Below are 57457 nucleotides of genomic sequence, written 5' to 3'. Positions count from 1 at the left end.
CATTCGCGTGTGGCCGATCCCATGCGTGCCGGTCATGCCGCTCAGCTCAAATCGAGCGGCAACATCTTTGGGCAGACCGACCTCCTTGTAGATCTCAAGGCTTTCTCCGCGGCTCATGATCCGGACGGAGGGGCGGATTTCGGCCAGCGCAGCACGCGCGGCCTCGAACTGATCGCCTGGGATATCCAGTACTGCATGGGTGTCGTTGATCGTCTGGGTCACGGACGTGTTCAGCCGTTGACCCAGCTCATCCGCCAGACTGGCAAAGTCCTGTTCGGGGTTTGCAGACTGAACTGTGACTTTCGTAGTGCCCTGAGTTGGATCGCCATAAATCGCGATACCAGCGCTGTCAGGGCCACGATCGGTCATAGTGATCAGCATATCCGTCAGCATCTCACCCAGCTTGGGCGACAGTGACTGATCCTTAAGGAATAGTCCGACAATTCCGCACATGGCAGACAGCTCTCCTTGCGTGTTTCGTTGCGCGTGTACGCTAGCAACAAAACTCGGGATCATCAATAACTAGAGGAAATGTTTTTTCCTAACAGGCAAATTTTGCCCAATTTCTGGGCGCTCACGTTTACGCACGGCAAAATAGCCCGGCCAACATAGCTGTAGGCCTAGCGAATTGATTTTCAGCACTCTGATAAAAAGCGGATCAGCTTGTCAAAGGGTAGCTGATCACCGACAGGTACCGCGCTGGCAGGCTGACCAGTCGCTCCGGTCCATGCGGCGCATCCGCGTCGAAGAACAGAGTATCACCGGGTTTCAACGGATAAACCTGCTCCCCATGGCGATAGTCCACCTCACCCTCTAGCATGTAGATCGTTTCAATCCCGCCATGCTGGAAGGTTGGGAAAACATCCGATTCCGCTGTCAGAGTGATCAGATAAGGCTCAACAATTACACCCGAACCATTGGCGCCTAAATGGCCAAGAAGGTTGTATTGGTGATGCGCCCGCGTACCTTCACGCTCTAACTCGACGCCTTCACCGGCCTTGGTGTGGACAGCGTCGCGACGTTCTTCAAAACGGCGAAAAAAGCTGGTCAGCGGAACCGACAACGCATCGGCCAGCAGTTGCAGCGTGGTTAGCGAAGGCGACGTGTTGCCGTTTTCGATCTTGGACAGCATCCCGATCGACAGGCCAGTAATCTGCGCCAACTCGGCAACAGTAGTGTTCTGTTGCTTGCGAAAGGCCCGAACCTCGCGACCGATGGCCACTTCCAGAACCTTTTCCCGGTCACCGGACCGGATCGAATGAGGATCCTGCGTGAGTTTCATAATAGAGGCTCTGTCGTTTGGGTTGGCCGTCATATCCACTGCCCTTGCTACAAGTGTTTGAGCCTGTTCGGCAAGGCGATGAGCCTGCAAGTTGGATAGCGAAGCCTTTGGTTAAAGTCTATCGCCCGCAAAACGGCAGGAAGAGCTGAGGGCATTTCCAAACTCAAACGCTTGGTGATTATGCATTAGATCGCGCGCGGTCACCTTCCAAAGTGCGACACCTAGGCAGCGGCGACCGCTCATTCTTGTGTCGTGGCTTCTATGCGTTTGACCATTCGAACGGACATATCACGCGGGCGCCAGGAAATGCCTGAAGAACATCTGCCTCGGCTTCTTTCAGGAAAACCAGCTTGATATTCGCCCCCGCATCCATCGTGGCATAGGCTGCAAGACCATCTTTGCGAGCCCGCCACAAACGATGCAGGATCACCCAGCTTTGATCTGTAAGGTAGGTCAGCGCGGGACGCGCGGCTTGCATCGTCGCGTGCATGGCCAACGCATTCGCCTCGGCCGTTTGGCCCAGGGTTTGAAAGTCTCTCTCAATGACCGCTTGCTCGATGGTCTTGCAGTCCCGCTCGGCCATCTCGGGCCAGCTGGAAAACAGAGGGCTGGTATCGACCGTGTGGTTCATTCCATCGCGGGACGAGTGCAGTTTCGGGCCTGTGTCCACCTCGACGATCGCAATGCGGAAATCCGGCCATACAAGGTCAAGCGGCACGCCGTGGCTATCGCCGCCGTCATCGCGCTCGCCCTTGTTCCAGCGCACAAAGCCGTGCCAGAGCGAACGGGTTGCGCTACCACTGCCCAATCGGGCGATCAGACTCATGTCCTGTGTTTGCAGGTCCAACCCGAAACTGCCGCATAGCGCGCGGGTCAACGCAGCAAAGCCCGAGGCGGAAGATGCCAGCCCGGCCGCCGTCGGGATTGTGTTTCTGGTCGAGATCATCAGCGGAACATCGCGGCCGCCGCGAAACAAATCCGCAAACGCAAGCGCCTTGCACGCGAACTCCGAGGTCGGCGGCAAAGGCTGACCGTCCAGCAAGACCTGATCCGACCCGCTCTGGGATGGCTCGACAGTTGTATGAGACCCCCATTCCGCCAAAGAGATCGACAAGGAACTGTTGAGCGGCAGATTCAAGGCTCTATCCCGTTTGCCCCAATATTTCGACAGCGCGATATTGCTTGGGGCAAAGGCGCTGAAGCTTCGTATCTCGCCCGCGTCTCGCATCGCTTGGTCAATGAGGGTCTGAACGCAGTCAGTCATGTATTATCAGTCCTTCGCTGGCCAGTGTCACAGGAGTGAACACGTCAGGCGGCGCTCCCAGGGCCAGAACGCAATCGCCTAAGCCGGAGCCCGAAATCTTTGCCGCCATGACACCTTCGGCCTGCCGGGCCGATGTGATGATCCGGTTCAAGGTTTCGTCGCTCACACCCAAAGCCTCCAACCGGGTTTGATAGCTTGTGAGGGCGTCTGCGAACGCCTCCCAATCGCGGTCCTTCGCGGCGCTGATTGCGTGATCAGCTAAGCCGCCCATAACCGCATAAAGTTCCTCGAACTCGGCCTCTCTTCCGATCATCCGTTCCGCAACCTTTTGCAACACAACCGAGGTGGGGGTCTTGTAGCCGCAGTATCGCAGGCTGATCGTCGGAGGGTGAGGCAGTGCCACCATCTCTGGATTTGGGGGAGCGCGGTAAGCCAGCATACCGCCCTGCAAGCTGGCGGCCAAATCGGCACCACTGCCACGACCCTGAATATCCTGAATGATCTGATAGGCCTTGGCGTGAATACCGTTCAGCGGCTGACCCGTCGCAGTCAGAACGGCCCCCAGAGCGGCAATGGTCACGGCCGCAGATGACCCCAGCCCAAGCGTCGGGTCAATCTCCGACGAGATCGAGATATCCATCCCGACGTCAATCGCATCCCTGTGCATGGCGATTGCGGCGAGGACAAACTTGTACGACCCTTCTGCCCGCACCTGATCCAAATCGACCATTTGCGTTTCGGCAATCTCGGAGGACAGACGCACCAGTTGATCTGTACGTGGTCGCAGCGTCACCGTCAGTCTTTGTTCAATGGCGGCCACAATGGCTCTGGAGCCATAAACGACCGCATGTTCTCCGGTAATCATGACCGATCCCGGTGCGCTGGCCCGTATCATGAACTGGCCCCGTCTGAGCTGTGGTCAGGGGCCTTGCCCATTTCTGCTCCCGTCGAGGCCAGACGCAACGCGGACCATTGCATCTGAGGATAGCCCGACATGAAATGGGCCATTTTGTCATGGTCTTCCAAATGTACCAGAACCACCCCGCCAAAATCACCTCGTACAGACCCCGCGCCGCAGATTTTGGCCGCGCCGCCAATGCCTTCGATCTGTCTTATGAACGCTTGGCACAGGTCCGGCACGACGCCGATAGTCTCTAGTAGTCGCTGATTTTCCGAAATCGCATCATCTGGGTCATTTCCCGACGCGATCGCGGTCAAAAACGCGGTCGTACAGTCACCAAAACGTTGCCAAAGGGCTTCGTTCTGCGCGTGCTCGGCCTTGACCGCGCTGACACATTCACCTGTGCTGCTTTCGGGCCTTCCGTGCAGGACCCAGTACCAACCGTTCCCCGCCAACAAGCCATGATCCGAAGGTAACTCCGGTGCCGCGATACCTGTTTCGCCTGCACGCACAAGGCCGCCTCGGACAACTGCGGCGGCATCAACCGGCCCCGCGCGCCCGTGCTTGAGACGCTCGCAAAACCGGACCCGCTCATACCTTTCCTCAAGCGTTTTGGGCCACTCCAGCAGGTTTTCAAACAACACCGTTGTTGCCGCGACGATTGCGGCAGACGACCCCATACCCGCGCCAATCGGCAGCTCTGACCGACTGGCCAGCTGCCCGGGCACCAGTTTGCTGTTCATCGCACCAATGCCGGGGATCACGGACCCGGGCGCTGCGAGGCTGTCATGCAACAGAGAGGCCAGAGTATAGACCGCCAGATCATCCGGACGCGTGAGGATCTTGTGGACATCCAACTCGCCGCGCGTGAATTGATCAAAGCGCTGATCCAGTGACGCTTTGAACTGAGACAACAGTTTCAGAGGGTAGTATTCGCCTGAAGACAGGTTCTCGAACGCGGTCTTCAGGCCTTCACCCAAGCCCAGCGGCTGAAACGACACCTCGGTGTAGCGGGCCACGGCCATTGCAAGCGCGGGCATGCCGTACAGAACCGAATGCTCTCCGGACAGGATCAGCTTTCCGGGCGCGTGGGCCCAGACTTTATCATGCGGTCCGGTCAACGTAGATGCGCTTGTTGTCGTCAATGCTTGCCAGTCTGTAGCGCCCTTTTGCCTCATCGGGCATGGGCGTATCTGTCCCGTCCTCGCCATTCCTCGCGTGCCAGAGTGCAACGTATTCATCATACGAGACGGCGGTCCGGTCCTCCAGGATTTCCCGGTGGCGGGATGCAAAAAGATGATCGCGGTAGCCTTCGACCACCTTGGCATCAAAGAACTCACCGGTCGCGCCGGACCCGTAGGAAAACAGTCCCCATGACTTGCCCGCCAGATCGCTTTCGCTGTTCTCCAGCGTTGACAGGATCGCGAGGTACATCGAGGCAGTATAGCTGTTCCCGACCTGACGATTGTAGATCATCCCCGGTAAAGCGGCCTGCATATCAGCCTCGGCTTTTGCCTCTTTCGCCAGACGCAGATGCGCCTTCTCGCCCATACGCGAGAATGGCAGGTGATAGCAGAACTGCGTAAACCCATCGTAGGGCAAGCCGCCATTTGCCTGATAATCCCGCCAGGACTCTACCAGCGCCCCAAGATAGCGCAGCGCCGAGTACTTACCGTCAACCAAGGGTGTGCGCCGGTGGTTGGGGCGCCAGAAATCCATGATGTCTTCGGTAAACAGGCCCGAGACAGTGCCAATCTCCAACAGATTCGGATCAGCCGTGACCAGCATCGCAACAGCCGAGGCCCCTTGCGTCGCCTCGCCCGAGCTGTCCAGATCATAGCGTGCAATATCAGAGGCGATCACAAGCACTTTGCGATCCGGCTTGCGTGCCACATGGGCACAGGCCATTTGCAGGGCAGCGGTGGCAGAATAACAGGCTTGCTTCAGCTCAACATTGCGCAGGTTCGAAGGCAGCCCCAGAAGCCGCTGCACATAGATGCCTGCAGATTTGGATTGGTCGATCCCTGTTTCCGTCGCAAACAAGATTGTGTCGATCCCGTCTGCTCCGAATTCATCAATGATCGGCTTCGCAGCCTCGGCGGCCATGGTCACAACGTCTTCGTCATGGCCCGGCATGGCGATCTTTTCCTGCCCGATCCCGCGTGAGAACTTAGCAGGGTCGATGCCGTGATGCTGGGCCAGAGTGTCCAGCGAAATATAGCGATGAGGCGTAAAAAAGCTCATCGCGCTGATACCAGTAGAGATTACCAAAACTTTGACCTTGATCGGATCAGTGAGACATTTGCCTTCAGCTGAGATACATCGGCGCAGCCCAAAAGAAACATCGCGGTCTGAAATTCGCGACGTAACTTTTCAATTTGGCGGATGACCTGCGCGCTCGATTCCTGCGCTGCGGCCAAAAACGGAGCGGCCATTCCGCACAGATCTGCGCCCAGAATGATAGATTTGGCCATGTCCACACCGTCTCGTAAACCGCCGCTGGCGATGAGTGTTGTTGGGTCGGTCTTTTTGACCAAGACGTCCCGAGTTTCAAGCAGACTCTCGACCGTCGTCAGGCCCCAATCCTGAAAAACCAGCCCCAGATCGTCTTGCTCGTCTGCGCGGCGGTGATATTCGATCCGGCTCCAGGACGTGCCGCCGCGGCCGGCCACGTCGAAATGGCGAATACCGGCGGCATAGGCCAGCTCAACATCAAGGCCGGACAGCCCGGCGCCGACCTCTTTGATCAGCACAGGCACCGGCATGTTCGACGCCAGATCAGCGATCTTGCCAGCGAGGTTGGAAAAGTCGCGGTCCCCTTCGACTTGCACGGCCTCTTGCAGCGGGTTGAGGTGCAGATACAACCCGTCGGCTTCAAGCGCCTGAACGGCCTGAAGACAGTGGCCTGCATCTAGTCCTGCGTTCAACTGCACAGCACCGATATTACCGATCAACGGTATGCTCGGCGCGGCATCGCGCAGCTGAAAACTGCCCCTTGAGGCAGGATCGGCGAACAATACACGTTGCGAGCCCACGGACATCGCCACCCCGGTCGCCTCGGCCGCCTCAGCAAGGTTGCGATTGATCATGGCGATCTCGTCCCCGGTTCCGCCCGTCATCGACGAAATCAGCAGCGGAAAGCTGAGCGGCTTGCCCAGAAACCGGGTGCTGGTGTCGACCGCATCCAGATCCAGCTCAGGCAGGGCGCGATGCGTCAGAGAAATCGCGTCAAACCCGCTGCGCCGACGTTCGACATCGGGGTCCTCCAGAACGGCGCGCAGATGATCCAGCTTGCGCCCGGCCACGCTGCGGTCGGCAGGTTTGGGCTTGTTCATCGTTCCAGTTCCATATGGGTGCGCACCAACTCTCCGGGATTGGTTTGTGCAGCCATCAAGGACAGCTCACCGCACAACACCGCCCCGGCACAGATGCCAGCCAGGCGACGGGCGTTTTCACCCGCCTCGCGTTCCTCTTTGCAGCCCATCAGGCGCAGGTTTTCTTCGACCTGTTCATTGCCTTTGCCTGCCCCGACCGAACCGACGATCAGGTTCGGCAAGGTGCATGAGAAATACAGATCTTCGCCGCGCGCCTCGCAATGAACGATACCTTGGCTGCCCTCGATGATATTCGCGGCGTCCTGACCGGTGGCCAGATAGAAGGCCAACAGAATGTTTGCGAAATGGGCATTGGCGCTGCGCAGAGACCCCGCGAGATTTCCGCCAATCAGGTTCTTTTCGAGATTGAGCGCTACCATCTGCTCGGGCGTAGTACGCAGCATGCGCCGCAGCAGTCGACCCGGAATTTCCACTTCAGCAATGACGTATTTGCCCCGCCCCAAAAGCCCGTTCACAGCGGATGCCTTCTTGTCGGTACACAGGTTGCCCGAGATCGACGCGTAGGCCAATTGCGGCTGGTCATCCAAGACCCAGTTCAACACCGCCTCGGCCGCCTTGGTTACCATATTGTGACCCGAGGCATCCCCGGTGGAACACTCGATCCGAATATACAGCAGATTCCCGGCGATCTGGCGATTCAGCTTGATCAGGCGGGAAAAGCGGCTGGTCGAGGAGATGATCTCGGCCACTTTGTCGGTCTGCGCCTCGATCCGCTCCCAGCCTTGATGCGCCGAGGCCGCATCCTGCGCCCGCACAGCGATGGATCGTGTCATCCGCTCATCAACAAGGGTGACCTGAATGCCGCCTGCATGCCGCGAAACACCCGCGCCGCGCGCGGTGGAGGGCCATAAGGGCGTTTCAAAAGTTGCCAGTGGGACGCTGACCTCACCGGACACCAGATTCCCCCTGAACAGAATCGGCCCGACCCATTGGGTTGGAAGCGGGGTCACGAACGTAGATTTGGCGCGCACCTGGTTACCCTTTTCAGTTTCGGTCGACAAAAGCGTCTGATCCGATGAGGGGTATCACCAGACCAAAGGGCCAATGTCAAACCGCGAAGGCTAAACATAGCGGTCGTCGCGGCGATCCCAACGGGTAAACTCATCCCCCATCAGCGACATGATGTCGTCGCGCGCACTTACAGTCAGGACAATCAGCCCTCGGACAGGCGGGCCGACAGAACCTCGATCCCTTGGACCAGATCGTCATAGGTGTTGCGATCGGCCATGTACTCTCGCAACTGCTGGTTCAGCCCGCCCGGCGTGTTTAGGGATTCGACCAGATCGGCCATCGCGTTCTCGGTCTCCATCGGCGCGGCCATGATCGACCCTCCGATCAACAGACGCAGGAATTTCTCGGCTTCATGGGCGCTGCCGGTTTTGCGGCCCAGCCAGTCAATCCCGACAGCCAGCGATTTCGCTACAACCGATAGCAGGGCCTGAGCGGCCAGAAACTCGTTGAAATCACTCTCCGACTTCATGGTGATAACGGTGTTCGAAGCACCATAGAGCGCCTCAACAGTTGGTGACGCGGGAAAGACCAGAACCGGAGACCCGCCCGAGGCAATGGACGGGAACGGGATCATCAGCGTCTCGAACGAGGCCGGTGCAACGAGGGCCTGAATCTGTTGCGGCGAGATACCGACCATGAACGAGACAACCCGCTGGCCTTCGCGAAACCGCAGCGCGGACAGCATCGCCTCGGCCTGTTCGGCGGTGGATCCGACAAAGACCACGTCACTGGCATCCAATACACCCTGATTGTTAGCCACGGTCACATTGTCGAAGCGAGCCGACAGCTCGGATGAGTTGGCCCGGCTTCTTTCGCTGACAACAATGTCATGCCCATCGCTGACCAAACCTTCGGCGCAGGCCCGCGCAATGGTTCCAAACCCAAGATAGCCAAGCCTCATGTTTGCCTCCTGTTTTCCGGCAAGTGGTCGAGTCGCCCCGTTGATCGCTCTATTCGCCACCGCACGCAAACCAATTCTCCACCGACCAGACATCATACGGACGGAACGGACGGGTTCTTGCCCTGAACGATTGACGATCAGTTTCCCTGATGCTCAAAAGCTTGAATGATAAAGAACCAAATCACCCTCAAACAGCTCGAAGCCTTTACCTTCGTGGTCGATATGGGAACCTTCCGCGCCGCGGCCAACGCGCTTGCCACGACGCAGCCCAATATCTCTTCACGTATCGCCACGCTGGAAGATGCGTTGGGCACAAAGCTATTGTATCGCGATGCAGGCTCCGTACGTCTGACAGCGAAAGGAGAGTCGCTGTTGGAGAAAACCAGAACGGTTCTCCGCGCAACCGAAGCCTTGCTGGAAGAGGCCGACCGACAAGATCTGATTCAGGAGCGGTTGCGTCTTGGCGTCACCGAATTGGTCGCCTGCACATGGCTGCAAGATTTTCTGCGGTGCCTAAAACAGCACTATCCCAATCTGAGCGTCGAGCTTGTGGTAGACCTGTCCAGCACGATTGATGAAAAGCTGCTGGAGGGGCAGCTTGATCTTGCGGTGCAGAACGGGCCATTCAAAACGGAACTGGACGGGACAAGGGAACTGACCGGCGAAGACTATGTGTGGGTGGCCAATACGACACTCGCCTCAGGCTTACCCGAAGGGCGCAACGTAGACCGGTTTTTCGCATTCTCCGTTCTGACCCATGCTCGCCACACCCTTGCAGGGCACAGCCTGCACGCGATGGCGCAGGACCGCGGGCTGGACGCGCAAAAAATCGTGCATTCAAACGCTTTGTCCGCTTGCGTTCCGATGGTATCGGAAGGCCTTGGGATCGCGTTGCTGCCGCGCCCTCTGGTCCAACGCGAGATCGACACGGGCGCCCTGTTGGAACTTCAATCCGACTGGACAGCCGAGCCGCTGCGGTTTTTCGCCCGCTACGATCCAACGCGGGCCGCTCGTTTCGTGGAACACGCGGCGGAAATCGCTGCTCAGCTCAGGCCACACGCACGATAAAAAAATTCGATCAGGAGTAGAAATTTAAGCAATTTGATTTTTCGTCCCGAGCTGGGTTTTAGTCGCGTTTGACAGGTACTCTTTCAAGCGGGCACGGGCATGGCTTCACACTCTATCCGACTGGGCGTTGATATCGGCGGCACCTTTACCGATGTCGTTCTGGAAAAGGATGGACAGACATTTTCAACAAAAGTGCTGACAACCTATGCCGCGCCGGAAGACGCGATCATCGACGGGATGCAGCAGGTCTGTGCCAAGGCCGGGGTCACCCCGGGCCAGATTGACCAGATCATCCACGGCACCACGCTGGCGACCAACGCGCTGATCGAACGCCGTGGGGCGAAAACGGCGCTGATTACGACGGAAGGGTTCCGCGACGTGATCGAAATGCGCACCGAAAGCCGGTTCGAGCAGTATGATCTGAACCTCAAACTGCCTGACCCGCTGCTGCCACGCCACATGCGCTTTACCGTTCCCGGCCGCGTCGATGCCCGTGGCGAAGTTCTGGTTGATCTGACCCGCGCCGATGTCGAAGCCGTTGTGGATCGGATTGCGCAAGCCGGGTTTGAATCGGTGGCGGTGGGGTTAATCCACTCCTACCTCAACCCAACGCATGAGCATTTGGTGCGCGAGGTTTTGGCCGAGAAACTGCCGGACGTTTCGGTCTCAATCTCGTCCGAGGTTTCGCCTCAGATGCGTGAGTATGAGCGGTTCAACACGGTCGTCGCAAATGCCTATATCAAGCCGTTGATGGCCTCATACCTAGGCCGGCTCGAGGATCAATTGCGCACGCAAGGCGTTAAATGCCGGATCTTCCTGATGCATTCGGGTGGCGGCATCATCTCAATCCAGAATGCGGCCGATTTCCCGGTGCGGCTGGTCGAAAGCGGCCCTGCAGGTGGCGCGGTTTTCGCGGCCCATATCGCTGCGCGCTACGGGTTGGACAAAGTGCTGAGCTTTGACATGGGCGGCACCACGGCCAAGATCTGCCTGATCAAAAACCAGACGCCCAAAACCAGCCGCGTGTTTGAGGTCGCGCGGACCTATCGGTTCAAGAAAGGCTCGGGCATGCCGATTTCGATCCCGGTGATCGACATGGTAGAGATCGGCGCGGGCGGCGGCAGCCTGGCTCATGTGGACGGGATGCGCCAGATCCGCGTGGGTCCGGAAAGCGCCGGATCCGAGCCAGGCCCAGCCTGCTACGGGCGCGGTGGCACGCGCCCCGGTGTGACGGACGCTGATCTGGTTCTCGGTAAGCTGGACCCGAACAACTTCGCCGGTGGCTCGATCGTTTTGCACCCTGACAACTCCAAATCTGCGCTGGCCAACCACATTGGCAGTACGCTGGACATGGACCCGATTGAGGCCGCCTTTGGCGTGGCCGAGGTGGTGGACGAAAACATGGCCAACGCCGCACGCGTTCACGCCGTCGAGAATGGCGAAGACCTGAGCGAGTACACTATGATCGCCTTTGGGGGCGCGGCCCCTCTGCACGCCGGGCGTCTTTGTGAAAAGCTTGGGGTCGAACGCCTGCTGGTTCCGCCGGGGGCCGGGGTCGGCTCGGCCATCGGTTTCCTGCGCGCGCCTTTCAGCTTCGAGGCCAATCGCTCGGTCTATATGAAGCTCAGCGATTTCGACGCGGGACGGATCAGACAGCTTTTGTCCGACCTGAGGGACGAAACAACGGGTTTCGTGCGGACATGCGATGCGGTCAGCCCGATCCGGACCGATTTCAAAGCCTATATGCGCTATTCCGGTCAGGGCTGGGAAATCCCGATCGAACTGACCGAAGAACAGGCGATGAACCCCGACGCCGCCATCTATCAGACCCGGTTCGAGGAAGGCTATACCAAGCTTTTTGGCCGCCCGGTCGCGGGCATGGATATCGAAATCACCGTCTGGTCCGTCAACGCCAGCACCCCACCCGAAGATGTCGCGCCGATTGCCGTCTCGGACGCAACCGGCCTGGCCATATCCGAAGGCGCACGACAGGTCTTTGACGCTGCATCCGGCCGTTACCTGGACGCCGATACCATCGACCGCGCTAGCATGCAGACCGGGCAGCGCGCGCAGGGACCTGCAATCGTGACCGAGGATGAAACGACCATCGTCATCCCCGCCAGCCGGGACGCGATCCGCCAGCCCGATGGCTGTATCGACGTTGTGACAAAAGGAGCCGCGTGATGAGCAAAGAGCAGTCCAAAGTCACCTATCAGGTCATGTGGAACCGTCTGATCTCGGTTGTCGAGGAACAGGCGCAGGCGTTGGTTCGGACGGCGTTCTCAACCTCGGTCCGCGAGGCCGGGGATCTGTCGGCGGGGGTCTACGACACACATGGGAACATGCTGGCACAAGCCGTGACCGGTACGCCGGGTCATGTGAACGCGATGGCAGATGCGGTCGCGCATTTCATTCGCCGAATTGGCCGACAGAACATGCATGACGGCGACGTCTACATCACCAATGACCCGTGGGAGGGCACAGGCCACCTACATGACATCACCATGGTCACCCCGTCCTTTCACAAGGGCGCGCTGGTCGGCTTCTTCGCCTGTACCGCGCATATCGTGGATATCGGCGGGCGCGGCTTTGGGGCCGATGCGCAAAGCGTCTATGAGGAAGGGCTGTATATCCCTATCATGAAATTCGCTGACCGCGGCAATGTGGATGAAACGCTGGTGCGCCTCATTCGCGGCAATGTGCGCGAGCCGGATCAGCTGATCGGAGACATCTATGCTCTGACCACCTGCAACGAAATCGGCCATCGCCGCCTGATCGACATGATGGAGGAGTTCGACCTCGAAACCCTCGATGGGATCGCCGCATTCATCCTCGACAATTCCCGCCGAGCGACACTGGAGCGTATCGCCGCCCTGCCTCAGAAAACCGCTGAGGGTGAAATGACGATGGACGGTTTTGATACTCCGATCACGTTAAAGGTCAGGATTAGCGTCGAAGGCGAAAGGATCGTGACCGATTTCTCCGGAACCTCGGGGGTGGACAAGAAAGGGATCAACTGCCCGCTGGTCTATACCAAAGCCTATGCCTGTTACGCGCTCAAGGTCGCAATTGCGCCCGAGATCCCCAATAACGCGGCATCATTGGCACCGTTTGAAGTCACCGCGCCCGCGAACACCATTGTGAATGCGCTTCATCCGGCTCCGGTCGCACTGCGCCATATCGTGGGCCATTTCGTGCCCGATGCGGTCTATGACGCGTTCGACAAGATCGTTCCCGGCCTTGTCCCCGCCGAAGGCGCGGGATGTTTGTGCAACTTTCAGGTCAGTCTTCGCCCCCGCACCGATGCTCCGGCCCCTGAAGGGGCCCGCCGATCCGAGGTGCTGACCTTCAACTCGGGTGGGTCGGGCGCAAGGCCGGAACACGACGGGATGAACGCCACCGCCTTCCCCTCGGGCGTCATGACCATGCCGATTGAGGCCACCGAACACGCCGGTCCGGTCATCATCTGGCGCAAGGAACTGCGGCCCGACAGCGGCGGTGCTGGGAAAACGCGCGGCGGGCTGGGACAGTATATGGAGGTCGGCGCGCAAGAGGGGTACGAGTTCGACATTCAGGCCATGTTCGACCGCAGCCAATACCCCGCGCGCGGTCGCCGTGGCGGGGGAAATGGCGCGCCCACCACCATTGCCCAGGACGACGGGTCCGACATGCGGGTCAAAGGTAAACAGTTTGTACCACACGGGCGCAAAGTCGTGATGGCGTTCCCCGGCGGTGCTGGCTACGGTGACCCGTCGGAACGGTCAAAACAGATGGTGAAGCGTGATCTGGCGCTCGGCTATATTTCAGACGAAACAGCATCACGCGACTATGGCTTGACGGCATCCGAGATCTCTCAGATCCATCGTGCCGTCGCAAAAGGAGAATACGAATGAGCAACCAAAGCCCGGCCCGGAAAAGCTATGATGTGGTGATCATAGGCGGTGCGATCATGGGGGCCTCGACCGCTTGGTTCCTGTCGGACAATGCCGATTTCAATGGCTCGGTTCTGGTGATCGAACGCGACATGACCTTTGCCTCATGTTCGACCGGGCATACGAATTCCTGTATCCGGCAGCAATTCTCGGCCGAGCTGAACGTGTGGATCAGCCAGTTTGCCGCCGACTTCGTGAAAAACCTACGCGGCTATATGGGTGGAGACGACCGAGTGCCCGAGCTTTCGATCCATTCCTTTGGCTACATGTATCTGGCCGACACCGAAGGCTTTGCCAACGTGCTGCGCGAGAACCAGAAGGTGCAGTTGGCGGCAGGGGCGGCAACGCAGCTGATGAACGCGGATGAGATCAAGGCCGCCTACCCATTCTACAATGTCGATGATATCCTTCTGGGCTCGATCAATCTGGTTGACGAAGGCTATTTCGACGGTGCGGCCCTCGACCACTGGTGGCGGCGACAAAGCCGCGAGCGTGGCGTCGAATGGGTCCAGAACGAAGTCGTCGAGATCACGCGAAACGCCGCAGGCACCAAGGTCGAAAGCGTCACGCTCGCTTCGGGCGAAGTCATTGCGTGCGGACAGTTGGTCAATGCGTCCGGCCCTCGGGCGGCCAGAACAGCGCAGATGGCTGGGATTGACGTGCCGGTCGAACCGCGCAAACGCTATTCCTGGATTTTCAAGGCCGAACGGCCGCTAGACCGCGACTTGCCGCTGACCATTGACCCTTCGGGCGTTCATGTACGCGAGGTCGGAGGTGGCACCTATCAATGCGGCGGGCATACCGACATCGACCCGGCGGTGGATTTCGATGATTTCAACATGGATCACGCCTTCTGGGAAAACCACGTCTGGCCCGTCCTCGCCACCCGTATCCCGCAATTCGAAGCGATCAAGCTGCAAAGCGAATGGGCCGGGCATTATGCGATGAACACCTTCGATCACAACGCAATCATGGGCCCGCATACCGAGCTGTCGAACTTCATCTTCCTAAACGGGTTCTCGGGCCACGGTCTGCAGCAGTCTCCTGCGATGGGGCGTGGCACGGCCGAGTGGCTGACCTATGGCGAATACCGCGCGCTCGACATGACGCCCTTCAACTACGAACGTATCCCGGCCGGACAACCAATCATCGAAAAGGCAGTGATCTGATGGAGCTAATACCCAACCGCTTCACCCATGCGATCGCAAATGGCGACAAACAAGTTGGTGTGTGGGTCAGCCTGTGCAGTAACAATGCAGCCGAAGTCATAGCCACTGCAGGCTACGACTGGGCGCTGATCGACATGGAGCACAGCGCGAACGACTATCACAGCGTGTTGTCTCAGCTGCAAGCCTTCGAGGCGTATCAGACCACAGCACTTGTTCGCGTCGAGTGGAATGATGCGGTTGTGGTCAAGCGTCTGCTTGACCTCGGCGCGCCGGGGCTTCTGTTTCCGATGATCCAATCGGTGGAAGAAGCCGAACGCGCGGTCGCGGCCACGCGCTACCCCCCGCGCGGGGTTCGTGGGATGGCAGGCGCAAGCCGCGCAACGGGTTTTGGGCGGATCAAGGACTATGTGACGCGCTGCGAAGACGAGCTGACAGTTCTGCTACAAGTGGAATCCCGCGCCGCCTTGGATCAAGCCGAGGCCATCGGCACTGTCGATGGTGTCAGCGGCATCTTCTTCGGCCCGGCGGATATTGCCGCCGATCTGGGTCATGTTGGCAATACTATGCATCCCGAGGTCTGGTCTGAGATCAGAAAAGCCGCGCAGAAACTGATCGCGCGCGGAGTGCCCGTCGGCACCCTGGTCACAGAACCAGCCTTTGCGGCCGAGCTTTTAAACGAAGGGTTCACCTTCGTTGCGAATGCCATTGATACCGGCCTTCTGGCGCGTGCAGCGGATACGGCTCTGGCCCAGACGAAAGATCTCCTGAAATGAGCTTTGCCGCCTCGCGCCTTGCACCCGTGAAACCCTCGGCCTCGGCCTGGGTCAGCCAGGCCGCGAAGGAGGCTCGTGCGCGGGGTGAGGATGTCATTGATCTGGGCCTCGGAGAGCCCGACTTCGACACACCCGACCACATCAAGGAAGCCGCGCATCAGGCGGCTCTTGCGGGTGAGACGAAATACCCGCCCACCAACGGCACCCTGACCATGCGGAAGGCCGTTGTCGACAAGCTGCAGCGTGAAAATGATCTGACCTATGCACCCGATGAAATCATCGTGTCGAACGGGGCCAAGCAGGTGCTGTTCAACGCTTTCATGGCCACGCTCGAGCCGGGCGACGAAGTTCTCCTCTGCGCGCCTTACTTTGGGCAGTACAAGGACATCGTGCTGATCCTTGGCGGTACGCCTGTGACCATCGAATGCCCGGCTGAGGACGGATTTCGCCTGACCCCTGACAGGCTGGCGGCCGCGATCACACCCAAGACACGCTGGCTGTTGCTGAACCAACCCTCGAACCCCTCGGGCGCAGTCTATTCGGACGCTGAGATTGCAGCCCTCGGCGCGGTTCTGGAACAACACGACCGCATCCTGATCCTGTCCGATGAGATCTACGAACACATCCTGTTCGACAAGCGCGTCTTCCGGTCTTTCGCAGCCCTGTGTCCGACGCTGAAAGATCGGACGCTGACAGTGAACGGGGTCTCCAAGGCCTATGCGATGACCGGGTGGCGCATCGGCTATGGCGCAGGCCCGAAAGACCTGATCGCTGCAATGACCAAGGTGCAAAGTCAGATTTCATCGGGCGCTTGCTCTATCGCGCAGGCCGCAGCGGCGGCTGCTTTGAACGGACCGCAGGATGAAGTGCACCGCTTCTGTGCCGCGTTCGAGGCCCGTCGAGACCTTGTAGTCACGCGTATCCGCGACATTCCCGGCCTGACGCTCGACCCGCCGGGCGGAGCGTTCTACTCTCTGATCGGCTGTGAGGGCCTGATCGGGGCCACGACGCCCGACGGTGCAACCCTGACCTCAGACGCAGATGTAACCACCTATCTTCTCAGCGCAGCCGGTGTGGCGGCTGTTCCCGGCAGCGCCTATGAGCTGTCGCCCTTTTTCCGCATTTCGACTGCTGCGTCCGAAGACGTTCTGAACACGGCCCTGAACCGCATCGCCGATGCCGTTGCCAATCTGAAAGGAGTTCGCCCATGAAGAAACTAGTCCTCACCGGCGCAGCGGGGCGGCTTGGATCATATTTGCGCGGGCCGCTGTCGAAACTATGCGACGAGCTGGTTTCCTCGGACATTGCCGACAGCGTGCCCAACCTCGCGCCGAACGAACGCTACGTGAAGGCCGATCTTGCCGATCTTGAGGCCATGGTAGCGCTGCTGGAAGGCGCGGATATGGTGGTTCATTTCGGCGCCATCGCGGATGAGGCCCCGATGGATGTGCTTTGGGGCCCAAACTTCTACGGCGCCTATATCGTGTGGGAGGCCGCCCATCGCAATAATCTGAGGCGCGTAGTCTACGCCTCGTCAATCCATGCGGTTGGCATGCACAAAAAGACCGATTTCATCGGCATCGACGTTCCACACAGACCAGACACGTTCTATGGGCTTGCCAAATGCTTCGCCGAAGACCTCGCCTCGCTTTACTGGGACAAGCGCGGGCTCGAGGCCGTCTGCTTGCGCATCCTGTCCTGCGCGCAGGTCACGAACAGTCGCGCGATTGGAACGTGGCTCAGCTATGATGATCTGGTCCATATGGTGGAACAGGCGATCAAGACCCCGGTCACCGGATTCAGCATCGTCTATGGCGTGTCCGACAATGACCGCGCGCCCGTCGACAACTCCAAGGCTCGGCATCTGGGTTTCCGGCCCAAGGACAATGCCGAGCAATTCGCCGATGAGATCTTTGCCAAGGACGGCCCGCTTGACCCCCTTGATCCCGCCAACATCCATCACGGTGGCCCATTTGCAGCCGTTGATCTGGGCAGCAGCGGTATGGCGGCTCTGAACCTCAACGCAGACGATACGGCGAAGGAGTAGCCTTCAGCCCCTTCTTCGCATCCACAACCTGTTCAGGATCATACCGGGCCTTTTTCTCTGCATACGCCAGCTTTTCCGTGGGAGCATCGCAATGAGCAACGATCCACTTCTGCAGCCATACCAGTTAAAGCACCTCACCTTACGCAATCGGATCATGACCACCAGTCATGAACCCGCCTATCCCGAAGACGGTATGCCCAAGGATCGCTACCGCGCCTATCATGCGGAACGCGCCAAGGCCGGTGTTGCGCTGGCGATGACGGCCGGATCGGCCTGTGTGTCCAAAGACAGCCCTCCGGCGTTCAACAACGTTTTGGCTTATCGTGACGAGGTGGTGCCTTGGATCAAAAACCTCACGGACGAGCTGCACGATCACGGCTGCGCAGTGATGATCCAGCTGACCCATCTGGGCCGCCGTACCGGTTGGAGCAAAGGGGATTGGCTGCCCTCGGTCGCACCGACGCATCATCACGAAACCGCGCATCGCTACAATCCCAAACTCATGGAGGATTGGGACATCGCGCGGGTCATTCAGGACTATGCCGATGCGGCCGAACGCATGAAGGCAGGCGGCATGGATGGACTGGAAATCGAGTGCTACGGTCACCTGCCCGACCAGTTCTGGTCCCCGCTGACGAACGAACTTGAGGGGCCGTATGGCCCACAAACGCTGGAAAGCCGCACCCGTTTCGCACGTGAGGTTCTGGCCCGCATGCGCGACAAGGTGGGTGAAGACTTCCTTCTGGGTGTTCGCTTCTCGATGGACGAAACCACCCCCGGCGGCGTGAGTGAGGAAGAAGGGTTCCGCATCGCGCGTCTTCTCAGGGATGAGGGGCTGGTCGATTTCCTCAACGTGACGCGCGGGCGGATCGACAGTGATGCCGCGCTGTCAAAGGTGATCCCGTTGCAGGGGTCGCCCGCTGCGCCGCATCTGGCTTTCGCGGGCCGGATGCGGGCCGAGATCGGCCTGCCCACCTTCCACGCCGCCCGCATACCGGATGTTGCCACCGCCCGCCATGCCGTGGCCGAGGGGCGTCTGGACATGGTCGGCATGACGCGCGCCCATATGGCCGACCCGCATCTGGTGCAAAAGATCGTCGAGGGGCGCGAGGATGATATCCGGCCCTGCGTCGGGGCCACATACTGCCTCGATCGTATTTACGAAGGCGGCGAGGCGCTGTGTATCCACAACGCCGCAACCGGGCGCGAGCTGACGATGCCGCATCTGATCCCCGTGGCTAAGACCCCGCGCAAGGTTGTGGTCATCGGCACCGGCCCCGGCGGGCTCGAGGCCGCGCGGGTTGCTTCCGCCCGTGGTCATGACGTGACGGTGTTCGAGGCCGCCTCGGACCCCGGTGGGCAGATACGTCTGACCGCACAGTCCCAAAGGCGGCGCGAGATGATTGGGATCATCGACTGGCGTATGGCCCAATGCGCCGCACGGGATGTGCGTTTTCATTTCAACACCTGGGCCGAGGCCGAGGACGTCACCGCCCTGAACCCGGACCTGGTCATCGTGGCCACTGGCGGGCTGCCTCAGATGCGGCTGTATGAACGGATGGAGGATCTGCCACATGTCATCACCTCGTGGGACATTCTGTCGGGTGACGTAAAAGCCTGTGGCGATGTGTTGATCTTTGATGAGGCTGGCGATCACGCCGGGCTGCAAGCCGCCGAGATTGCCGCAGACACAGCGCAGGTCGAAATCATGACCCCTGACCGCAGCTTTGCCCCCGATGTGATGGGGCTGAACCTCACGCCGTATCTGACCAACCTGCTAGACAAGGACGTGACTCTGACCGTGGCGCGCCGCCTCAAGGGCGTCCGACGGGACGGGAACCGACTGATCGCCGAGATCGGATCAGACTACAGCGCAAAATTGCAAGACAGGCCCTATGATCAGATCATTCTGAACTATGGCACATTGCCGAATGCCGACCTGTATTTCGACCTCAAGCCCCTGTCTTCAAATCTGGGACAGGTCGATCATGACGCGTTGATCAACGGCCAGCCGCAAAACCTTGTTGCGAACCCAGCGGGCCGTTTCCAGCTGTTCCGTATCGGAGACGCCGTCGCCGCGCGTAACACGCACGCGGCGATTTACGATGCCCTTCGTCTGTTGAAAGACCTTTGACAGGGGGCTTTCTGGACCAATGACGTAAACAGTTGATCTTCGAGCATGCTTCTTTCACAGCACGCTCGGATCGAATTCCATTTCTCGGTGAGCGATGACGTCTTCCAGTCCCTCAAGGATTGGCACCTTAAGCCTACTTCTGATGCGATGTCACCTCACAGAAGCGCGCGCACTTTTTCCAGCAGTGCAGCGTTCACCGCAACACCTTCGGTTGCTGCCCGTTCGCGGCAGGTGCGGCGGCCATCGCCCGGCAGTCGTGCGCCATCCTGATCACGGAACGAGGCAATCAGCTGACCCAGCTTCTCATGGAATGCCCCGCCCGAGGTCGCCTGCGGATCAATCGCGATGAAGAACTGACCGGTTTTCGGCGGGCCACCTGCGGTCCCCGAGAACGGGCTGGCAACCGAACCCAGCGTCGCGCCGGTCATCGCGGCGGCCATCAGCTCGACCGTCAGGGCGATACCCACGCCTTTGTAGCCGCCCGACGGCACCATGGAGCCTTTCAGACCAGCCTCAGGGTCTGTGGTGGGCTGGCCGTCCACGTCCAAAACCCAGCCTTCCGGCACGGGCTTGCCTTCGCGGGCATGTTTCATGACTTCGCTTTTGGCGATGGTGCTGGCGGACTGGTCGATCAGAAGCGCCGCGTTTCCATCCGCATCGGGGGCCGAGATTGAAAACGGGTTGGTGCCGATAACCGGCTTTGTCCCACCTGACGGCGCGATCGAGGCCGGCGCATTGGTGAACCCAATCCCCATCAGGCCCGCTTGCGCCAAACGCTGTGTATGCACACCCAGAACGCCGCAGTTGTACGAGTTGTTGATGGCCAGTACCGCAACACCCTGCTCGCGCGCCAGCGGGATCAGCTTTTCGAACCCCAGATCAATCGCGCTGTGGGCGAACCCTGTGGCCGCATCCACGGTGACAACGGCCGGTCGTGGCTGGGCAACTACGGGCTTGGCGGCCCCGTCAACCTTCCCGCATTCCACATGCTGCGCATAGATCGGGATATAGGCCAACCCGTGCGAGGCGACGCCATCCGCTTCGGTCATCGCTGTCGCAACGGCCAGAGGACGGGCGTTTTCCTCGGATGTTCCGGCTTTGACAAGGGCGCGGAAGGCCAGATCTTCGATCTCGGCCAGAGTCAGGGTTTCGGTGGCGGTCATTCTTCTTTTCCGTTCGTAAGTATGTGCCCCTTGTCGCAAGGGGCGAAGTTTCAGTCGTTGTCGCTGAGGCCCGCGCCAGCACCGCGCAGGCGGCTTTCCTCGGTCGCGGGTGCGAATGTGCGGTGGGCAAAGGCGCCAAGCCTGTTCCAGTCTGCATCGGACACCTCGGCGCGCAGGAGTGGCTCGCGGCGTCCTGTCATCTCAGCAGGCGCGCTGAAGACCATCTTGTCCGCGTGGCGGGCCTCAAGCGCCTCGGGCGTGGCCTGCACGCAGATCTGCCGCCCATCCGTTGCCAGACGCGCGCCCTGCCATTCAGCCGCGACCGGTACACCCAAACGCAGCGCAGCCCCTCCCATGAAGGGAACGGCCAGCAAGGGCAGGCTGACATTCTCCATTGTGATTGAGCCGCGATCCATCAAACGCACTGCGCAGTCGCTGAGTGAGGCCCCGGCGATCAGTGGGCTCATCCGGCGCGTGGGCGCGTGCCAGATCTCGGCGCTCAGCGAGACGGGAGAGACGTCGATCGACGGGATGCAGTCGTTCATCTCCAACAGATCAGCCAGCAATTCGGCGCCCGAGAATCCGAAGGCCGACAGCCAGCGCGTTCCCTTGGCGGCCTCTTCCGCCAGCCCCCAGGACAAGCCCGCGCCGCGCGCGGCGCGTTTGCTCATAGCCTCGATTTCGTTCAGAGAGTGGCTCATGCAGCGGCCCCTTCAAGTTCCGGGAAGACCCAGAAATCGGCGTTTTCAGATGTCAGTTCATGCGGCAGGGGCGCGTTGCCATACATGCAGATGCGCACCCAGCGATCCGAGCGGGGATCGAACTTGGTCGCCCCGAAGAAGGACAGCTTGCAGCGCAGCATGTCGATAGGCAGCACCCGGTCCGAGATCGTGTTGTCGCGAATCTCGGCATAGGGCGCGCGCCCCACGATCTGAACACGGCGTAGCACGTGGCGGTGTTCGGGGTGGCGCAGCAGGAAATCGGCGACCTGAGCATCATCCGACCAATGGGCCAGCGCCTGAAACAGCTGCGCGGCGTCCCGGCCGGGGGCCAAGGGCTGCTCGTATTCCTCGATCGGTTCCTCGAAACGTTCACCCAGACGCGGCTCCAGTTTTTCTTCCGAGACATACCAGGCGCGCGCCTTGCTGGCGGGGGTGGCCCAATCGGTCTCAATAGCCCAGCCGTAGATATCCTTGAGCAGCGCCCGCAGATCACCGATCTTCATCGCTCCGGCGATGCGGAACGTGGCGGTGTTGTCTGCCGCCATACCTTCGGCAAAGGCATCGACCAATTCGCCGTAGGGTTCCAGCATCAGCGAGGCGATCCATTCTTGACCCTCAAGGGTCAGTGACTGCTCGGCCCAAGAATAAAGCGCATCCCATGGGTGATCCGCGCCAAGATCCGCACTTGAGAGATAGTCCTGAAGCTTGGCGATATCGGCGCGCAGGGCGGCGAGTTTCTCGATCTGGATCGGGTGTTCGGACTGCCAGGTCTCGACGATCTGCATATTGCGCAGCAGCACATCACGGAACACCGTAATTTCCGCATCGCCGGCCTTCTCTACCCCACGCACGACCTGAATTGCGCCTTCGCGCGCGGCCATCCAGTTGTTAAACAGCACCGGATGGTTCAGCAAAAACGGCGCCATTCCTAGACCGGTCGAGTTCCCAATCCCCATCGAGCGGGCAATCCCAGCATCCAGCTTCGCGGCCTGCGCGCCGTTGGCTGCAGCGCGGGTATCAGCCATGTATTGCACAAGATCAGTCACGAACCAGCGGGTAAGGTAGACCGACAGCATCTCAACCTGGAACGGAGCACGGAATTCCGGACGGTCGGCAATCATTTCGCGATCCGCAGCGCCCAACTTGCCGGACCCGTAAACCGCAGTGGTCCGCATCAGGTAACCCACCGCATCAATCTTATCGGTCGAGGGCTGGCGGCCTTCGGCCAATTCGCTCACCACATGCTCCCACAAACGCACCGAGCGGTTAGCGCGGGACACCGACAGTTCAGAACCGGTGACGCGCCCAGCTTCCTGAACGGGAATATTGTGCGAAAGACGCTCGATATCGGCTTCGGAGGGCACACCGTCAAACAGGGTGAAGGTGGCATCCCAGGCCTCGGCGATCACCCGGTCCGAGCGTTTTTCGGGCGGCAGATCATGGGCATAGGCGATAAGGGAATAGGACCGCTCGGGCCCATGTGCGGTATAGACGGCATGGCCAACTCCTGTGCCGTCAATTTCGAACGCAGTTTTTTCAAACCGCCAGTTTTCCCGAGCCAGTCGTCGCGTCAGGATACGCATGAACGAAAGGCGCGACTGATGCATGGAGCCAAGACGGGCAAGGCGCATCACCATGTTCGGATCACGACGGGGAACGTCAGTCATTCGGTTGTGCCTCCTCAGGTGCTAATATCTGGTCTTCTCTTGAAACCTTCAGGCGTTTTGGCGGGCCGGATGGTCCGGCCCGGCTTGGATCGTTTAGCTCTCTTTGCCCTTCACCAGCGTGATGCGCAGCGCATCCCACAGCGACGGTAGCAAGATCAGAGACACCGGAACAGCGGTCACCACAATAAAGCTCTGTAGCTTGGACACACCGCCCGATCCAACTGAGATCAGGATGATGGCCATAAGCCCCATCGCGATGCCCCAGAACACGCGCAGCGCTGCGGGTGGGTTGTTCTCGTTGCTCATTGTCGCAGAGATGACATAGCTCATCGAGTCGCCAGTGGTAGCCACAAAAATCGTGGTTAGGATCAGGAACAGGATCGAGATCACGAAGCCCATCGGCAGGTTGTTGGTGATCGCCAGCAAGGCGGCAGGCAGGTTGAAGCCTTCGAACGCGGTGGCGATTGTGCCGGGGTTCTCAAGTTCCATCGAGATGCCGGTGCCCCCGATGATGGTGAACCAGAAGTTGGTCACGATCGGCGCGATGATCGACAGCATGATGATGATCGAGCGGATCGAACGACCGCGCGACACTCGCGCAATGAACATTGCCATCAGCGGGCCATAGCCCATGAACCAACCCCAGAAGAACACGGTCCACCAGCCCAGCCAGCCGGGTTCGCCGAACAGACCGGCCTCACCCCGATAGAGTGCCATCTGGAAGAAGTTGCCCACGTAAGTGCCAAAGCCCGAGAAGAACGAGCCAAAGATGAACCCGGTTGGTCCTGCGATCAGCACGAACAACAACAGGAAAGCCGCCAGTATCACGTTGACCTTGGACAGAACCTGAATACCACGCGACAGACCCGTCATGGCCGAGATCGTGTAGATCGCAGCCAGCCCGGCAATCACGGTCGCCTGCAGGGCAAACGTATCCGAAAAGCCGAACAGATCGGCCAGACCATAGCTCACCTGCAGACCCAGGAAGCCGATCGGACCAACCGTACCCGCAACCACAGCGATGATCGAGGACGCATCCGCAATCAGGCCAATCGGCCCGTTGATCGCCTTGTCGCCGAACACCGGGTAGAGCAGCGTGCGCGGCGCCAGCGGCAGACCCTTTTCATAATGGTAGTGCATCAGCATAACCGTGGTCAGCGAACCGAGAATGGCCCATGCGAGGAAACCCCAATGCATGAAGCTCTGGGCGATGGCCGGGTTCACGGCCTCGGCCGTTGCCCCTTCACCACCGTAAAGCGGCGCGGGGTACAGGAAATGGGCAATCGGCTCACCTGCCGCCCAGAACACGCCGCCACCGGCCAGCAGCGTGCACATGACCATCGAGCCCCACTGGAAGGTGGTGAACTCGGGCGCAGCCAGGCCGCCCATGATGGCACGCCCGCCGGGCAGAACGCACAGCAGCAGGCCGATCAGGAAGGTGGCGAGCAGAAGCACCTGCCAGTAAAGGCCAAAATAGGTGGCCGCGACATTGAATCCCCAATCCACAGCACCCGAAAGGGCGTTCAGATCGACAAGGGCCGCGACACAGAACAGCGCGATAAAACCGCCAGAGATCAGGAAAAGTGGTTTGTTCACCCGGCTTTCCTGTACAGGGGCAGTGTTCAAAGATGCCTCAGACATCTCTCCTCCGTTAATAGTAGTCAGACCGTTTCTTTTTGGAATACGGCCATAGCTTCGTCGTTTAGCTGACCTGCATCAGGTGAGCGGTTTGAAGTTCTCGTCAAAGAAGCGGTACCAGTTGCCTCCCATGATCCCGTCAACCTCATCGTCATTCATGCCGGTGGCACGTAGGCCTGCCCGGATGTTGCCGAAGTCACGGTTGTCATTGAACCAACCCGGCATGGGCGGGAAACCGGGGGCCGACGCTGAGCCTTCGCCGTAGTCGATTTCCTTGGTCCAGCGACCGACGCGCATCCATTCCACGATACTGTCGGGCTGGTCCTGACACAGGTCGGTGCCGATCCCCAGATGCTGCGCACCGTATTCTTCGGCCGTGCGCGCGATCATCTCGCAAAAGCTTTCCAGCGTGCACTCGGACTTGTCTTTCAGGTGGTGCGGGTAAACCGAGAAACCCAGCATGCCGCCGTTTTCCGTCACTGCACGGATCACCGCGTCGCGCTTGTTGCGCAGGGCGGGCGACCAGTCATAGGGGTTCGCGTGGGTGATGGCGATGGGACGTTCCGATATCTCAGCCGCTTCGATGGTCGAGCGGTCGGCCGAGTGGCTCATGTCGACAACAAGGCCCACGCGGTTCATCTCTTTGATGACCTGTTTGCCCATGCGGGTGATGCCGGAATCCTCGGCCTCATAACAGCCGGTCGCCAGCAGCGACTGGTTGTTGTAGGTCAGCTGCATGAAACGCGCGCCCAGCGTGTGCAGGATCTCGATCAGGCCGATATCGTCTTCTATCGGGCTTGGGTTCTGGAACCCGAAGAACACTGCTGTCCGGCCGGTTTCCCGCGCCGTGTCGATGTCGCTGGCCCACTGCCCTTTCATGATCAGGTCCGGATACTGTTCGAACCAGCGGTTCCACTGTTCGAAATTCAACACCGTTTCGCGAAAGTTCTCATGATAGGCGATGGTGACGTGGATCGCATCCACGCCCCCCTCGCGCAACTGGCGGAAGACCTTTTCCGACCAGTTCACATATTGCAGGCAATCGATCAGCATCAGACGGGACCTGCGCTGATATATGCGGTTTTGACCGTGGTGTAGAATTCGGCCGCGGCCTTGCCCTGCTCGCGCGGGCCGTAGGAGCTGTCGCCACGGCCACCGAAAGGCACGTGATAGTCGGTGCCGGCGGTGGGCAGGTTCACGGTGACAACACCGGTGCGCGCATTGCGGCGGAAATGGGTGGCGTGGGCAAGCGACTTGGTCACGATGCCCGATGTGAGGCCAAAACTGGTGTCGTTGACGACGCTCAGCGCTTCATCATAGCTGCCAACCTTGATGACGCTGGTGAGCGGGGCGAACATTTCCTCGCGGTTTATCGCCATGTCGTTGGTGGTGTTCAGGAACACGCCGGGCGACATGTAGTACCCGTCATGCGGCATCTCGAGACGCGCGCCGCCACATGCCAGTTCTGCGCCCTCGGATTTGCCCAGATCGACAAAGGCCAGGTTTTCGCTCAATTGCTGCTGGCTGACGACGGGACCCATCTGAACGCCCTCTTCCAGCGCGTGGCCCACTTTCATCGCCTGCGCACCCGCAACGAGCTTTTCGACAAAGGCGTCATGAATGGCAGAGTGGACCACGAGGCGCGACGACGCCGTGCATTTCTGACCGGTGCCACCGAACGCACCGCCCAACGCCAGCGTCACCGCCAGATCCAGATCAGCATCGTCCATAACGGCCAGAGCGTTCTTCGATCCCATTTCCATCTGAACTTTGGTCAGGTTTTGGATGGCGGCAGCGGCGATACCTTTACCGACCGGAACCGACCCGGTGAAGGAAATCGCGTTGACCTTGGGGCTTTCCACCAGACGTTGACCGATGGAGCGGCCCGAACCCATGACCAAGCTGAACAGACCCTTGGGGATGTCCTGGCGGTTGATGATCTCCGTCAGTGCCACTGCCGAGGCCGGGGTGATGTTGGCGGGCTTCCAGACAACCGCGTTGCCATAGCACAGCGCCGGAGCGATCTTCCACGAGGCCGTCGCGGTGGGGAAGTTCCACGGGCTGATGATGGCAACAACGCCAACGGCTTCGCGGCGAACGTCCACCTCGATATCGGGGCGCACGGAATCCGCGTTCTCACCGATTTGACGCAGGCATTCGGCGGCGTAGTAGGTAAAGAATTGACCGGCGCGGAACACTTCGCCTTTGCCTTCGGCCAGCGGCTTGCCTTCTTCGCGGCTCAGCAGCGTGCCCAGTTCCTCGGCGCGGGCCATCAGCTCATTGCCGATCGCGTTCAGAACGGCCTGCTTGCGCTCCAGCCCATAGGCGGCCCATTCCCGCTGAGCAGCACGCGCCTGATCCAATGTTGCCTCAAGCTGATCCGCGCTGGCCTGTGCAAACATACCGACCAGATCGCTCAGGTCCGATGGGTTGCGATTTTCGATCTCACCTTCACCGGTGACCCACTCACCAGCAATCAGGTTCTTTTGAATGTCAGCCATAGCCGTTTGCCCCATAGAGAATTTGCTGAGCGGGTATGGACTCTTTTCCGACAATCAATCAAACTAAAATTATTGAAGTTTACTTCAGAAAGATTGAAGCCTCCAATATGACACTCAAGATCGAAATGCTTCGCGGCTTTGTCGCGGTGGCCCGCACCGGCAACCTGACGGACGCGGCCATTGTCCTGAAACGCACTCCGTCGGCGGTGTCGATGATGCTCAAGCAGTTTGAGACACATCTAGGCGAGCCGCTGTTTGAGACGGACCGCAAAAACAAACTGACCGCGTTGGGTGAGTTCGTTTTCGAGCAATCGCAGCTGGAATTGCAGCATTTCGACAACACGGTTCGGGCCATCGAAAACTTTGCCGATGCCAGTATGGGACATGTCAGAATTGCGACGGTTCCATCGGTGGCAGGCACGATCATACCACGCGTTTTTTCCAGAAATACCAAGGCTTACGAGAAAGTGAGGGTGGAGCTGCGCGACATGGATTCCAAGTCCGTCCTGCACGAGCTGTCGCGGGGGCGCATTGATATCGGCATCGCGACACTGCGCGGGAACGGGTCAGGTCTGCACAGTCAGCTTTTGCTGACCGACTGGTTCGGCGTGCTGCTGAGACCGGACCACCCGCTGGCCAGTGACACTGGCGCAATCGAATGGCGCGCGCTTGAGAATGAGCAGTTGATCGCTAACAGCCTGTCCGAAAGCATCCCCGGGCCCGAGGCGGAAAAACTGCACGCGGGCTCTCGGTTTTCGGCACATAACATCACCTCTATTCTGGGCATGGTCCGAGCCGGGATCGGGGTCACACTCCTGCCCGAGATGGCGGCAATTTCTGCCGGACAATCCGATCTGGTGTTTCGCCCTCTGGCGGATAAGACCGCTAAACGGCAAATTCACCTGATACGCAAGGCTGATTCTGCGCTGTCGCCCGCTGCCCGGAGACTGGAAAATGACATCCTCGAAACCGTCGAGGACCTAGTGAAAGAGCAACGCTCATGAAAGATCAGGTCGAGAAAATTTCGCTGGGCATCCTGATCTTTCCAGGGTTCCCGATGGCATGCCTGACATCCTGTATCGAACCGCTGCGCGCGGCGAATGAGATCTCGGGGCAGGAGGCGTTCAGCTGGCATGTCATTGCTGAGCAAGACCAACCGATCCAATCCTCGGCCGGGGTCACCTTTTTCCCCGACAGCACGTTGGCAAACGCCCAATCCCTGACGCATCTGCTGTTCGCCTCAAGCCCGAACAGCGTTTTCGACAACCCCTCCAAGGCGAATGCAGCGCTTCAGCGTCTGATGCGGAACAAGACCCGTATCGGCGCAATCAGCGGCGGCGTCTTCCCTCTAGCCCGGACCCGGCTGACCCGCGACAACCCTTTGTCGGTGCATTGGTGCTACGAGGCCGCTTTTCAGGCTGAATTTCCCGAAATCCCGATCCATGGGACAGTGATCTGCGAAGAAGGGGCCTTTAGCACAATCTCGGGCGCCTCTGCCGTGTTCGATCACATGCTGGCCCTAATCGAAAAACGGCTTGGCGGTGATGTCATGGCCGAGGTCGCCTGTTGGTTCCAGCACCCGTTCATTCGCAGCGGGACCGTTACGCAAAAGGTGCCCGCAATCTCAACCGCGCAAAGTCAGGATCTTTTGCCCAAGCAAGTCGCAAAGGCTATTCAGCACTTTGCCGAACATATCGAAAACCCCATCCAGATCAGCGAAGTCGCCGATGCCGTGGGCCTTTCGGCGCGGTCACTGGAGCGGAGTTTCAAAAAGGCGACCGGGCACAGCCCTTTGACCTATTATCGGCGGATGCGGATGAACCAGGCGCGGCAATTGGTGCTGTACACAAACGACCCGATTGCCGAGGTCGCCTATATGGTCGGCTACGCCACGCCCAGCGCATTCATGCGTCACTATCGTGAGACGTTTGGGGTCACGCCGATCAGCGACCGGCGTGCCAAGAACTCGATGCGGGTGGGCAGCGACGATGTGCTGCCCTCGGGCTAAGGTTTAGGCGATGGATTTCGCTGCGGCCCACAGGCCGTGATGCAGCGACGCCGCCGAAGAGCGTGGGCCAAGAACGGCCATATGATCCTCCGCCAGACGCCAAAGGAAGACGCCCAGGTGCTCCGCCGTGGTTCGGATCGCCGCGCCCGACCCCATCGTGCGGACCGGCGCGTTGCTGAGCCGTTCGAACAGATCGCACAGAGCCGCGCCCTGCACGTCGAACCGGCACCAGCCATCCGTTTGCTCGGAAACCGATGCGGTGTCACCGACGATCTGCTTCAACTCGGCGGCCAGCAATTCGTGACTGTCATGCGGGGCCATGACCATCCATTGCTCCGGCCCCATCCAGAGCGCAGCATAGGGTGCGGCCTGAGCGGATTGGCCCACCTCGGGCACGCTCAGACCGATCTTGTCGGCCAGCGCCTTTTGCACGGCACCGGCCTGATCGTTGCGGGCCGCGACCGACGCCAGCGCCTGATCCACGACCTCGGTGATCGTGATCGAACCGACCGTATCGACACGCGGCGTGTCGCCGCCCAGCGGGGTGATGGGTTTCAGTTTATGCACGAAGCTTCTCCCCTTCCGGGTCCACGAAATGAGCGCTGACAATCTCGACCATGACTTCCTGGCCTTCCAGCGGGTTCACCAGACGCAGTTTTTCACCCATCCGGTCAGAGCCACCTTTGACAAATCCGAGCCCGATCGAGCTTTCCAGGATCGGCGAATAGGCGGCCGACGTGACATAGCCCTGATCATGGGCCGCATCGACCGGGCCAGTGGCGTTCATCAGATGCCCGCCCGCAGGTACGCTGTCCTTAGCGTCCACCGGTTTGAGACCGACCAGAGCCAGCGCGTCCGGGGCATTCAGCCCTTCCCGACGGCTGAGCGTGTTGCCGATACAGTCCTTCTTGGTGCTGACCATACGCGCCATGCCAAGGTTCAGAGCCGTAGTCGTCCCGTTCAGCTCATTGCCTGTCGCATGACCCTTTTCGATCCGCATGACGCCCAAAGCCTCAGTGCCGTAGGGCACCACGTCGAACTCTTCACCCGCCTCCATAAGCGCGCGCATCAGCCCGTCGCCATAGCGTGTGGGCACCGCGATTTCATAGGCCAGCTCGCCCGAGAACGAGATCCGGAACAGTCGCGCGCGCAGGCCGCCGCACACGGTGATCTCAGCGCAGCCCATGAAGGGGAACGCCTCGTTCGAGATGTCAAACTCGGGGTCCACGATCTTTTGCAGCAGTTTGCGGCTGTTGGGACCGGCCACAGCATATTGCGCCCAGGCCTCGGTAGTCGAGATCAACTGCACGTCCATACCCGGGCACAGGCATTGGCGGACGAATTCCATATTACGATAGACCAGAACCGCGTTGGCGGTGGTGGTGGTCACGACGAAATGGTCCTCGGCAAACCGCGCGGCGGTGCCGTCGTCGTAGGCGATGCCATCCTCGCGCAGCATCAGGCCATAGCGCACCTTGCCCACGGGCAGTTTCGCGAACGCGTTGGAGTAGACCATGTTCAGGAACGCCGCTGCATCCGCGCCCTGCACATCGATCTTGCCCAGTGTCGTCACATCGCACACGCCGACCGAGTTTCGGGTCTGCAGCACCTCGCGATCCACCGATTGCCGCCAATGGGTTTCGCCCTTGCGCGGGAACCATTGGGCACGCAGCCAATTGCCGACCTCGACAAACACGGCGCCCTGTTCCTCGGCCCATTTGTGGCTGGGCGTCAGGCGGGTCGGGTGGAAATCCTTGCCCACCGCACGGCCACCGAACGCACCCATCGCCACCGGAGTATAAGGTGGGCGGAAAATGGTTGTGCCGGTGTCCTGAATGGACTTGCCCGTTAGTTCCGCCATCACCGCCAAGGCACCCACGTTCGAGGTCTTGCCCTGATCGGTCGCCATACCCAGCGTGGTATAGCGCTTAAGATGCTCGACCGAGGTAAAGTTCTCTTGGTGGGCCAGCTTGACGTCCTTGACGGTCACGTCGTTCTGGTAGTCCAGCCATGCGCGTTTTGCGCCTTTGACATGCCAGAACGGGCTGATCGAGACCGGAGCATCGGCAGCTGCAGGCAAATCGGCGGGTGATGCCGTGATGCCCAGATCGCTCAGAGCGGAGACCGCCGCCGCCGCGCCGCCTTGCAGAGCCGCTTCGGTGGTCATCTCACCCTTGGCCGCACCTGCTACGATCTGGCCGACGGGCAGGCCGTCCCCCGGAACAAAGGCATGGATATCCGCATTCCAGACCGGGCGACCGCGCTGATGGCAGGTCAGGCCCAGGTTGGGGTTCCAGCCGCCGGACATCGCCAACGCCTCGCAGTAGAGATCCGTTGTATAGCCTTTCTCGGTGCGCATCAGCACCGAGGTCAGACCCAAGCGACCCGAGGTATTGATGATCTCGGCCCCTTTCAGAACCTCGGTGCCCTCCACATCCGCAGCATCCGCGCGTGTATCAACAATGGCCGGGACCTTAATACCCTGCGCCATCAGATCGCGTGCTGTCTGGTGCGCGTCGTCATTGTTGGCAAAAACCACAACCGATTGCGCAGGCGTCGCGGCCCAGCGGTTGGCGTAGGACCGAACCGCTCCGGCCAGCAGGATACCGGGCCGGTCGTTGTTTTCAAACGCGATGGGGCGTTCTATGGCCCCGGTCGCGATCAGCGCGCGCTTGGAGTAGATGCGCCAAAGGGTTTGGCGGGGTTTGTCAGCCGCGGGCGCGATCAGGTGATCCGCGTTGCGTTCGACCGCGCCATAGATCCCATGGTCATAGGCCCCGAAGACGGTTGTACGCGGCATGACCCGCACGTTATTCATCGACGCCAGCTCGGCCAGAGCCTGCGCGACCCAGTCCGCGCCGGAGATATCGGCCAAAGCGCCGGTCTCTGCAATCAGACGCCCGCCCATGCGGAAATCTTCATCCGTCAGAATGACCTGAGCACCCGCACGTCCTGCGGTCAGCGCCGCCGCGAGACCGGTCGGACCCGCGCCGATGATCAGCAGATCGCAATGCAGGAAGCCCTTGTCATAAAGGTCGGGATCATCCTCACCCGTCAGGCTACCCAGACCGGCGGCCTTGCGGATGATCGGTTCATACAGCTTTTCCCAGAACGCCTTGGGCCACATAAACGTCTTGTAGTAAAAGCCAGCGGTCAGGAAGTTCGAGAACCGATCGTTGATCGCTATGAAATCGCGTTCCAGCGACGGCCAGCGGTTTTGGGAATTGGCACTCAGGCCCTCATACAGCTCGGCCACGGTGGCGCGGGTGTTCGGCTCCTGCCGCCCACCTGAGCGTAGCTCGACCAGAGCGTTCGGCTCTTCGCTGCCCGCAGTTAGCGGGCCACGCGGGCGGTGGTATTTGAACGACCGGCCCATCAGGCGCACGCCATTGGCCAGCAAGGCCGAAGCCAGCGTGTCGCCCTCATAGCCCTGATAAGATTTGCCGTCGAAGGTGAAGCTGAGGCTGGCGTCCCGGTTGATCAGCCCGCCATTCAGTCGATTGCTCTGAGTCATTGTGAAGCCTTCCCTGCCGCTTTGGCCACGTCACGGGCCAGTTCGACCTTCAGGATTTCATGGGTCAGCGTGTTGCGCGTGACCACCAGCCACGACCGGTCGCCCTGTTCGTGATACCAAAGCTCGCGATGCTCGCCCGCCGGGTTGTCACGCAGGTAGAGGTAGTCGTGAAACGCTTGCGCCGCGTCCTCGGCCTGCCAATCAGGGCGATTGATCAGCGAGGCATCGCCCAGATAAGTGAACTCCTGCGCGTCGCGCGGGCCAAGCAGGGGGTGATTGATCAGCATGCTTCGACCTCCGACCCTTTGTGAATGATATTGATGTCGCGAACGCGCTGCATCCACTTGGCGCGCAGCTCTTCGCTGGTGACGCCCATGTCATAAGCGGGCGTGGCCAGAGGCTTGCACGCCGTTACCTTGATGACCACGAAACCCGAAAACATCTGCTCAAGCTCTGGCCAGCGGTTGGTATAGGCTGGGCGCAGCGACGGGTAGCGCGCATCGTCGCGCGGTACATAGCTAGCCTCACCCTGGATCAGGACGCCCCGACGGGTCAGGATGTCGATGAAGTTGACCTCGATCTGCGGACGCGCCGCAATATTGGCCAGAGTGTCCGGAGACCGCATTTCGGCAAAGCTGATCGTGGTGTCATTGTGGGCCACAAACGCGCCCTTGGGCGAGACATTCGGGTTTCCTTCGGCATCCGCTGTGGCCACAAAGCCAAGATGCCAGTTCTCGATCAGATCGCGTGCAAACTTGTTGATCATAGCGATAGTCCTCAGTGCAGGTTCGGCTGGGCGCCCTGCCCTTTTTCGTCGATCATGTGACCGGTCATGAACCGGTCCAGCCGGTAGGCAGTCGCGGTTTCATGCGGACGGTCGGTTTTCAAAAGATGCGCAAAGCAATAGCCAGAGGCCGGCGTTGCCTTGAACCCGCCGTAACACCATCCGCCATTGAAATAGAGCCCGTCGATATGCGTCTTGTCGATAAACGGAGAGCCATCCATCGACATATCCATGATCCCGCCCCAACTGCGTAGCAGGCGCGCGCGTCCCAGTGCAGGGATAAGCGCCATGCCGCTTTCGATCACGTCCTCGACCACCGGCAGGTTCCCGCGTTGGGCGTAGGTGTTGTACATGTCGATGTCGCCACCGAAGACCAGACCGCCCTTGTCGGACTGGCTGCAATAGAAGTGCCCTGCCCCATAGGTGATAACGCCGTCGATGAAAGGCTTCAGACCCTCGGAGACGAAAGCCTGCAACACGTGGCTTTCGATCGGCAGGCGCATCCCCGCCTTCTCCATCACGCGGCTGGAACTGCCCGCAACAGAGACACCGACCTTTTTCGCCCCAATGAAGCCGCGGGTGGTATCGACCCCCAGAACCTTACCGTTATCAATGCGGAAACCCGTCACTTCACAATTCTGAATGATATCCACACCGCGCATATCCGCGCCGCGTGCGTATCCCCACGCCACCGCGTCGTGGCGCACCGTGCCGCCGCGACGGTGTAGCAGACCACCCTTGATCGGGAACCGGGCGTCATCGAAATTCAGGAACGGGTACATGGCACGGACGCCTGCGGTATCCAGCAACTCGGCATCTGATCCGTTCAGGATCATCGCATTGCCCCGCCGCCGCGCCGCATCCCGCTGTGCATCCGTGTGGACCAGGTTCAAAATACCGCGCTGGCTGACCATGGCGTTATAGTTAAAGTCCTGTTCGAGGTTTTCCCACAGCTTCAGCGAGAACTCGTAGAACGGCTCATTCCCGTCCAGTAGGTAGTTCGAGCGGATGATCGTCGTGTTCCGACCCACATTACCGCCGCCGATCCAGCCTTTTTCCAATACTGCAATACGCGCGGCACCGAATTCCTTGGCAAGGTAGTAGGCTGTGGCCAGTCCGTGGCCGCCACCGCCCACGATCACATAGTCATAAGCATCCGCAGGCTCTGGGTCGCGCCATTGCGGGCCCCAGCCCTTGTGGCCGGTCACGGCCTCTTTGAAAAGTCGCAGCGCCGAGAATCGCATGTAGGCTCCTATTCGTTGCAGCTTACTATATGCACCCAGGTCGCCCACGTTTTCAGTGTCGATTTCGGACAGAAGCTATCTCAGATGCGACAGATGCCATCAGAGTGTCGCCGTTTTGACGTTTCAAGCTCCAATAGCGGCCGGATGCACATTAGTAACTTACCCTTATCTGTTTTTTATTTTTCATCATCATTCTTTACCGTTTTGAGAATCACGGCTACGACACCCCAAAGCGCGACACAGGAGGAGCGAGACATGTTCGACGCCAGCACCACGCATAAAGTCGTTTTGGGAGTGATCGGCGCAGATTGCCATGCCGTAGGCAACAAGATCCTCGACAGCCTGCTGACCCGGGCCGGGATCGAGGTCGTGAACCTGGGTGTCATGGTCAGCCAAGCTGAATTCGTCGCCGCGGCCCTAGCTGAAAAAGCCGATGCGATCCTTGTCTCATCCATCTACGGGCACGGTGAGATCGACTGCCAGGGCCTCCGCGACCGGTGCCAGGCTGCAGGGATCGGCAACATCCTGCTCTATGTCGGTGGCAACCTCGTGATCGGCAAACAGGATTTCGCAACCGTCGTCACCCACTTCAAAGAGATGGGCTATGACCGCGTCTTCCCGGCCTCCGCCAATATCGACGAGGTCGTGGCGCTGCTGAAAGACGACATCGACATGAACCGCCTTCCAAACCTCGGCCACAACTCGGGCGCTTTCGCAACCGGGTTCGCCGACTGGGCCGCACTCTAGCAAAGGCAGATGGTGACATGACCGGCGCGCCAGAAATCACGAATTCCAAGCTGCCTGACTCCGTTTTTGACGCCGAGCGTGAGGGCGTTCTGCAATCCTGGCACACCGGAGCCGAGGTGGATTTTGACGCAGGCCTTGCTCGTCAGCACGCGCTGCCCTCGGAAAAGCGGTTCTCGGCGGCCTTGGCGGATGCGGATGAAACCGGCAAGACTCTGCTGCAACCCCGTGCGGGCGTTGCGCTGTTGCGCGAACACACCGCGCTGATGGAGGGGCTGGCCCCCTATTGCGATGTGCTGCCCACCACCATCGACGCCTATACCCGTCACAACCGATATGACGAGGCGCAGGATGGCATCGACCGCTCCCGCGCGGCGGGCACCTCGCTGCTGAACGGGTTCCCGGCGGTCAACCATGGTGTTGAAGGCTGCACGCGGTTGGTCGAGGCCGTCTCAAAACCCATTCAGGTCCGGCACGGCACACCGGATGCACGCCTGCTGGCTGAAGTGACACTCAGTTCAGGTTTTTCGTCTTACGAGGGCGGCGGGATTTCCTATAACATCCCATACGCAAAGAACATTCCGCTGGAACAGTCGATCCGCCATTGGCAATATTGCGACCGTCTGGTGGGCCGGTTCGAAGAACATGGCATCCGTATAAACCGAGAACCCTTCGGCCCCTTGACCGGGACGCTGGTGCCGCCATTCGTGTCGCATGTGGTTGCGATCATCGAAGGCCTTCTGGCACTAGAACAAGGCGTGCGCTGTATCACGCTGGGCTACGGTCAGGCGGGCAATCTGGTGCAGGACGTCGCCGCGCTGCGCTCGCTTCGGCGGCTGGGGCATCACTATTTCCAGAACGCGGGCTATGACGATTACCAACTGACCACTGTGTTCCATCAGTGGATGGGCGGCTTCCCCGAGGATGAGGCCAAGGCAACGGCCGTGATCTGTCTGGGTGCGCTGGCCGCGAAACAGGCGCGGGCCACCAAGATCATCGTGAAGACCCCGCATGAGGCCAGCGGCATCCCCTCGCTTGAGGCGAACCAGGCCGGGCTCAAGGCGACCCGTCAGATGGTCAACATGATCGCGGATCAGAACCGCAATGACGGCAACGAAATCCTGACCGAGGTCGAGGTAATCGAGGCCGAGGTTCACGCCGTCATGCGCGCCGTCATGAAACTGGGCAAAGGCGACATCGCGCGCGGTGCCGTTCTGGCCTTTGAATCCGGCGTCATGGATATCCCCTTCGCCCCCGCCATCGGGAACGCGGGCAAGCTGACACCGGTACGAGACAACCACGGCGCGCTGCGGATCTTCGAGACCGGAAATGTACCGCTGCCCAAGGACGTCATGGCCTTTCACCAGGACCGCATCGCGGAACGTGCCCGCTCCGAGGGGCGCGAGGTGTCCTTTGACATGGTGGTCGACGACGTCCGCGCCATCTCGGCCAGCAAACTCATCGGGCGGCCTTCGGTTGCCGCTTAGCACACAGAGAGTGTCATGAAGATCAAGAACGTTGTTTTCGCGCCGGGGCTGGCCTCGTACTATTTCGACGATCAGGCAGCGATCAAACAGGGGGCCAAGCAGGACGGGTTTGTCTATTGCGGGCGGGCCCTGACCGACGGCTTCGCCCGCGTCCGGCAATATGGGGAAAGTGTCTCGATCCTGCTGGAGCTGGAAAACGGCCAGATCGCCGAGGGCGACTGCGCGGCCGTGCAATATTCCGGTGCGGCCGGGCGCGATCCGCTGTTTCTGGCCTCCTCCGTCATTCCGTTCCTACAGGAACATCTGACGCCGCAGCTGATCGGGCATGACGTGCGCAGCTTTCACGATAGCGCGGAATTCTTCGACAAGCTTGTCGTCGACGGCCAGCCTCTGCACACTGCCGTGCGCTATGGCCTGTCGCAGGCGCTGTTGTCTGCGGCCTCGATTGCCTCGGGCAAGATGAAGTTCGAGGTCATCTGCGACGAATGGGGGCTTGAACCCATCGCTGCCCCTCTACGCCTGTTCGGGCAGAGCGGCGACAACCGCTATGAGGCCGTGGACAAGATGGTGTTGAAACAGGTGGACGCCCTGCCCCACGGCCTGATCAACAACATCCCTCAGAAACTGGGCCAGACGGGCGGGAAACTGGCCGAATACGTCACATGGCTGTCGCGTCGCATTCAAGCTCTGCGCACGGATGAGAGCTATCATCCGGTACTGCATATCGACGTCTACGGTACGGTGGGCATGATCTTTGACAATGACGCGGTGAAGATCGCCAACTATCTGGCAACGCTGGAACAACGCGCTGCCCCGTTTGATCTGTATATCGAAGGGCCTGCGGACGCCGGGTCAAAAGACGGGCAGATCACCTTGCTACGCGACATCCGGGCCTCGCTTCGGGCGCTTGGCAGCAACGTGAAAATCGTGGCCGACGAATGGTGCAACACCTATCAGGACGTGGTCGATTTCGTCGATGCCGATTGCTGTGACATGGTCCAGATCAAGACCCCCGATCTGGGATCGTTGCACAATACGGTCGACGCGGTGCTCTACTGCAAAGCCAATGGTGTCGCGGCGTATCAGGGCGGCACCTGTAACGAGACCGATATCTCGGCCCGCGCCTGTCTGCACGCCGCCATGGCCACCAGACCCGACCGTGTGCTGGTCAAACCCGGCATGGGCTTTGACGAAGGCATGACCATCGTCGCCAACGAAATGCACCGCACCCTTGCGCTTTTGAACACACGAGCTGCCGCATGACTGATACCCAACTCAAACCCTATGAAGGCCTGCTGGTCGTATCTTTGGAACAGGCCGTCGCTGCCCCCCTCGCGTCGTGCCACTTTGCCCAGGGCGGCGCGCGCGTCATCAAGATCGAGCGCGATACTGGCGATTTCGCCCGCAAATACGATGGCGCGGTGAAAGGCTCGGCGTCCTATTTCGTCTGGGCCAATCACGGCAAGGAAAGCCTGTGTCTGGATATCAAAAACCCCGACGATGCCGCCCTGCTGCACCGCGTTCTTGACAAGGCGGATGTGTTCATCCAGAACCTCGCCCCCGGCGCCATTGCCCGCACCGGGTTTGGCGAGGGTGTCCTGCGCAAACGCAACCCGCGCCTGATCACCTGCGATATCAGCGGATATGGCGAGGATGGGCGGTACAGCGACATGAAGGCCTATGACTTTCTGGTGCAATGCGAAAGCGGGCTGGTCTCTGTCAACGGAGCGCCCGGACATCCTGGTCGGATTGGCGTTTCGGTCTGCGATATTGGCGCCAGCATGAACGCGATCATCGGTATCCAAAAGGCTCTGATCGCGCGCAGCATCAGCGGCAAAGGCAGCGCGGTGAAGCTGTCCCTGTTCGACACGGCCGCCGATTGGATGACCGTGCCTTTGATGCATACGGTTTATGCGGGTAAAGCGCCGCAGCCAGTTGGCCTGCATCACCCCTCCATCGCGCCCTATGGCGGGTTCACCACCAAAGATGATGAGGTTCTGGCGATCTCGATCCAGAACGAACGCGAGTGGAAACGCCTCTGCGCCGATGTCATCGGACAGCCCGATCTGGCAACCGATCCCCGGTTCTGCGACGCCGCCCAACGGGTCGCCAACCGCGCCGAACTGGATGCCATCGTCGCTGAGTTCTTTGCCGGTCACAGTCGGTCTGAGCTGGAAGGCAAGCTGTTCGCGGCAGCCATCGCCTATGGGGCCGTGAACTCGGTCAGCACCTTTGCCGAACACCCGCAGCTGCGCCGTACGCCGGTCACGCTGGAAAACGGGGACGAGGCGCATCTGGTCGCGGCCCCCGTGCGCCACAGCTTTGATCCGGAAAAACCGCGCTTTGGTCGTGTGCCCGCACTTGGCGAACATACCGATACCATTCGGTCCGAATTCGCCGAGACCGCTGCCGCATGATCCGGTCCTACCTGTTCACTCCGGCGCACCGGCCTGAGCTAGTCGCCCGCGCGCATGAACGGGGCGCGGATGCGATCCTGCTGGACCTTGAGGACAGCGTCCCGCGCGACCGCAAACAGGCCGCACGGGACGGGTTGGCAGAGGCGGTCTCTGTGCTGACCGCCCGTGATGTGTCGGTTGTGATACGGGTCAATGCCGATCTGGGCGAATGCGTCCGCGATCTTGAGGCTGCCATCCTGCCTAGCGTTGACGCAATCATGCTGCCCAAGGTCATCGGGGCGGATCACCTGCGTCTGGTGGCTGACTATCTGTCGATGCTGGAGCGACAGGCCAAACTTCCCGAGGGTCATATCAAACTGATTGCCTTGATCGAAACAGCCCAAGGGCTGATGAACGCCGCGCGTATCGTGAAAGCGACCCCCCGGCTGACCGCACTTGCATTCGGGACTGAGGACTTCTCGACCGATTGCGGCCATGCGCCCTCAGTCGAGGCGTTGAAAGGCCCGGCGCAGTCTTTGATCCATGCGGCCAAAGCGGGTGGCCTGAAGGCCATCGGCCTACCGGGCAGCATTGCCGAGATCCACGATATGGACAGTTTCCGCAGCTGCGTCGACCTTGGGCGCAAAATTGGTTTTGACGCTGTCCTGTGCATCCATCCGCGTCAGGTCGAAATCGTCAACGCTTTTTTCACGCCCAGCGCCTCCGAGATCGAACAGGCAACCCGCGTGGTCGAGGCGTTTGATCGGGCCACTCAGCAGGGGCTGGGCGCCGTCATGCTGGATGGCAAAATGATCGACCCGCCCATCGTTGCGCGGGCGCAATCTATGTTGCAATCCCGGCGTCTTTGAAGAAATCCTCCATGAAGGCCGGGCCTTTCTGATCCACGAAATCCCGAAAGGACCGCGCCGCCGGACGCAGCGGTTTGTTGCGCATATGCAGAACGAACCAATCACGATATTCGGGCATGCCTTCGACGTTTAGGATCTTCAGTTTTCCGGCCATCGCCTCCAGCGCGATCGTGTGCGCCGAGATGAAGGCCAGCCCCATATTCGCCATGACCGCCTGTTTGATGTTGGCATTGCTGTCCATTTCCTGCGCCTTGGGCTGCGGCAGGCCCGAGTCCGAGAAAAAGAACTCGTGCACCATTCGCGTGCCCGACCCCCGCTCGCGGACGATGAACTGATGGTGCGGTAAGTCCGAACGTCGGATGCGGCTGGAGCGCACCAGCGGATGATCCGGATGGCCGATCAACACATAGGGGTGTTTGGCGAATTGATGTGCCGTTGTCTCTATCCGGCGCGGCGGGCGTCCCATGAGCGCAAGGTCGATTTGATCTGTATCCAGCATCTCGATCACACTGCGCCGGTTGGCGATTTTGAAATGCAGATCGCATTCCGGGTGTTCCTGCTGAAATTGCGCTAGCAGATGTGGGCCGAAATTTCGCGCAGTGGTCACCATGGCCACCCGAACCCGGTGGTCCAGCTTGCCCTGCATGATCTGCACAACATCTACCGCCTCGGCCAGCGTTTCGGTCATGCGCTCAGCGTACGGCACCAAAGCGGTGGCAACCTCAGTCGGGATCACCGAACGGCCGGATTTCTCGAACAGCGGCGCGCCGAATTCCTCGCTCAACCGGCTCATCTGCATCGACACCGCAGGCGGGGACAGCGACAGGCGCTCAGCCGCGCGCACAAAGCTGCGCGTCTCGATCGCCACCAGAAATATCTGCAACTGGCGCAGGGTAATCTTGTCCGAGGTCGGCGGCATTGCGGCTCCTGTGCGCTAGAAGGCGGGTTTGCGGGTAAAGAAGTCTCCTCCCTTATCGTCAATAATCACAAACGCCGGGAAATCCACGACTTTTATGCGAAAGACGGCCTCCATCCCGAAGTTGGGAAAATCCAGCGTTTCGATGTTCTTGATGACGTCCTTGCCCAAAACTGCCGCCGCCCCACCGACCGAGCCCAGGAAGAACCCACCATGCTCCTTGCAGCTTCGCACGACCGAGGGCGCACGATTGCCCTTGGCGATCATCACGCGGGACGCGCCCAGCGCCTGCAGTTCCGGCACATAGGGGTCCATCCGCGCGGCTGTGGTTGGCCCGAACGAGCCTGAGGTATACCCTTCGGGCGTCTTGGCCGGGCCCGCGTAGTAGACCGGGTGATCGCGGATGTAGTCCGGCAGCTCCTGACCCTTTCGGATCATCCGGGCCAATTCGGCATGCACCAGATCGCGCGCGACAATCATGGTGCCGGACAGCAAAACCGGGCTGGAGACGGACAGCTTGGACAATTCAGCACAGATATCATCCATCGGCTGGTCCAGGTTGATCCGGGTTGCGGATTGCGCCGCGACATCCTGCGCAGGCAGGAACCGAGCCGGGTCATGTTCCAACTGCTCGACCCAGATCCCATCCCGGTCGATCCGCCCCTTGATCTGGCGATCCGCCGAACAGCTGACACCCATGCCAACCGGCAGGCTTCCTCCGTGACGCGGCAGGCGAATGACGCGCACGTCATGACAGAAGTATTTCCCGCCAAACTGAGCGCCCAGCGACATGTTGCGGGTCAACTCCAATATCTGCGCCTCAAGCTCCAGATCGCGAAAGGCACGCCCATCGGGGCTGCCAGTCGTAGGAAGGTCATCCAATTCCTTGGCCGAGGCTTTTTTGACCATTTTCAGACAGTGTTCGGCCGACAGCCCCCCAATGACAATGGCTAGATGGTATGGCGGGCAGGCCGTTGTACCCAAGGTCCGTATCTTCTCATCAAAGAATGCAAGTATCCGCTCGGGTTCCAGCAATCGCCTTGTTTCCTGGAACAAAAAAGTCTTGTTGGCCGAGCCACCCCCTTTGGCCATGAACAGGAACTCCAGAGCATCCCCGCTGAGCGCCTCGATGTCGATCTGCGCAGGCAGGTTGGTGCCGGTGTTCTGTTCGCGGTACATACTGAGAGGGGCCATTTGCGAAAAGCGCAAGTTGCGCGTTTCCCAAGTGTCCTTGACCCCCTGCTCGACCGCCGCGTGCAGATCGCCCTGGACCAGAACGTTCTGGCCCTTCTTACCGTGAATGATCGCCGTTCCGGTGTCCTGACAGCTCGGGAATTCTCGCTCGGCCGAGATCACGGCGTTCTTCAGCAACTCCAGTGCCACGTAGTGATCGTTAGCCGAGGCATCCGTGTCATCGAGAATCTCGCGCAACTGGGCAAGATGACTGGGGCGCAACAGATGCGAGACATCAGCAAAGGCGGTTGAGGTCAATCTGCTGACCGCCTCGGGCGACACCCGCAGGAAAGTTTCATCATCGAACTGGGCGGTTTCCAGCCCTTCATTGCCAAGATAGCGATAGCAGGTCGTGCCGATTGTTTTCCTTGTCTGGGTCATGGCGCGCACCGTACTGAGACACGCAAGAGCAATCAATAGATCTTACCTTATTTGATGCTTTATTAACCGATAATTACCAAATGAGTATCGCGCCAGAATACCCGATCTCAGCGAACGCCAATTCACTCCACACAAGGCATCACACCCCATGATCGAACCGGCTCAATATTCGGCGACCCAACTGCCATTCGTTCAGCTCGGGTCGATCTTGAGCAATATCAACGCCAGGATCCAGCGGCCACGGTCCGCGCGCAGCCCCGTGCAAAGACTAACGCGAAATCAAGCTGACCAATTGATGTCTAAGCTCTTTGGCGTCAATTGGCTTGTGGATTAACTCTAGCCCGTTCGACTGGCACTCTTCAGCCGTTTCAGGCGACCGGTTGGCCGAGATGATGCAGGCGGGCACATCGCTGAATTCCGCTTTGATCCGACGCACTGCCTCAGTCCCGGTTTTTCCGTTATCCAGCTGGTAGTCCGCTACTATCGCATCGGGTGTGATACCGATCTCGCGCAGCAGGTCCACGGCCTGATCCTCACTGCCACATTCCAGCACGTGAACACCCCAGGACTCGAGCGTCAGAGTCAGTGCATTTCTGAGATTTGCGTCATTTTCAATCAGCAAAACGATCATGTCGGCCAGTTGACCAGTTTTCCTGTCGGCAGCCGCGGGGCGGCCTTCGCTGAACTGCCCTTGGTCCAGTACCACAGGGATTTCGACGGAGAACACCGTGCCTTTTCCCAACTCGGAGCGCAGATGAATCGGGTGGTTGAGCAACCCGCAGGCGCGCTCGACGATGGCGAGACCAAGGCCCATGCCTTCGGCGGCGCTCGCGTCGGATTGCACCCGCTTGAATTCCTGAAAAACCATGTCGCGTTGATCGGCGGCGATGCCTATTCCGGTATCCAGCACCTCAATCGACACGCGGGTTTTACGACGCTTCACCCCAACCAGAACCCTGCCGGTGTCGGTATAGCGGATTGCGTTGGACAAGAGGTTCTGAAGGATGCGCCGCAAGTAGCTGGCATCACTGGCCACAAGCGCGCTGGTCGGCACCACCCGTAATTCCAATCCTTTGGCCTGTGCAACCGGGCGGAAAGCGTCCTCCATCTGCTTGAACATATCACCAACCGACACGGTCGAGAGGTGGACCGTCGCGCTACCGGAATCCAGCTTCGAAATATCCAGTAGTGCTTCAAGGATATGTTCCACGCTGTTGAGCGCACTTTCCGCCTTTGTGGCCACATCATGCGTTTCCGACTGATCCAACCCGTTTTTCAGCGAGGCCACATAAAGCTTGGCGGCTGACAAAGGTTGCAACAGATCATGACTTGCAGCGGCAACAAAGCGGGACTTTGACGCATTGGCCCGTTCCGCCTCGCCCAGCGCGTCGGCCAGTTCAACGGTGCGCGCTTCAACGCGTTTTTCCAGAAGTTCCTTGGCGTCCTGCAATGCCTGCGCCGATTTTCGTTCCGCCGTCACATCGGTAAATGAAATCACATAGCCCTTGTCGGGCATTTCCTGCGCAAAGACAGACAGGATTTTCGACCGCCCCCGATGCAGCAGAAACCGCAAGGGACGCCGGGAGGTGTGCCGCTTGGTCCAGTCGGACAAATCACCCCAGCTCATCCCCGGTTGGAAGCTCATATTCGAACCGAGCCGGTCATAGAGCGTTTCAAACTGCGTGCCCATCTGGAATTGCCCGACCGGGATCGCCAGCAACTCACTTGCTCGGTTGTTCCAGCCAATCAATCGGTGCTTGTTGTCGAAGATACAGACACCCTGGTCGATGTGTTCCAGCGTGGCGCGGATCAGGCGCGATTTATCGTCCAAGATGCGGTCGCGCTCCAGCCGCTCGACCCGCATGATATCGGTCACATCCGTCTGCAGGATAACTGTGCCCGCGTCCTTTGTGCGATGTTCCGAGACCTGCATCCAGCGATTTCCGCTCAATCCCACATTGAACACCACATGGTCGTCCGCATGACGCGTGAGCCGAAGCTCGGCCCAGTCCACAGGTGCAACTCCTTCCGGCAGCAACAGAGAGCTTGACCGGCTCACGAGCTCGACATATTCGGTAAAACGCAGACCTGGCTTCAGCCGACCCTGGATATCGGACATATGTAACCCGAAGCGGCTGTTGCACAGCACCAGTTTTTCATCACGCCCAAACAGGGCAAAGCCATCCTGCACCGCCTCGATCGCATTCGCCAAATTGGCCCGAGCAGCTTCGGTTTCCTCATTGGCCTTGGCCAATTGCGCGTTGGATGCGTTCAGAAGGTCCAGAGCACGCTCCAGATCATCCGTGCGGGTGCGAATCTCTTGTTCCAACACGGCCGCGCGCTGGAATTGCGCATAAGCAGCACCCGAGGCATCAGTAGATTCCTCGACCCGGCGCATTAGCGCCTCGACGATCCTCAGCAGTTTTTCATTCTGGCGTTCGATCGGATCCAGCGGGTCGGTCAGATGCTCGATCATCCGCTAGTCGTCCTTGGGCGGGTAGATCGCCACCCCGGTCATCGTCTGATTGACGTGGATCGAGTTGAACTGCTCACCATAGGTCGAGAATCCGACAACATGATTGTCCGACAGAATGCGCGAGATTTCGTGCGTCTTCTGTTTCTCCTGCGCCTCGAGCCGCCGCAGGATACAGTCGCAGGCCAGGATCGTATCGGGTTTTTGCTTTTCGTTCAGAGATGCGATCTCTTCCTGCAGATGCACCGTCATGTCGCGCGGTTCCGCCAGGGTCAGAACCAGACCCTCATCAATGGCTGAAAAGAACACCAGATCACCATTGCCCGCGACCTGCTGAATGGCCCGAACATGATGCTGACCTCCGATCTGAACGACGACCGGATGGGCCGCGAAGGTAAAAGGGGTCAGCTGTTCCGGGTCTTTGCCAAGGATGCGCGCATATTCCCGCGCTGCGGGTTCCGCGTTGATTTCCTGAACGATGCGGTTGGCGGGGTCGGCTTTGGTCACGACCATACGCTGCGCGGCCGGAACAAGATGATCTGTCTTGAACACCTTGATCGGGCAAGAGGTTCGCACCTGCACCAATATGGCCGCGTTCTCCAACGCCTGTGATCCATGAAGAACATAGGTGTGGCCGAACTCGGTCCCGTCGCCTGCCGATCCACCGAACAAAGGCACCGGCCCCAGCCCCATCGCCAGCTCGGATGTCAGCTCGTCTTCTTTCGTGGACAGCCCGTCGATCATCAAGAAGGTGAATTCGTTTTCCCAAGCGGGAAAGCCGCGCGTCATTGCGGTTCGGTTATGGATCATTTCGGCAATGATGTCTTGCGCGCAGAAATCATCCAAATCCGGCAAAAGAATGGTGCGCGTTTCAAAATGTGAGCGCGGCAAGGCAAGCGCGACGATCTGATCCTCGCTATAGCCACCTTCGGCAAGCTCTCCGGCTGTGGTGCATCCGACCACCATCGTGGGCGCAAATTCCTGTTCAGCCTCGGCGATCACCGCCGCGGCATCGGCATTGGGGCTGACAAACAGAATTATCAGCGCCATGGGGTCATCCCCCAGCGACTTGGACAGTTCCCTAACTGCACTGTCGGCGCTGCATTCCGCAAATGCCGTCTTTACGATGCCTGGCCTGACGGACTGGGCGCTGGCCCATCCGAATGCTTGGTTCATCGCGACTCCTCCCTAAAGCCCGACGATTGCTGAGAGGTTAGAGTATCTGACCCTATTCTTGCAATACGCTGGCAAAGGATGCTTTCTTGGCAATCAGAACCGCCTGAGTGCGGCTTTGAACGCCAAGTTTCCGCATGATTGCAGTGACATGCGCCTTAACCGTTGTTTCGGCGATCGACAGGTCATAGGCGATCTGCTTGTTCAACTTACCCTCGCAGATCAGTTGCAGAATGCGGCCCTGTTGATTGGTCAACGCGGCAAGCCGATTGACCGCATCGCTATGTTCATCCTCTTCCTCATCTTCGATCAGAACGCAGCCATCGGGGACAAAGATTCCCCCCGCATGCACCGTCTCGAACGCGGTGCGGAACACATCGCGCTGGCTATGCTTGGGCACATATCCCGATGCTCCTGCCTTGATCACCTGGCTGATCACACGGTTGTCAGTCAACGAGGACACAACAATCACCGGCGCATGCGCCGCGGATTTCAAGCGCACCAGACCATCCAGGCCATCCACATCCGGCAGGTTAAGGTCCAGCATCACCGCATCCGGCTTCAGCCCCTTGGCCACCAGCTCCATAGCGTTTTCCAAACGGTCTGCGGTGTGAATTTCGCCGATCTCGGCCACGCTGCGCAGGGTCATCGACAAGGCGTCGCAGAACAGCGGGTGATCGTCGACAATCAGAACGTTCTCAAAGTCAGTCTGTCTGGCGGGTTCTGCAAGCATCAAGGTCGCCTTTGCAATGAAACTCTCTTTGCTCTGAGTCTAGCAACACCGTCAGCATACGCCTACTGGCGGAAGGTCGTAGACCAAAGAAAACGCGCGCCCGGATACCGAGCGCGCGCTCTTTAGGTTCAGAACCCGCCTCAGTTCGCCGAGGCCAGCTCTTTCGGCAGGCGGAAGGTCCACAAGGTACCGCCCTGGTTCAGGTAGTTGACCTTCTTGGCCACTTCGCCGCCCCACAGCGGAACCGCACCGCCCCAGCCGGAGATGATCGAGACATATTGCTCGCCATCCTGTTCCCAGGTCACAGGTTGACCGACGATGCCGGAACCGGTCTGGAACGACCACAGTTTCTCACCGGTTTCGTCATCGAGCGCGATGAATTCGCCCTCGGGGGTGCCGAAGAACACCAGGCCACCAGCCGTGGTCATCACACCCGACCACAGCGGAGCGTCGTTCTTAAATTCCCACTTCCACTCGCCGGTATCGGGGTCGATGGCCTTGAGCGAGCCGATGTGATCTTCGTAGTTCGGCTTGATGGTAAAGCCCGCGCCCAGATAGGCGGCACCTTTTTTGTAGGTGATCGGCTCATTCCAGATATCCATGCCCCATTCGTTCGAAGGCACGTAGAAATTACCGGTATTCTGCGAGAACGACATTGGCATCCAGTTCTTGCCACCTAGGAACGACGGCGAGGCAAAGATGACCTCACCCTTGTTGCCATCAGCCGCAGCGGCTGGATCACCGGGGCGATTATTTTCGACAAAGATCGGACGTCCGGTCTCATCAATTCCGTCGGCCCATGTGATGTCCTTGACGAAAGGTGTCGCCGAGACGAACCCACCATCCTCACGGTTCAGAACATAGAAGTACCCGTTCCGGTCGGCAGTGGCGTAGCGCTGGTTGCCCTCGCGGTCGGTATAGGCAACCACTTCGTTCACACCGTCATAGTCCCAGCCTTCACGCGGGGTGGTTTGAAAATGCCACTTGATCTCGCCGGTTTTGGGATCGATCCCGATGCGGCTGGCGGCATAGAGGTTGTCGCCCTTGTTGCCTTCGGTGGGGGTGCCCGCATTGCGCAGCCAGCTGTTCCACGGGGCCGGATTGCCTGCGCCGAAGACCAGCGTATCGGTGTCAGCGTCGTAAGAGCCGCCCAACCAGGTCGCGCCGCCGCCGGTTTTCCACATGTCACCGGGCCAGGTTGCGTTCAGCTCTCCGGTCATGGTGCTTTCTTCGCCATTCAGCGTGCCCATGTGCCCTTCGATCACGGGGCGTTCCCAGACCAGATCGCCGGTATTGACGTCCCGGGCCTGAACCGCGCCAACGATGCCAAACTCACCGCCCGAGTTGCCGGTAATGACAAGGCCATCAACGATCAGCGGGGCAGCCGTATAGGAATATCCCGCCTTGTAGTCAGCAATCTTGTCACGCCAGACCACATCGCCCGTGTCCTTGTTCAGCGCCACGATCCGTGCGTCCAGCGTGCCGAAAATGACCTTGTCGCCATAGATGGCGGCTCCTCGGTTGACCACGTCACAGCAGGGCAGAATGCCTTCGGGCAGGCGGGCATCGTATTGCCAGACCTCTTTGCCGGTCTCCAGATCAATTGCATAGAGGCGTGAATACGACCCGGTGATATACATCATCCCGTCATAGATCAGCGGCTGGGTTTCCTGCCCGCGCTGCTTTTCTCCGCCAAGACTGAAGGCCCAGGCCGGAAGCAGGTTCTTGACGTTGTCCTTGTTCAGCATGTCCAGCGGGCTGTAGCGCTGTAAATGCCGCCCCATACCATTGGTCACAACCTGAGTTGTGATCGTTTGGTCATTGGCCAGATCGTCTTCGGTAACTTCTGCATAGGCTGCGCCGGTTGCGACAATGCTCGCAGCTGCGGCCATGATAAACCGGTTCATCGGTATCCTCCCTAGACTTATGTCTTTCCTCCACGCCGAATCTCCGACGCGTCGGGATTGTTGGCGAGAGTATTATTCGCAGGCAGGCACCGGTGTTGGAATTGCACATTGGTCGTAGGGCGCTATCACCCGATTTCAACTAGGTTGAGCCATCTTTTTTGATGCGCGAGGCGATGATGCGGCGGCTTTTCACTTGGTTTATCCCTGCGGTTTTGATCTACGCGCAGCCTGCGCTGGCCGATCCTCTGTCGAGGCAGAAGGCCATTTCTCTGGTCGATGGAGAAGGCAACAAGCTGTTGATCGGAAACGTGACTTTCGAACCCAAGGGCGACGCCACAGCCTATCAAATCGACCTGAGCGCGGGCCCCTTCGCAGACCATTTCCTGTCCATGCGCCCGTTTCGCTGTCTTGAGGGGGCGGACAAACACTGGTGCCATGTCCCCTACCCTTATGCTCTAAGGCGCGAGGTCTCGGACGGCAATCTGACCGATCTGGAATACGACCTGCTGTTTATCCACAAGGGCGCCACCGAATACGGCATTGATATGTGGAACGGGGTCTACTACCGCCTGCAACGCGATGGCGACCGCCTGATCGGACAGTTGCACGAAATGGATATGGGCATCCTATCGGCCCCACCCGAAGACGGAGATATGAGGCCCGTATCCGAGGCAGACATCCACGAGGCCGATCCCGATAGTCACTGGCTGCCTAAGGTCGTGATAGACTGATCAGAGGTTGGTTGCGATTTGGGCAACCTTGCACCATCGGGCGCCCGTGCCTTTTCCAGTGTTCGGCTACTCCAGCGCACCCAGCTCAGAATAGTGGCGCGTATTTCCACTCATCTGCGTCCGGCGTGACCTCGTTCGGATCATAGCCAGACTCTTGTAGACGTTTGGCGATCTTCAGGCCGTCGCTTGCGGCTTCATCCACATAGGCGCGGCCTAGCTCGGGGTCTTGCGCCACCCCGTGGCCGCGTATCAGGTTGAGGCCGTAGTTGAACTTGCCCACCGGATCGCCCAGATCAGCGGCGCGTTTGTCCCAGGCGGCGGCGGCATCAGGATCGTAGTCTCCGCCCAACCCGTTATTGTCTAGCTGCCCCATCCATGTCATCGCGCCGGTATACCCGGCATTGGCGCAACTTTCGAACAGCTTGCGCGCCATCTCGTGACGGCCGGATTTGGTGATGTAGTAGCCGGTCGCACAGGTCGTCATATCGGTGACGCCATTGTCAATATTGCTCATGACGCGGCCAAAGCCCGTGTCCTGCGGGTTGAGCGTGCCGTACTCATCCTCGACCGTCTGGGCCGAGGCGGCTGTGCCCAGAAACAGTAGTGCAAATGCGATACGGATCATGAAAGAACCCTCCGTTTGAAAGGTATTCTAGCGCATCGGGGGGCACATTTCACCTCTGCCATGGTCGTAGACGGCTCAGCGACCGGGGCGTTTTATGCCGCGGGCCGGGTCGTAGCCCCACAGCGCGAGGCCCAGAAAGGCCAGTCCGGCAAGGATAGTCCAGCCAAGAGCCGGGCCGTTGAACTGACCATAGAGCGCAAAGCGGATCAGCTCAACGGCGTGGGTAAAGGGGTTGAGCGCGCAGATATCACGCAACAGGGCCGAGCTTTCAGCCATCTTCCAAAGCGGGTAAAGCGCCGAGGACAGGAAGAACATTGGAAAGATGACAAAATTCATCACCCCGGCAAAATTCTCAAGCTGCTTGATGGCCGAGGACAAAGCCAAACCGAGAGCGCCGAGCATCAGCCCGGCAATGATCAGTGCGGGAAAGACGCACAGATATCCGTACCAAGGCATATCAATCCCGTAGATCGCGGCAACCGCCAGAAAGGCATAGACCTGCAGAATCGAGATCGTGGTGCTGGCCAGCAGGCGGCAGAACAACAGCCACCATCGCGGCAGAGGGCTGGTCAGAAGCAACCGCATCGATCCCATCTCACGGTCATAAACAAGGCTGAGGGAGCTTTGCATTCCATTGAACAGCATGATCATGCCGCACAGGCCCGGCACTATGTAGATCTCATAGGTGATATAGGTCTGATAGGGCGGCGTGATTGACAGGCCCAAGGCCGCGCGGAACCCGGCGGCGAAGACGATCAGCCAGACCAGTGGGCGTACCAAAGCGGCGATGAACCGGCTGCGCTGTCGGACAAAGCGCAGCGCCTCGCGGATCAGGATCGCGCGCAGGGCGATCAGCGCGCCGGTCATACCGAGGCTCCGGTCATCGACAGGAACACCTGTGGCAGGGGTTTGTCGCCGGTGATGTCGCGGCAGGTGCCTTGTGTCACCATCTTCCCCCGATGCAGGATGGCGAGTTGATCGTCGGCGAGGATCTCATCGGTCAGATGGGTGGCCCACAACACGGTCAGCCCATCCTGTGCCGACAGATCATGCACATGTTGGGTGATGGCGCTGCGGGCTGCTGCGTCCAGCCCCACTGTCGGTTCGTCCAGCAACAGGACCGAGGGCGCATGGATCAGGCAACGCGCGATCTCCAGCCGTCTGCGATGGCCGCCATTCAGATCGCGGGTGCGTTCGCCTGCGCGCTCGGCCATATCCAGACGTTCCAAAGCGGCGGCGATGCGGCTCTCGGCTGTGCGACCTGACAGGCCATGCAAAGCGGCGAAGTAGCTGAGGTTGCGATGAACCGTGAGGTCCAGATCCAGCGTCGGCTGCTGAAACACGACCCCGATCTGCGCCAAGGCCTGGCGGGGCTGTTTCGAGATATCGAACCCCGCCACCTCAATCACCCCCTGCGCGGTGGTGAACAGGCGGGTCAACAAGGAAAACAGCGTCGATTTCCCCGCGCCATTAGGCCCCAGCAACGCGCAAAACGCGCCCTGCGGGACGTGAAAGCTCACGTCATCAAGGGCGCGTTTGTCGCCATAGGCGTAGCTGACATTGCGGACCGAAAGCCCTGTCACTTAATGGTAATCTCCAGCCGCTGCGTTTCGCCGGTGCTGCCCGGTACTTTCAGATAGTAGCTGCCCGGCTTGATCGCGACAAAGCCTATTTCCATCTCGCCCGCCTCGTCAAACTCAACGGAATCGACACCCAGAGGTCTGATTTCCAACCCTTCGACAACGATCTCATCCACCCAGATCGCGCGGAAGAACTCAGGCCCGACCAGAGCCAGTTCCTGACTGCCGTCGCCCTGAATTTCGAACTCATAATAGGTGCCGGATTTCAGCTCCCACGGGGCCTCGGCCAAGGGGACACCGGCGGAGAGAATGATCGGAGGCAGGTCTTCCTTGTTCTTGGCCGACAGGATACCGGCCAGACCAAAGCCGTCGTCATCATCATCGTCGGCCAAAGCCGCAGCGGGCAAAGCTATAGCCAACATCGCGGCCGCGCATATCAGTCGCTTCATCTCTTAAGTCTCCTCAATCGTGTCAGTTGGTCGGACGGAAGGCCGCGCCCCAGGGGAAACGCCCAACCTTGATCGTCTTGATCGGTTCGCGCTTGGCCACATCAATCACGGTCACATCGCCAGACACGCCATTGGTGGTAAACAGCAGCGACTTGTCGGCGTTGAAATCCATGTGCCAGACGCGGCGACCCACGAGGATGTAGTCTTCAACCTCATAGGTTTCGGCATTCACGGCCGCCACATGGTTCGACGGTCCCAGCGCAACAAAGGCTGTCTCATCGCCGTTGGACAGCTCAAAACCCACGGGTTGCACCCGGTCGGGGTGGACGCCTTCGACCTCGAACTCGATCTTGGCCTTTTCGGTCTGGGTTTCCACGTCGAACACGGTGATGGTGCCGCCGATTTCTGAGCTGACCCACAGCTCGGTCCCGTCCTTCAAGAACTCGGCATGGCGCGGGCGGGAATCGACCAGAGTATTGGCGAACAGCTCTTGTGTCTCGGTGTCGATCCAATGGGCCATATTGGTGGTTTCGGACGTGGTGATGGCAATCTTGCCATCGGGCGACACGGCCATCCCTTCGGGTTCGATCCCCACGTCGATCTGCGCAATCACCGTGCGCGATTCCGTATCCACCACCGTGGTGATCGCGTCATCCTCGTTGGCGATGTAGAGATGCTTGTCATTTGGGTGCAGCACAAACTGTTCGGGGTCCTCGCCCGAGGGCAGGTCATGGAGAATCTCGCCCGTTTCGGGGTCCATTACCTGAACCGAGTCACTGTCGGACGCGCAGATATACAGAACTGAGTAGTCCTTGGAAAACGTGATCCCGCGTGGGCGCTCGCCGGTCTCAATGGTGCGGATCACCTCAAGCGTTTCGATGTCGATCACGCTGAGCGTGTCGTCCTTTTCATTGCTGATCCAGATTTCATCCGCAATGGCCGGAGCGCAGAGCGCGGTCGCTGCCAGAAGTGCTGCTAGTCTCATCGCTGTTACTCCTTAAATGCCTGACACTGGCTTTCGGCTTCATCAATGCCCAGCGTGTCCAGTTCGGTGCGTTGATGCAAAAACCCCTCGAGCGGAGCCATCGCCACCACGGCGCGATCCGTGACCAGAGGGATGGGTTGCCGCAACTGGCCGTTCCAGGCACGGAAATTCATCGCGCGGCCTTTGAAGCCCGCCAGTTCGAAATCATCCGACAGGATATAGTCGCGCAGAACCGCTGGATCATCTGATTGAGTACGCGTCACCGCCTCGCCCAAGGCCCGGTAGGCCGCCCATGCGGCGTAATCCTTGGGGCGCATCGCCCGCCCTGCCTGATCGGCAAAGCGGTTCTGCATCTGCACAGCGCCCCATTGTTCGACCACGCGCGACCAAGTGACGGGCTGCAACCCTTCGGACCCGGCAACGGGGCGCGGCTCCCATGTGTTATAGGGGATGTAGCGGCCGAAATCGTCCAGCTCATCGGCGACTAGCAGCACGTCATAGTCGCCGAAGTCCTGCGTAAACAGCGGCACCTCTTGCGCTGCGTTGCGCCGCAGATCAGCACCGAACACCCATGTCTTTTCCGCTTGCAGCTCCAGCCGGAACTTTTGCAGAGACCGTTTCAGCGCCTCGGCAAAGGCCTGATCCCCTGGATGCTCGCCCGCGATCAGCACGATTTCGTCCCACCGGCGTTTGACGAGGAATTGCGCCAGAGCGTCTGTGCGCATCACGTCCGATGGCAAGGTGTGCAGCAGGTTGGCGCGGCACTCGGCCTCGCGCAGCGATACATCGGGGGCCGAGGCGTTAAACAGCACTGCACCCGCCGCTTCGGGCAGATCGGCGACCTCAAGCTGCGCTTGCGCAGGCGCGTCCAGAATGACAAAGGGACCATTGGCCAAGGCCTGCCGCGCGGCTTGCACCCAGTCCCCACCTTCGGGCACCGTGGTCACTGTCAGATCATATTTGTGACCCAGGAACTTCGCCGTCGTCAGATTGTCGGCCAGACCCAGCTCAGCCCCTGCCATGCCCAGGTCTTCAGGAATCGGGTCGAGGTTTGACAGCACCGGAGGACGCTCGACCTCTTGCTTCAGATAGGTCACTGAAATCGCGACCTCGGCCTGCGCAGCGCCAGCCTTCAGCGCCAAGGCTGCAAGAACAAAAGAAAATCTGAACATTCTGCGCCTCCTCCCCGGCCCTAAAAGTAAAAGCCGGTCGAAAATGGGAAAACCATTCGACCTTAGTCGCAGATTTTGCCCATCTGCAACCAAGGTCGAATGTCGCGATGAATTTGCCTGCGCTATGACCGGGGAAAGCTTCAATAGGAGGATGAGATGCGTCTTGGTTTTTACAGCGCGGCGCTTGCGGCTACGGTGACAGCGGGAATGGCCCTGGCACATGGAGATGTCGCGCCCCAGCCGGTAAATACGGATGCCCTGCCCGACGTGAGCGAGGAATGGCTGATCGAGAACCCCTATCGCGATCAGGGCGAAGAGGTCTGGCAGGCTGCAATCGAAATCGGCGATTCCGGCTACAACCAGAACTGCGCACGCTGCCACGGTCTGGGCGTCGTATCGGGCGGCCTGGCCCCCGACCTGCGCTACCTCGAGGCCGAAGAATACGGCGATGAATGGTACATCGAACGCTTCCGCGAGGGCTATACACAGAACGGTATCACCAAGATGCCCGCCTTTGGTGATCTGTTGGGCCAAAAAGCCGCCTGGGCCATCCGCACCTATATCGAAACCCGCCCCGATGACGGCGCGTTGGACGATCACTCAGACCGGTTGAAGGAAATCCGCGACGAGCTGGCTGCTATGGCAGAGGGCGCGGATGGAGACACAACCGCCCTGCAATCCGAACTGACCGAGATCGCAGGCACAATCGAAACCGGCTCGGGCGCGCCTGTGGCCGACTCGGTGGCGCTGCGGGCTGCGGTGCTGATCTCGGGCGAGGCCCCGGATTTCGCACAAGCGGCGGAGCAGCTGACTATCGGATTGTCTGCCGCGCAATAGAACGGCAGACTGGGGCACATGATCGGACGCCATTTCATTTTCTCCCTGTTGGTCGCCGCCCTGTCCGCCGGGTCGGCTCTGGCCAGGTGTGAAGACCATGTGCCCCAACCCAAACCCCAGAATGCCAGCCGCGACATCGTGGGCGCTGACCTCGATACCATTGTGGAGCGCGGCTACATCGAGTTCGCAGCCTACGAAGATTTCGCGCCCTGGTCCTTTGAGAAGGACGGCAAGATACAGGGCGTGGACATCGAAATCGGCAGGCTGATCGCACAGGATCTGGGGGTCGAGCCCCGATTCAATCTGGTCGCAGCGGGAGAAAACCTTGAGGCCGATCTGCGAAACTGGATTTGGAAGGGCCCGCTGATCAACGGGCGCGTGGCCAATGTCATGCTGCACATTCCCTACGATAGCGAATTTGCCTGCCGCGTCGAACAGGTGGTGTTCACCGGCCAGTATCATGACGAGGAAATCGCCATCGCCTTTCGCCGCGATGCCTATCCCGAAGACCCTCCGGTTCCGGCCTATTTCCGCTTTGACACCGTCGCGGTTGAAAACGATTCGATTGCCGATTTCTACTTGTCGTCTTTTCCCGGTGGGCAACTGTCGCAGAATGTCAGCCGGTTCCCAACCGCAGATCAAGCGATGGACGCCCTGGCCGCAGGTGAAACGATGGCCGCAATGGGCCCCCGCGCCCAGCTAGAGGCCGGGCTGACCCCGGATCTGGATATCCACACCCCTCCGCTGCCCGGCTTTGCCGTCAGCACTTGGACCAGCGGCGTAGCCGTGCATTTTGCCTATCGCGGCCTCAGCTATGCGGTCGATGACGCGATCTATGCGGCGCTTCAGGATGGCCGCATCGCCAAAATCTTCGCGGATTACGGACTGACGCACACCCCTCCCGAACTGCGCTGACTACGCCCAAGGTCGCATATGCTTTGTGGCCCCGACGCCCTAGGTTGGAAAAAACTCTGGAGGAGTGACATGGAGTTACATGACAGCCGCACAATAGCCGCGCCACGGTCCGAGGTTTGGAATGCCCTGCTGTCGGCAGATGTTTTGCGCGAATGCGTCCCTGGCTGCCAGGAGATGACCGGCACCGCCGAGGACGGGTTCGACGCCACCGTGGTGCAGAAAGTCGGCCCCGTCAAAGCCACTTTCAAAGGGAAAGTGACCCTGTCCGACATGATTTCCGGCGAAAGCCTGAAATTGTCGGGCGAAGGCAAGGGTGGCGCTGCCGGTTTTGCCAAGGGCGCAGCAGATGTCACGCTGTCTGACGTTCCCGAAGGCACCTTGCTGACCTACAACGTGGATGCGCGCGTGGGCGGTAAGCTGGCCCAACTGGGTGGTCGCGTCGTGGACGGGTTCGCCAAGAAAATGGCGGACCAGTTCTTTCAGAATTTCCAAAGCGCGGTAGAGGTCGAGCCAGAGGCCCCCGCTAGCGAAGCGGCAGCTGAACCCGAACAACAGACGGAAGAGGCAACCGAAAAGAAAGGCTGGCTCAAGCGCGTTTTGGGCGGTTGAGCTACGGATTTAAGGGAGGAAAATGTGATGAAGATATCGCTGACTGTGAATGGCATGTCTGTGAGCGGTGAAGTTGAGGGTCGGACGTTATTGTCTGGTTTTTTGCGGGATCATTTGTCTTTGA

General features: G+C 59.7%; 51 protein-coding genes and 1 pseudogene (1 of these 52 cut by a window edge). 20 read left to right on the top strand and 32 right to left on the bottom strand.

The genetic code is table 11. The features are described 5' to 3' along the window. The 9 genes from ACR0I8_RS13105 to ACR0I8_RS13065 all read right to left on the bottom strand — a co-directional run. Positions 1-453 carry the beginning of a class II glutamine amidotransferase gene (locus ACR0I8_RS13105; RefSeq protein WP_170689042.1) on the bottom strand. Its footprint begins 471 nt before the window's first position, so the window shows 453 of its 924 coding nt (coding positions 1-453); it begins with the start codon at positions 451-453; its stop codon lies off the left edge, out of view. Positions 454-658: 205 nt separating this feature from the next. Then, entirely contained in the window at positions 659-1282 is a 624-nt protein-coding gene (locus tag ACR0I8_RS13100) for a helix-turn-helix domain-containing protein (protein ID WP_170658999.1), read from the bottom strand. Between the two features lie 259 nt (positions 1283-1541). Beyond that, on the bottom strand, positions 1542-2546 hold the full coding sequence (mvaD, locus tag ACR0I8_RS13095) for a diphosphomevalonate decarboxylase (protein ID WP_170689041.1): 1005 nt from the start codon (positions 2544-2546) through the stop codon (positions 1542-1544). Beyond that, complete coding sequence (gene mvk, locus ACR0I8_RS13090) at positions 2539-3441, bottom strand: mevalonate kinase (RefSeq protein ID WP_170689040.1); 903 nt, start codon at positions 3439-3441, stop codon at positions 2539-2541. The genes mvaD and mvk overlap by 8 nt, the downstream gene beginning before the upstream one ends. Continuing rightward, positions 3438-4568, bottom strand: coding sequence for a GHMP family kinase ATP-binding protein (locus tag ACR0I8_RS13085; RefSeq protein ID WP_170689039.1), 1131 nt, complete (start codon positions 4566-4568; stop codon positions 3438-3440). Before ACR0I8_RS13085 ends, mvk begins: the two co-directional genes overlap by 4 nt. Then, positions 4552-5718 carry a hydroxymethylglutaryl-CoA synthase gene (locus tag ACR0I8_RS13080; RefSeq protein ID WP_480703242.1) on the bottom strand — a complete coding sequence of 389 codons (1167 nt, stop codon included), beginning with the start codon at positions 5716-5718 and terminating at the stop codon, positions 4552-4554. The genes ACR0I8_RS13085 and ACR0I8_RS13080 overlap by 17 nt, the downstream gene beginning before the upstream one ends. Continuing rightward, the gene (gene fni / locus ACR0I8_RS13075; RefSeq protein ID WP_170689038.1) at positions 5712-6782 is read right to left on the bottom strand and encodes a type 2 isopentenyl-diphosphate Delta-isomerase; all 1071 of its coding nucleotides are present in this window, start codon (positions 6780-6782) and stop codon (positions 5712-5714) included. The genes ACR0I8_RS13080 and fni overlap by 7 nt, the downstream gene beginning before the upstream one ends. Continuing rightward, positions 6779-7813, bottom strand: coding sequence for a hydroxymethylglutaryl-CoA reductase (locus ACR0I8_RS13070; protein ID WP_480703240.1), 1035 nt, complete (start codon positions 7811-7813; stop codon positions 6779-6781). Before ACR0I8_RS13070 ends, fni begins: the two co-directional genes overlap by 4 nt. A gap of 182 nt (positions 7814-7995) precedes the next feature. Next, on the bottom strand, positions 7996-8754 hold the full coding sequence (locus ACR0I8_RS13065) for an NAD(P)-binding domain-containing protein (RefSeq protein ID WP_170689036.1): 759 nt from the start codon (positions 8752-8754) through the stop codon (positions 7996-7998). Between the two features lie 165 nt (positions 8755-8919). Here ACR0I8_RS13065 and ACR0I8_RS13060 point away from each other — a divergent pair, with 165 nt between their 5' ends. The 8 genes from ACR0I8_RS13060 to ACR0I8_RS13025 all read left to right on the top strand — a co-directional run bounded on the left by ACR0I8_RS13060 (position 8920) and on the right by ACR0I8_RS13025 (position 19877). After that, positions 8920-9822, top strand: a complete 903-nt coding sequence (locus ACR0I8_RS13060; RefSeq protein ID WP_170689035.1) for a LysR family transcriptional regulator — start codon at positions 8920-8922, stop codon at positions 9820-9822. Positions 9823-9921: 99 nt separating this feature from the next. Then, positions 9922-12006, top strand: a complete 2085-nt coding sequence (locus ACR0I8_RS13055) for a hydantoinase/oxoprolinase family protein (protein WP_170689034.1) — start codon at positions 9922-9924, stop codon at positions 12004-12006. Then, positions 12006-13715, top strand: a complete 1710-nt coding sequence (locus ACR0I8_RS13050) for a hydantoinase B/oxoprolinase family protein (protein ID WP_170689033.1) — start codon at positions 12006-12008, stop codon at positions 13713-13715. Before ACR0I8_RS13055 ends, ACR0I8_RS13050 begins: the two co-directional genes overlap by 1 nt. Further along, on the top strand, positions 13712-14923 hold the full coding sequence (locus ACR0I8_RS13045) for an NAD(P)/FAD-dependent oxidoreductase (RefSeq protein ID WP_170689032.1): 1212 nt from the start codon (positions 13712-13714) through the stop codon (positions 14921-14923). The genes ACR0I8_RS13050 and ACR0I8_RS13045 overlap by 4 nt, the downstream gene beginning before the upstream one ends. Next, complete coding sequence (locus ACR0I8_RS13040) at positions 14923-15696, top strand: HpcH/HpaI aldolase family protein (RefSeq protein WP_170689031.1); 774 nt, start codon at positions 14923-14925, stop codon at positions 15694-15696. The genes ACR0I8_RS13045 and ACR0I8_RS13040 overlap by 1 nt, the downstream gene beginning before the upstream one ends. Further along, the gene (locus ACR0I8_RS13035; protein WP_170689030.1) at positions 15693-16907 is read left to right on the top strand and encodes a pyridoxal phosphate-dependent aminotransferase; all 1215 of its coding nucleotides are present in this window, start codon (positions 15693-15695) and stop codon (positions 16905-16907) included. Before ACR0I8_RS13040 ends, ACR0I8_RS13035 begins: the two co-directional genes overlap by 4 nt. Next, positions 16904-17743, top strand: a complete 840-nt coding sequence (locus ACR0I8_RS13030; protein ID WP_170689029.1) for an NAD-dependent epimerase/dehydratase family protein — start codon at positions 16904-16906, stop codon at positions 17741-17743. Before ACR0I8_RS13035 ends, ACR0I8_RS13030 begins: the two co-directional genes overlap by 4 nt. A gap of 91 nt (positions 17744-17834) precedes the next feature. Continuing rightward, positions 17835-19877, top strand: a complete 2043-nt coding sequence (locus ACR0I8_RS13025) for an NADH:flavin oxidoreductase (RefSeq protein ID WP_170689028.1) — start codon at positions 17835-17837, stop codon at positions 19875-19877. 155 nt (positions 19878-20032) lie between these two features. Here ACR0I8_RS13025 and ACR0I8_RS13020 read toward each other — a convergent pair whose 3' ends face one another. From ACR0I8_RS13020 to ACR0I8_RS12995, 6 genes are all read right to left on the bottom strand, one after another. Beyond that, complete coding sequence (locus tag ACR0I8_RS13020; protein ID WP_170689027.1) at positions 20033-21040, bottom strand: Ldh family oxidoreductase; 1008 nt, start codon at positions 21038-21040, stop codon at positions 20033-20035. Between the two features lie 50 nt (positions 21041-21090). Then, complete coding sequence (locus ACR0I8_RS13015; RefSeq protein ID WP_170689026.1) at positions 21091-21741, bottom strand: DUF3726 domain-containing protein; 651 nt, start codon at positions 21739-21741, stop codon at positions 21091-21093. Then, complete coding sequence (locus ACR0I8_RS13010) at positions 21738-23429, bottom strand: hypothetical protein (RefSeq protein WP_170689025.1); 1692 nt, start codon at positions 23427-23429, stop codon at positions 21738-21740. The genes ACR0I8_RS13015 and ACR0I8_RS13010 overlap by 4 nt, the downstream gene beginning before the upstream one ends. Before the next feature lie 93 nt (positions 23430-23522). Next, positions 23523-25070, bottom strand: a complete 1548-nt coding sequence (locus tag ACR0I8_RS13005) for a BCCT family transporter (RefSeq protein WP_170689024.1) — start codon at positions 25068-25070, stop codon at positions 23523-23525. Between the two features lie 75 nt (positions 25071-25145). Then, entirely contained in the window at positions 25146-26120 is a 975-nt protein-coding gene (locus ACR0I8_RS13000) for a membrane dipeptidase (protein WP_170689023.1), read from the bottom strand. After that, positions 26120-27568 carry an aldehyde dehydrogenase family protein gene (locus ACR0I8_RS12995; RefSeq protein WP_170689022.1) on the bottom strand — a complete coding sequence of 483 codons (1449 nt, stop codon included), beginning with the start codon at positions 27566-27568 and terminating at the stop codon, positions 26120-26122. The genes ACR0I8_RS13000 and ACR0I8_RS12995 overlap by 1 nt, the downstream gene beginning before the upstream one ends. Positions 27569-27675: 107 nt before the next feature. Between ACR0I8_RS12995 and ACR0I8_RS12990 the strand changes: the two genes are divergently transcribed. Both ACR0I8_RS12990 and ACR0I8_RS12985 read left to right on the top strand, forming a co-directional pair. Further along, positions 27676-28572 carry a LysR family transcriptional regulator gene (locus ACR0I8_RS12990; RefSeq protein WP_170689021.1) on the top strand — a complete coding sequence of 299 codons (897 nt, stop codon included), beginning with the start codon at positions 27676-27678 and terminating at the stop codon, positions 28570-28572. Next, entirely contained in the window at positions 28569-29576 is a 1008-nt protein-coding gene (locus ACR0I8_RS12985) for a helix-turn-helix domain-containing protein (protein ID WP_170689020.1), read from the top strand. The genes ACR0I8_RS12990 and ACR0I8_RS12985 overlap by 4 nt, the downstream gene beginning before the upstream one ends. A 3-nt stretch (positions 29577-29579) precedes the next feature. On the opposite strand, the gene ACR0I8_RS12980 is transcribed toward ACR0I8_RS12985, so the two are convergent. From ACR0I8_RS12980 to ACR0I8_RS12960, 5 genes are read right to left on the bottom strand one after another with little or no spacing between them, the layout of a single operon-like run. After that, positions 29580-30143 (bottom strand): aminomethyltransferase family protein, encoded by a 564-nt coding sequence (locus tag ACR0I8_RS12980; RefSeq protein WP_170689019.1) that lies wholly within the window; start codon positions 30141-30143, stop codon positions 29580-29582. Further along, positions 30136-33090, bottom strand: a complete 2955-nt coding sequence (locus ACR0I8_RS12975) for a sarcosine oxidase subunit alpha family protein (protein WP_170689018.1) — start codon at positions 33088-33090, stop codon at positions 30136-30138. Before ACR0I8_RS12975 ends, ACR0I8_RS12980 begins: the two co-directional genes overlap by 8 nt. Continuing rightward, positions 33087-33377 carry a sarcosine oxidase subunit delta gene (locus ACR0I8_RS12970; RefSeq protein ID WP_170378634.1) on the bottom strand — a complete coding sequence of 97 codons (291 nt, stop codon included), beginning with the start codon at positions 33375-33377 and terminating at the stop codon, positions 33087-33089. The genes ACR0I8_RS12975 and ACR0I8_RS12970 overlap by 4 nt, the downstream gene beginning before the upstream one ends. Beyond that, positions 33371-33856, bottom strand: coding sequence for a pyridoxamine 5'-phosphate oxidase family protein (locus ACR0I8_RS12965; RefSeq protein ID WP_170689017.1), 486 nt, complete (start codon positions 33854-33856; stop codon positions 33371-33373). The genes ACR0I8_RS12970 and ACR0I8_RS12965 overlap by 7 nt, the downstream gene beginning before the upstream one ends. Before the next feature lie 11 nt (positions 33857-33867). Continuing rightward, positions 33868-35118, bottom strand: a complete 1251-nt coding sequence (locus ACR0I8_RS12960; RefSeq protein WP_170378638.1) for a sarcosine oxidase subunit beta family protein — start codon at positions 35116-35118, stop codon at positions 33868-33870. A gap of 255 nt (positions 35119-35373) precedes the next feature. On the opposite strand from ACR0I8_RS12960, the gene glmS reads away from it, so the two are divergent. Genes glmS through ACR0I8_RS12935 form a run of 5 tightly spaced genes read left to right on the top strand, consistent with a single transcriptional unit; the run spans position 35374 to position 40614 of the window. Then, a complete protein-coding gene (gene glmS / locus ACR0I8_RS12955; protein WP_170689016.1) occupies positions 35374-35865 on the top strand; it encodes a methylaspartate mutase subunit S in 492 nt (163 codons plus the stop codon). 17 nt (positions 35866-35882) lie between these two features. Beyond that, positions 35883-37349 carry a methylaspartate mutase subunit E gene (locus ACR0I8_RS12950; protein ID WP_170378703.1) on the top strand — a complete coding sequence of 489 codons (1467 nt, stop codon included), beginning with the start codon at positions 35883-35885 and terminating at the stop codon, positions 37347-37349. A 15-nt stretch (positions 37350-37364) separates the two neighbouring features. Continuing rightward, a complete protein-coding gene (locus tag ACR0I8_RS12945) occupies positions 37365-38612 on the top strand; it encodes a methylaspartate ammonia-lyase (protein WP_170689015.1) in 1248 nt (415 codons plus the stop codon). Continuing rightward, positions 38609-39766, top strand: coding sequence for a CaiB/BaiF CoA transferase family protein (locus ACR0I8_RS12940; RefSeq protein WP_170689014.1), 1158 nt, complete (start codon positions 38609-38611; stop codon positions 39764-39766). The genes ACR0I8_RS12945 and ACR0I8_RS12940 overlap by 4 nt, the downstream gene beginning before the upstream one ends. Further along, positions 39763-40614 (top strand): HpcH/HpaI aldolase/citrate lyase family protein, encoded by an 852-nt coding sequence (locus tag ACR0I8_RS12935; protein ID WP_170689013.1) that lies wholly within the window; start codon positions 39763-39765, stop codon positions 40612-40614. The genes ACR0I8_RS12940 and ACR0I8_RS12935 overlap by 4 nt, the downstream gene beginning before the upstream one ends. Here the strand turns inward: ACR0I8_RS12935 and ACR0I8_RS12930 are convergent. From ACR0I8_RS12930 to ACR0I8_RS12905, 6 genes are all read right to left on the bottom strand, one after another. After that, entirely contained in the window at positions 40589-41533 is a 945-nt protein-coding gene (locus tag ACR0I8_RS12930; protein WP_170689012.1) for a LysR family transcriptional regulator, read from the bottom strand. The two genes, ACR0I8_RS12935 and ACR0I8_RS12930, sit on opposite strands and share 26 nt — an antisense overlap. A gap of 15 nt (positions 41534-41548) precedes the next feature. Beyond that, positions 41549-43144 carry a FumA C-terminus/TtdB family hydratase beta subunit gene (locus ACR0I8_RS12925; protein WP_170689011.1) on the bottom strand — a complete coding sequence of 532 codons (1596 nt, stop codon included), beginning with the start codon at positions 43142-43144 and terminating at the stop codon, positions 41549-41551. 268 nt (positions 43145-43412) lie between these two features. Beyond that, the gene (locus ACR0I8_RS12920) at positions 43413-45620 is read right to left on the bottom strand and encodes a hybrid sensor histidine kinase/response regulator (protein ID WP_170689010.1); all 2208 of its coding nucleotides are present in this window, start codon (positions 45618-45620) and stop codon (positions 43413-43415) included. A 3-nt stretch (positions 45621-45623) separates the two neighbouring features. Next, positions 45624-46793: an FIST N-terminal domain-containing protein gene (locus tag ACR0I8_RS12915; protein ID WP_170689009.1), complete on the bottom strand. Its 1170-nt coding sequence runs from the start codon at positions 46791-46793 to the stop codon at positions 45624-45626. A gap of 52 nt (positions 46794-46845) precedes the next feature. Next, positions 46846-47523, bottom strand: a complete 678-nt coding sequence (locus ACR0I8_RS12910; protein WP_170689008.1) for a response regulator transcription factor — start codon at positions 47521-47523, stop codon at positions 46846-46848. A 140-nt stretch (positions 47524-47663) separates the two neighbouring features. Beyond that, a complete protein-coding gene (locus ACR0I8_RS12905) occupies positions 47664-49430 on the bottom strand; it encodes a PQQ-dependent methanol/ethanol family dehydrogenase (RefSeq protein ID WP_170378658.1) in 1767 nt (588 codons plus the stop codon). Positions 49431-49606: 176 nt separating this feature from the next. Here ACR0I8_RS12905 and ACR0I8_RS12900 point away from each other — a divergent pair, with 176 nt between their 5' ends. Beyond that, complete coding sequence (locus ACR0I8_RS12900) at positions 49607-50161, top strand: hypothetical protein (RefSeq protein WP_170689007.1); 555 nt, start codon at positions 49607-49609, stop codon at positions 50159-50161. An 85-nt stretch (positions 50162-50246) separates the two neighbouring features. On the opposite strand, the gene ACR0I8_RS12895 is transcribed toward ACR0I8_RS12900, so the two are convergent. The 6 genes from ACR0I8_RS12895 to ACR0I8_RS12870 all read right to left on the bottom strand — a co-directional run bounded on the left by ACR0I8_RS12895 (position 50247) and on the right by ACR0I8_RS12870 (position 54972). Further along, positions 50247-50786 (bottom strand): sel1 repeat family protein, encoded by a 540-nt coding sequence (locus ACR0I8_RS12895; RefSeq protein ID WP_170689006.1) that lies wholly within the window; start codon positions 50784-50786, stop codon positions 50247-50249. Between the two features lie 75 nt (positions 50787-50861). Next, positions 50862-51653 carry an ABC transporter permease gene (locus tag ACR0I8_RS12890; protein ID WP_170689005.1) on the bottom strand — a complete coding sequence of 264 codons (792 nt, stop codon included), beginning with the start codon at positions 51651-51653 and terminating at the stop codon, positions 50862-50864. Continuing rightward, positions 51650-52369, bottom strand: a complete 720-nt coding sequence (locus ACR0I8_RS12885; RefSeq protein WP_170689004.1) for an ABC transporter ATP-binding protein — start codon at positions 52367-52369, stop codon at positions 51650-51652. Before ACR0I8_RS12885 ends, ACR0I8_RS12890 begins: the two co-directional genes overlap by 4 nt. After that, positions 52366-52815 carry a cupredoxin domain-containing protein gene (locus tag ACR0I8_RS12880; RefSeq protein ID WP_170689003.1) on the bottom strand — a complete coding sequence of 150 codons (450 nt, stop codon included), beginning with the start codon at positions 52813-52815 and terminating at the stop codon, positions 52366-52368. Before ACR0I8_RS12880 ends, ACR0I8_RS12885 begins: the two co-directional genes overlap by 4 nt. 22 nt (positions 52816-52837) lie before the next feature. Beyond that, a complete protein-coding gene (locus tag ACR0I8_RS12875; protein ID WP_170675947.1) occupies positions 52838-53800 on the bottom strand; it encodes a YVTN family beta-propeller repeat protein in 963 nt (320 codons plus the stop codon). A gap of 5 nt (positions 53801-53805) precedes the next feature. Beyond that, positions 53806-54972 (bottom strand): ABC transporter substrate-binding protein, encoded by a 1167-nt coding sequence (locus tag ACR0I8_RS12870; protein ID WP_170689002.1) that lies wholly within the window; start codon positions 54970-54972, stop codon positions 53806-53808. 156 nt (positions 54973-55128) lie between these two features. Between ACR0I8_RS12870 and pedF the strand changes: the two genes are divergently transcribed. From pedF to ACR0I8_RS12850, 4 genes and pseudogenes are all read left to right on the top strand, one after another. Then, complete coding sequence (gene pedF / locus ACR0I8_RS12865; RefSeq protein ID WP_170689001.1) at positions 55129-55809, top strand: cytochrome c-550 PedF; 681 nt, start codon at positions 55129-55131, stop codon at positions 55807-55809. A gap of 18 nt (positions 55810-55827) precedes the next feature. Then, positions 55828-56724 (top strand): transporter substrate-binding domain-containing protein, encoded by an 897-nt coding sequence (locus ACR0I8_RS12860; protein ID WP_170689000.1) that lies wholly within the window; start codon positions 55828-55830, stop codon positions 56722-56724. Positions 56725-56793: 69 nt separating this feature from the next. Next, complete coding sequence (locus ACR0I8_RS12855) at positions 56794-57333, top strand: SRPBCC family protein (RefSeq protein WP_170688999.1); 540 nt, start codon at positions 56794-56796, stop codon at positions 57331-57333. A 27-nt stretch (positions 57334-57360) separates the two neighbouring features. Then, a pseudogene (locus tag ACR0I8_RS12850) lies at positions 57361-57457 on the top strand ((2Fe-2S)-binding protein); the annotation flags it as partial.

The organism is Ruegeria sp. BG9, from assembly GCF_056538305.1.
The sequence above is the reverse complement of the archived record's forward strand: the minus strand, read 5'-3'. Positions and strand labels throughout refer to the sequence as shown.

Coding starts and splice junctions, on each gene's coding strand:
- ACR0I8_RS13100 (WP_170658999.1), bottom strand. CDS start 1,282: ATGAAACTCACGCAGGATCCTCATTCGATCCGGTCCGGTGACCGGGAA.
- mvaD (WP_170689041.1), bottom strand. CDS start 2,546: ATGACTGACTGCGTTCAGACCCTCATTGACCAAGCGATGCGAGACGCG.
- mvk (WP_170689040.1), bottom strand. CDS start 3,441: ATGATACGGGCCAGCGCACCGGGATCGGTCATGATTACCGGAGAACAT.
- fni (WP_170689038.1), bottom strand. CDS start 6,782: ATGAACAAGCCCAAACCTGCCGACCGCAGCGTGGCCGGGCGCAAGCTG.
- ACR0I8_RS13065 (WP_170689036.1), bottom strand. CDS start 8,754: ATGAGGCTTGGCTATCTTGGGTTTGGAACCATTGCGCGGGCCTGCGCC.
- ACR0I8_RS13060 (WP_170689035.1), top strand. CDS start 8,920: ATGATAAAGAACCAAATCACCCTCAAACAGCTCGAAGCCTTTACCTTC.
- ACR0I8_RS13055 (WP_170689034.1), top strand. CDS start 9,922: ATGGCTTCACACTCTATCCGACTGGGCGTTGATATCGGCGGCACCTTT.
- ACR0I8_RS13050 (WP_170689033.1), top strand. CDS start 12,006: ATGAGCAAAGAGCAGTCCAAAGTCACCTATCAGGTCATGTGGAACCGT.
- ACR0I8_RS13045 (WP_170689032.1), top strand. CDS start 13,712: ATGAGCAACCAAAGCCCGGCCCGGAAAAGCTATGATGTGGTGATCATA.
- ACR0I8_RS13040 (WP_170689031.1), top strand. CDS start 14,923: ATGGAGCTAATACCCAACCGCTTCACCCATGCGATCGCAAATGGCGAC.
- ACR0I8_RS13035 (WP_170689030.1), top strand. CDS start 15,693: ATGAGCTTTGCCGCCTCGCGCCTTGCACCCGTGAAACCCTCGGCCTCG.
- ACR0I8_RS13030 (WP_170689029.1), top strand. CDS start 16,904: ATGAAGAAACTAGTCCTCACCGGCGCAGCGGGGCGGCTTGGATCATAT.
- ACR0I8_RS13025 (WP_170689028.1), top strand. CDS start 17,835: ATGAGCAACGATCCACTTCTGCAGCCATACCAGTTAAAGCACCTCACC.
- ACR0I8_RS13020 (WP_170689027.1), bottom strand. CDS start 21,040: ATGACCGCCACCGAAACCCTGACTCTGGCCGAGATCGAAGATCTGGCC.
- ACR0I8_RS13015 (WP_170689026.1), bottom strand. CDS start 21,741: ATGAGCCACTCTCTGAACGAAATCGAGGCTATGAGCAAACGCGCCGCG.
- ACR0I8_RS13010 (WP_170689025.1), bottom strand. CDS start 23,429: ATGACTGACGTTCCCCGTCGTGATCCGAACATGGTGATGCGCCTTGCC.
- ACR0I8_RS13005 (WP_170689024.1), bottom strand. CDS start 25,070: ATGTCTGAGGCATCTTTGAACACTGCCCCTGTACAGGAAAGCCGGGTG.
- ACR0I8_RS13000 (WP_170689023.1), bottom strand. CDS start 26,120: ATGCTGATCGATTGCCTGCAATATGTGAACTGGTCGGAAAAGGTCTTC.
- ACR0I8_RS12995 (WP_170689022.1), bottom strand. CDS start 27,568: ATGGCTGACATTCAAAAGAACCTGATTGCTGGTGAGTGGGTCACCGGT.
- ACR0I8_RS12990 (WP_170689021.1), top strand. CDS start 27,676: ATGACACTCAAGATCGAAATGCTTCGCGGCTTTGTCGCGGTGGCCCGC.
- ACR0I8_RS12985 (WP_170689020.1), top strand. CDS start 28,569: ATGAAAGATCAGGTCGAGAAAATTTCGCTGGGCATCCTGATCTTTCCA.
- ACR0I8_RS12975 (WP_170689018.1), bottom strand. CDS start 33,090: ATGACTCAGAGCAATCGACTGAATGGCGGGCTGATCAACCGGGACGCC.
- ACR0I8_RS12970 (WP_170378634.1), bottom strand. CDS start 33,377: ATGCTGATCAATCACCCCCTGCTTGGCCCGCGCGACGCGCAGGAGTTC.
- ACR0I8_RS12965 (WP_170689017.1), bottom strand. CDS start 33,856: ATGATCAACAAGTTTGCACGCGATCTGATCGAGAACTGGCATCTTGGC.
- ACR0I8_RS12960 (WP_170378638.1), bottom strand. CDS start 35,118: ATGCGATTCTCGGCGCTGCGACTTTTCAAAGAGGCCGTGACCGGCCAC.
- glmS (WP_170689016.1), top strand. CDS start 35,374: ATGTTCGACGCCAGCACCACGCATAAAGTCGTTTTGGGAGTGATCGGC.
- ACR0I8_RS12950 (WP_170378703.1), top strand. CDS start 35,883: ATGACCGGCGCGCCAGAAATCACGAATTCCAAGCTGCCTGACTCCGTT.
- ACR0I8_RS12945 (WP_170689015.1), top strand. CDS start 37,365: ATGAAGATCAAGAACGTTGTTTTCGCGCCGGGGCTGGCCTCGTACTAT.
- ACR0I8_RS12940 (WP_170689014.1), top strand. CDS start 38,609: ATGACTGATACCCAACTCAAACCCTATGAAGGCCTGCTGGTCGTATCT.
- ACR0I8_RS12935 (WP_170689013.1), top strand. CDS start 39,763: ATGATCCGGTCCTACCTGTTCACTCCGGCGCACCGGCCTGAGCTAGTC.
- ACR0I8_RS12930 (WP_170689012.1), bottom strand. CDS start 41,533: ATGCCGCCGACCTCGGACAAGATTACCCTGCGCCAGTTGCAGATATTT.
- ACR0I8_RS12925 (WP_170689011.1), bottom strand. CDS start 43,144: ATGACCCAGACAAGGAAAACAATCGGCACGACCTGCTATCGCTATCTT.
- ACR0I8_RS12920 (WP_170689010.1), bottom strand. CDS start 45,620: ATGATCGAGCATCTGACCGACCCGCTGGATCCGATCGAACGCCAGAAT.
- ACR0I8_RS12915 (WP_170689009.1), bottom strand. CDS start 46,793: ATGAACCAAGCATTCGGATGGGCCAGCGCCCAGTCCGTCAGGCCAGGC.
- ACR0I8_RS12910 (WP_170689008.1), bottom strand. CDS start 47,523: ATGCTTGCAGAACCCGCCAGACAGACTGACTTTGAGAACGTTCTGATT.
- ACR0I8_RS12905 (WP_170378658.1), bottom strand. CDS start 49,430: ATGAACCGGTTTATCATGGCCGCAGCTGCGAGCATTGTCGCAACCGGC.
- ACR0I8_RS12900 (WP_170689007.1), top strand. CDS start 49,607: ATGCGGCGGCTTTTCACTTGGTTTATCCCTGCGGTTTTGATCTACGCG.
- ACR0I8_RS12895 (WP_170689006.1), bottom strand. CDS start 50,786: ATGATCCGTATCGCATTTGCACTACTGTTTCTGGGCACAGCCGCCTCG.
- ACR0I8_RS12890 (WP_170689005.1), bottom strand. CDS start 51,653: ATGACCGGCGCGCTGATCGCCCTGCGCGCGATCCTGATCCGCGAGGCG.
- ACR0I8_RS12880 (WP_170689003.1), bottom strand. CDS start 52,815: ATGAAGCGACTGATATGCGCGGCCGCGATGTTGGCTATAGCTTTGCCC.
- ACR0I8_RS12875 (WP_170675947.1), bottom strand. CDS start 53,800: ATGAGACTAGCAGCACTTCTGGCAGCGACCGCGCTCTGCGCTCCGGCC.
- ACR0I8_RS12870 (WP_170689002.1), bottom strand. CDS start 54,972: ATGTTCAGATTTTCTTTTGTTCTTGCAGCCTTGGCGCTGAAGGCTGGC.
- pedF (WP_170689001.1), top strand. CDS start 55,129: ATGCGTCTTGGTTTTTACAGCGCGGCGCTTGCGGCTACGGTGACAGCG.
- ACR0I8_RS12860 (WP_170689000.1), top strand. CDS start 55,828: ATGATCGGACGCCATTTCATTTTCTCCCTGTTGGTCGCCGCCCTGTCC.
- ACR0I8_RS12855 (WP_170688999.1), top strand. CDS start 56,794: ATGGAGTTACATGACAGCCGCACAATAGCCGCGCCACGGTCCGAGGTT.